This is a genomic window from Pseudomonas sp. NPDC077649, from assembly GCF_044542855.1.
Classification (GTDB): Bacteria; Pseudomonadota; Gammaproteobacteria; order Pseudomonadales; family Pseudomonadaceae; genus Aquipseudomonas.
In genome coordinates this window covers 1-55,391 of record NZ_JBITVF010000004.1, presented here as the reverse complement: position 1 = coordinate 55,391, position 55,391 = coordinate 1, and the positions used below count along the sequence as shown (strand labels likewise).

Sequence of the window (55,391 nt, the reverse complement as noted above, 5' to 3'; positions counted from 1 at the left end):
GCTGTCGTCGCCGTCGTCCGGGCAGTGGGCGTTGAGGCCATGCTCGGCGAGCACCGCGGCGGTCGCCGCGCCGACCGCGAACCAGGGCTGCTCGGCCGGCGCCGGCACGCGGTGGCGTTCGAGCAGGGCCAGGCCCAGGCGCGCGGCCGGCTTGCTCACCGCGATCACCGCGCTGTAGTGCGCCAGCTCGAGGATGGCGGCGCGCTGCGCGGGCGTTTCCGCCAGCGGCTCGATGACCAGCAACGGCAGGCTGTGACTGGCGATGCCGCGCTCGGCCAGGGTCTGCGCCAACGCCGCGCACTCCTCGGCCGGCCGCGTCAGCAGCAGGCGCCAGGCGCTCACGGATGGCCGGCCTCGCCGTAGACCGCCTTGAGGATGGCCTCGGCGCCCTGCGCCAGCAGCGCTTCGGCCACCCGCACGCCGAGCGCTTCGGCGTCGGCGGCGGCGGCACGCGCCTCGGCGCGCAGCAGCTGGCCGCCATCGGGCTGGCCGACCAGGCCGCGCAGCCACAGCTGCTCGCCTTCGAGCAGGGCGTAGCAGGCGATGGGCACCTGGCAGCCGCCGTTGAGGCGCTTGTTCAGCGCACGCTCGGCGGTGACCCGCAGCGCGGTCTCGCGGTGGTGCAACGGCGCCAGCAGGGCGTGGATCTCGGCGTCGGCGCTGCGGCACTCGATGCCGACGGCGCCCTGGCCGCCGGCCGGCAGACTGTCCTCGGCGCTGAGCGAGCTGCGGATGCGCTCCTCGAAGCCGAGGCGAATCAGCCCGGCGGCGGCGAGAATGATGGCGTCGTACTCGCCGGCATCCAGCTTGGCCAGGCGGGTGTTGACGTTGCCGCGCAGGAACTGGATCTTCAGGTCCGGCCGGCGCGCCAGCAGCTGGGCCTGGCGGCGCAGGCTGGAGGTGCCGACCACGCTGCCGGCCGGCAGCGCATCGAGGCTGGCGTAGCGGTTGGAAACGAAGGCGTCGCGCGGGTCTTCGCGCTCGCAGATGCAGTACAGGCCCAGGCCTTCGGGGAAGTCCATCGGCACGTCCTTCATCGAGTGCACGGCGATGTCGGCCTGGTTCTCCAGCAGCGCGGTTTCCAGCTCCTTGACGAACAGGCCCTTGCCGCCGATCTTCGCCAGCGGCGCGTCGAGCAGTTTGTCGCCGCGGCTGACCATGGGCACCAGGCTGACCTTGAGGCCAGGGTGGGCCGCTTCGAGACGGGCTTTGACGTGCTCGGCCTGCCACAGGGCCAGGGCGCTCTTACGGGTGGCGATACGGATTTCGCGGGACATGGGGCAAATTCCAGAAAACGGATTGCCGCGAATCATAACAGGCTCGCCCGGCGCCAGCTGATGGGTGGCGGCTATCGGCCGCAGCCGGCACCCGGCGCTACAGCGACTGCATCAGCTTGCGCACCCCGGCCACATGGCGCCGGCTGACCACCAGCGAATCGCCCTCCAGCCCCTTGAGGAACAGCTGGAAGTGCCCCAGCGGCGTGCGCTGCAGGCGCTCGATGCGCTCACGGGCGACCAGGGCGTTGCGGTGGATGCGCACGAAGCGCTCGCCGAACTCGTCTTCCAAGGCCTTCAGCGGCTCGTCCAGCAGCACCTCGCCACCCTCGTGGCGCAGGGTCACGTACTTGTGATCGGCGATGAAATAGACCACGTGATCCAGCGGGATCAGCTCGATGCCCTTGCGCGTACGGGCGCTGATATGGCTGCGCGGGCCGCTGCCGCTCTCGGCGGCCGGCCGGGTCAGCGCCGCCAGCTGCACCCGGTTGGGCCGCTCGGCCTTCTTCAGCGCCTCGCTGAGGCTCTCGGCGCGCACCGGCTTGACCAGGTAGCCGACCGCGCTGACCTGGAAGGCTTCCAGGGCGAATTCGTCGTGCGCCGTGCAGAAGATCACCGCCGGCGGCGCCTCGCGCTCGCACAGCTTGGCGGCGACCTGCAGACCGTCCAGCCCGGGCATGCGGATATCCAGCAGGACCACGTCCGGCTTGAGGCTGTCAATCAGGGTCAGGGCCTCCTCGCCATTGCTGGCGGCGGGCTCCAGGACCCGGTAGCCCTCGAGCTCGCCGACCATGCGGCTGAGGCGCTCGCGGGCGAGGGGTTCGTCGTCGACGATCAGGACATTCATATTGCTCTGGCTTCCTGCGTGAGTCTCGCACAAGGATAGCGTAGACAGCTGTAATGGCGGCCGTCACGGCGCTCCACGCTGAGACTGGCGCGCGGCCCGAAAAGTGCCGCCAGGCGCGCGTCGATATTGCTCAGCGCTTGGTGCGTTCCCCGCGACGGGTGCTGCTCGCCCCGCTCTTCATACGGATTGCTGACACACAAGCTGAACACACCATCCTGGTAGTCCGCCTCGATCCGCACCAAGCCGCCCTCGATGCGCGGCTGAATGCCGTAGATCAACGCATTTTCCAACAGCGGTTGCAGGGTCAGCTGGGGAATCGGCAGATCCTCCGGCACACCCTCGACCTTCCACTGCAACTGTAGCCGTTCGCCGAGCCGATAGTGCTCGATCGACAGATATCGTTTCGCCAGTTCCAGTTCCTCCTTCCAGGGCACCAGACTGCCGGGCTTGGCCAGGCTGGCGCGGAACAGGTCGGACAGATCCAGCACCGCCTGTTCGGCCTTGAGCGGGTCGACCGCCACCAGGCTGGCGATGCTGTTCAGGCTGTTGAACAAAAAATGCGGGCGGATGCGCGCCTGCAGCGATTCGATGCGCGCGCGCAGCTCGGCCTGCTCCTGCCGCCGCCATTGGCTCTGCAGGTAGAAATAGCGTAGCAGCAGCGCGGACATGATCAGGCCGATCAATGCATGGCGCAGATAAAGGTTGACCTCGCCGCTGCGTGGCAGCGGCCCGCCCAGCTCGTAGTAGTCGGCCACCGCCGTGCAGCCCAGGGTCAGCACCACCACCAGGGCGCAGCACAGGCCGCCGGCCAGCGCCGGACGCAGGCGCGCCAGCAGCGGCCGCAGGCGGCACAGCAGCGCCGCCGAAAGCAGCACGATCCACTGCACGAACAGCGAGGTCAGCGCCAGGCGCACCCAGTCGAAGCCGGGCAGCATCGGCTCGGACAGCACCAGCACCAGCACCAGCAGCTCGGCCAGCAGCACCATGCTCAGCAGCGCTTCCGGCTGGCACAGTTCGGGAACGAAGAAGTCGTCGGCAGACGCGTTGTGGTTGTTCTTGGCAGGGACTTGTTTTGGCATCGACGCAGTTTCCGTGTCGCCCGGCGGGCCGGCAAGCCAGACGGCTCCGGCCGGGCAAAATAAAGCACCGAAATGCCGCCGCCGCGACAAAATTGTGAAGCAGCCGACAGCGCCGACGCCTGCCGGGCGGCAAACGCGGCGCGGCGAAAGGGCCGCCGACCCTGTTATTATCGGCGCACTTTGTCCGCCATGCCGGCCGCCGCACGCGGCCCGCCCGATCCAGAGCCCGAACCATGAGCAGCGAAAAAACCAACCAATCCTGGGGCGGCCGCTTCAGCGAGCCCGTCGACGCCTTCGTCGCCCGCTTCACCGCCTCGGTCGAATTCGACAAGCGCCTGTATCGCCACGACATCATGGGCTCCATCGCCCACGCCAGCATGCTGGCCAAGGTCGGCGTGCTCACCGATGCCGAGCGCGATGCGATCATCGACGGCCTGAAGCAGATCCAGGCCGAGATCGAGGCCGGCCAGTTCGACTGGCGCGTCGACCTGGAAGACGTGCACATGAATATCGAAGCGCGCCTGACCGACCGCATCGGCGTCACTGGCAAGAAGCTGCACACCGGGCGCTCGCGCAACGACCAGGTGGCCACCGACATCCGCCTGTGGCTGCGCGACGAGATCGACCTGATCCTCGCCGAGATCACCCGCCTGCAGCAGGGCCTGCTGGGTCTGGCCGAAGCCGAGGCGGACACCATCATGCCCGGCTTCACCCACCTGCAGACCGCCCAGCCGGTGACCTTCGGCCACCACCTGCTGGCCTGGTTCGAGATGCTGTCGCGCGACTACGAGCGCCTGGTGGACTGCCGCAAGCGCACCAACCGCATGCCCCTGGGCAGCGCCGCGCTGGCCGGCACCACCTACCCGATCCAGCGCGAGATCACCGCACAGTTGCTGGGTTTCGACGCCGTTGGCGGCAACTCCCTGGACGGTGTGTCGGATCGCGACTTCGCCATCGAATTCTGCGCCGCCGCCTCCCTGGCGATGATGCACCTGTCGCGCTTCTCCGAAGAGCTGGTGCTGTGGACCAGCGCGCAGTTCCAGTTCATCGACCTGCCGGACCGTTTCTGCACTGGCAGCTCGATCATGCCGCAGAAGAAAAACCCCGACGTACCGGAGCTGGTACGCGGCAAGAGCGGCCGGGTGTTCGGCGCGCTGATGGGCCTGCTGACCCTGATGAAAGGCCAGCCGCTGGCCTACAACAAGGACAACCAGGAAGACAAGGAACCGCTGTTCGACGCCGCCGACACCCTACGCGACAGCCTGCGCGCCTTCGCCGACATGGTCCCGGCGATCAAACCCAAGCGCGCGATCATGCGCGAGGCGGCGCTGCGCGGCTTCTCCACCGCCACCGACCTGGCCGACTACCTGGTGCGCAAGGGCCTGCCGTTCCGCGACTGCCACGAGATCGTCGGCCACGCGGTGAAATACGGCGTGGACAGCGGCAAGGACCTGGCCGAGATGAGCCTGGACGAGCTGCGCCAGTTCAGCGGCGAGATCGAGCAGGACGTGTTCGCCGTGCTGACCCTGGAAGGCTCGGTCAATGCCCGCGACCATATCGGCGGCACCGCGCCGAACCAGGTGCGCGCCGCCGTGGTGCGTGGCCGCGAGCTGCTGGCGGCACGCTGAACGAGCAGCGCAACGGGCCTGCCTTTTCTCCAGCGGAAGAAGGCAGGCGGCACGCAACCCCTAGCGGAGAATCCCTCGCATGAGCGATCACGACGACAACGAAGAAGACTTCGCCGAAGCCACCCTGGTCCAGGCCATCGAGAACCAGTTGGAAGCCGGCGAGCCGGCCGCCGCGCAGGCGGTGTACAACAAGCTCAGCCTGGTCGGCTACGCGCGCGAGGAAATCCTCCAGCTGATGGCCCTGGTGCTGGCCCACGAGGTCGACGCCATGCTGCGCGACGACCGCCCGTTCGATGCCGCCTGGTACGAGCAGGCCCTGCGCGCCCTGCCGGAGCTGCCCGAGCAGCAGGACTGAATGCGGCGAAGGTCGCACAGGCGAGCGCGCAAAACCCTCACTACACTGCACAGACCCAAGCCCGGCAGTCGCGTCGGCCTTATAACAACAAGAGCGGAGTCGCCATGAAATCCTTTACCCCCGAACTGATCGACGAGCTGGAAATCCTCGCCCTGTACAACCTGGACAATCACCAGGAGGGGCTCAAGGTGCACAACAACGCCTCGTTCAAGGCCCAGGGCGCCATCACCCGCCTGCATGAGAAGGGCCTGGTCAGCCAGGCCGACGGTGGCTACCTGACCAGCCTGGGCATCGACGCCGCCGAACACGCGCAGAGCCTGCTGACCATTCTCAGCACCAGCAAGACGCCCGCTTAAGCAAGATCCTTCGCCCGCCGCCCTACACTATCGGCCCCGGCGGGCGATATAGCGTCAGGCACTGCAGTGGATGCGCGCCGCTGATAGGCTTGCACCATTCCCCGTAGAGCTCGAGCATGACGCGCACCCTGGAAATTCGCCCGGACATCGACGACGGCATCGACCGCAAGGTGCTGGCGCAGCTGCGCGCGCGCTTTCTGCAGATCAACCAGGGCCGCCTGCAGCGCGCGCGGCAGGGCCTGTCGACGCGCCAGCAGCTGGTGCTCAAGCTGCTGCCGCTGCTGCTGCACGTCAACCATCCGCTGCTGCCGGGCTATGTCTGCGCCAGCACGCCGGCCGGCCTGAGCGGCTTCGAGCCGGACGACGAGGTGCTCGCCGAAGTCCAGCGCCTGACCCGCTCCTTCGTCTACAAGCCGCGCCGTGGCCAGGGCGCCGCGCCGCTGCACGGCCTGTTCCTAATGGGCAGCCTGGGCACCGTGGCGCAGGCCGAGCAGAGCGACATGGACCTGTGGCTGTGCCACGCGCCGACCCTCAGCGCCCGGGAACTGCAGGACCTGCGCAAGAAGTGCGACCAGCTGGAGAGCTGGGCCGCCACCCAGGGCGCCGAGGTGCACCTGTTCCTGGTCGACCCGCAGCGCTTCGCCCAGGGCGCGCGCGAGGCGCAGCTGAGCTCCGACGACTGCGGCACCACCCAGCACTACCTGCTGCTCGACGAGTTCTACCGCACGGCGATCTGGCTCGGCGGACGCACGCCGATCTGGTGGCTGGTGCCGGTCTACGAAGAGCCGCGCTACCACGACTACTGCCGCACCCTGCTGAGCAAGCGCTTCGTGCGCGCCGAGGACGTGCTCGACCTCGGCCACCTGGCGCACATCCCGCCGGAGGAGTTCATCGGCGCCGGCATGTGGCAGCTGTACAAGGGCATCGAGTCGCCCTACAAGTCGGTGCTCAAGCTGCTGCTCACCGAGGTCTACGCCAGCGAGCACCCCAGGGTCGAGTGCCTGTCGCTGCGCTTCAAGCAGGCGGTGTTCGAGGGCCGCCTCGACCTCGACGAGCTCGACCCCTATATCGTCGTCTACCGGCGCCTGGAGGAGTACCTCGGCGCCCGCGGCGACCGCGAGCGCCTGGAGCTGATTCGCCGCTGCCTGTACCTGAAGGTGAACAAGAAGATCAGCCGGCCGCCGACCCGCGGCCGCACCAAGAGCTGGCAGCGCCTGCTGCTCGAACGCCTGACCGGCGAGTGGGGCTGGGATGCGCGCCAGCTCAGCCTGCTCGACAGCCGCAGCCAGTGGAAGGTGCGCCAGGTCGGCGCCGAGCGGCGCGTGCTGGTCAACGAACTGACCTACAGCTACCGCTTCCTCTCCCAGTTCGCCCGCAGCGCACAGACCGGCAGCTCGCTGAACAACCGCGACCTCAACGTACTGGGCCGACGCCTGTACGCCGCCTTCGAGCGCAAGGCCGGCAAGGTCGAGTTCATCAACCCGGGCATCGCCCCGGACCTGGCCGAGGACACCCTGACCCTGGTGCGCCACCCCAGCCCGGAATCGCCCGAGGAACATCAGTGGGCGCTGTTCAACGGCAGCCTGGGCACCCAGGAATGGCCCGACTTCGCCCCGCTGAAGCGCGCCCGCGAGCTGATCGAACTGCTCGCCTGGTGCCACCGCAACGGCGTGATCGACGCCAGCACGCGGCTGTCGCTGCACCCGGGCAACAGCGATCTCAGCGAGTTCGAGCTGTCCAACCTGATCACCAGCCTGCAGCAGGCCTTCCCCCTGCCGCTGCCCAGCGTGCCGGAGGCCGCCCTGCTGCGTGCCAGCCGCCCCAGCCAGGTGCTGCTGCTGGTCAACGTCGGCGTCGACCCGCTGCCGCAGCACAGCCAGATGAACGTGCACATGACCAGCGGGCGCACCGACGCCCTGGGTTATTCCGGGGTACGCGAGAACCTGGTGCTGACCCTCGACCAGATCGTGCTCAACAGCTGGAACGAGTTGCAGGTCAGCCGCTACGACGGCGCCGACGCCCTGCTCGACTGCCTGCGCGACCTGCTCAACAGCCTGCCGTCGGACGGCGCGCAGCCCCAGGTGCAGGTGCGCTGCTTCTGCCGCAACCGCGCGACGGCCATCGCCGAGCGGGTCGAGGAGCTGCTGCGCGACCTGCTCGCCACCTACGCCGAGGGCCGCCAGGCGCGCTACCTGGTGCAGATCCGCCAGCACTACCACGTGCTGCAGCTGACCCCGGGCCAGGTCAGCCATGCCGTGCTGGGCGATTTGCCGGCGCTGCTCGACCACCTCGGCGGCGAGCAGGAGCTGTACAGCCCGCTGCACCTGGACCGCCACGCGCTGGACGGCGATGACCTGGCGCTGATCCTGCCGATGGGCCGGCCGCAGTGCATCCAGCTGTTCTATCGCCTGCACGAGAGCACCGGCGACGCCGAGCTGACCCTGCTCGACGAATACAACGCGCTGTGGCGCCGGCGCCTGCCGTTTCGCGACGAACAGAGCCTGCTCACCCCGCTGCAGCGCTTCCTGCAGTCGCTGCTGTACCGGCGCAACGCCATGCTGCCGCTGGACAGTGGCGATGCCGGGCCGGCGCTGGAAATCCTCTACTACCAGCTGCTGCCCGCCGCGCCGCTGCGCGCCCAGCGCCTGGAACGCCGGCCGCCGCCGCAGGCGCCGGTCAGCCACCCGTTCTACGACGTGCAGGCGATCCTCGAGCCGGGCGACGGCCGCCAGCCGCACGTCACCCTGTACTGCAACCACCGCGAGTTTTCCGAGCTGGAGTACGGCCGCGAGCTGTACCGCGCCGTGGCCCGGCATATCCTCGCCCAGCGCGCCGGCGGCGAGCGCTACCCCTGCTACATCACCGACCTCGACCTGTCCGCCCTGCTCGCCAGCCAGCAGGCGCAGACCGTGCACTACCTGCGCTACAAGAGCGAACTGGAGGATGCACTGAACGCGGCGCTGCAGAGCGCCTGAGCCCGTAGCCCGGATTGCATCCGGGCTACGGCCGGGAATCGATCAGGCGTAGGTTGGGTTGAGGAGCCCGCGACGAAGCCCAACGGACGATGGTAGACGCAACGGCCAGACCGGGCATCGGCGATTGATGGCCGCCGGGTGGAGCGCCGCGGCCGGCGGCAAGCGCCGAGCGGAGAGCCACGTCCGGCGGAAAACGCCGGGCGGAGCGCCTTGCGCTCCCTGTTGGGCTTCGCTGCGCTCAGCGCCAACCTACGGCCGGAAACCGATCAGCGCAGCTGATACTCCCCGGCGGCCTCCGGCTGGTATTCCACCGCCAGCAGGGTCAGCTTGAGCAGCTTGCCGCCAGGCGCCGGCCAGTCGATATGCTGGCCGACGGACAGGCCGAGCAGGGCGCAGCCGATCGGCGCGAGGATGCTGACGGTGCCCTCGCCGCCGGCGTCCTGCGGGTAGACCAGGGTCAGGTGGTAATCCTTGCCGCTGCTCTCCTCGCGGCAGTGCACGCGCGAGTTCATGGTCACCACGCCGGCCGGCACCTCGTCGTGCCCGACCACCTCGGCACGATCCAGCTCGGCCTGCAGCGCGGTGGCGCCGGGGCCGAAATCCTCCAGGCTGTCGAGCAGACGCTCGAGGCGCTGCAGGTCGAGACGGGTAATGGTGATAGCGGGCGTGTTGCTCATGATGGCGGCCTGACTCCTCGTGCTGGGCGCAGAAAAAGCAAAACCCCGCCCGAAGGCGGGGTTTTGCGAAACCTTAGGCCGACCCTAACACAGCCGGGCAAATAAACAAGACCGCCCGGTCAGGGCGCCGCCTTGCGCTGGCGCAGGCGCTGTTCGGCCTCGCGGCAGATCTGCCGGCGCCGGGCGTCGTCGGCCGCGCCCCAGTCGAGGATGTCCTGCAGGGTGCGACCGCAGCCGAGGCAGACGTCGCCATCGTCCAGGCAGCACTGGCGTCGGCAGGGCGAGGCCAGCGGCGCGGTGTCGCGCGAGCCGGGCTCAGAGCTCATCGAACTCCAGCTCGGTGCCGCACTGCTCGAGGGTGATACGCACCAGCATCTCGCCCAGCTGCTCGTCGCTGCTGTCGCAGATCCAGCGCTCGCTGGCTTCGTCGAAGTCGAAGTGGAAGCCGCCGGAACGCGCCGCCAGCCACAGCTGACGGATCGGCTCCTGACGGCTGAAGATCAGCTGGCTGCCGTTGTCGAAACGCACGGTGAGCACGCCGCCGCTGTTCTCCAGGTCGACGTCCAGACCGCTGTCGTCAAAGATGTCTTCCACCGCCTGCTGGGTGGCATCGACCAGGTCGTGGAAGCGGGCTTCGCTCAGGCTCATCGGGGTGTCCTCACAAGGTGCAGCGACTGCAGAAAAATAGGCGAAAACGCCAGACCGGGGTAGCCGGCCTAGCCGAGAAGGTGGCGACGGTACTCGCCCGGACTCGCTCCCGTCCAGCGGCGAAAGGCGCGCGCCAGCGAACCAGGCTCGCTGAAGCCGACCAGAAAGGCGATTTCCGCCAGCCCCAGCGCCGGGTCGCGCAGGTAGTGCAGCGCCAGTTGCTGGCGCGTCTCGTCGACCAGCTGACTGAACGACAGGCCGCCTTCGCGCAGGCGCCGCTGCAGGGTGCGCGGGCTGAGCGCCAAGGCGCTGGCGATGGCCTCCAGATCCGGCCCCTGCTCGGGCAGCTGGCGCGCCAGTTCCAGGCGCGCCCGATCCAGCACGCTGTGACCCTGGCGCAACTCGCCGAGCAGGCGGTCGGCGTAGGCGTCGAGCATCAGCCGCACCTGGGCGTCGGCCTGGCCCAGCGGCACCGCCAGCAGGCGCTTGGGGAACACCAGGGCGTTGTCGGCCTGGCCGAACAGCACCGGGCAACGGAAGATCCGCTCGTGCTCGGAGGTATCGGCCGGCGCCGGGTGCTGGAAGCGCACCTCGCTGGGCGGGATGTCCAAGCCGCTGATCCAGCGGCCGAAGCTGACCCAACCGGCCAGGGTCTCCTCGCTGAGCTGGCGTTGCTGCTGCGCCAGCAGCGGCTGCCAGCTGTGCGCCACCAAGGGCTCGCCACCGGGGCGCGGCGGCTCGTCGTCGAGGCCGACCAGGCCCAGGTTGCCGACCAGGGCGGCATAACGCGCCTGGCGATGCAGGGCATCGGCCAGGGTCGCGCAACTCATTATCAGGTAGCCGAGCACGCCGTAATAGCCGGGCCGCACCGCCTCGCCCAGGTGCAGGCCGAGGCAGTCGTCGCCGCTCAGCCGCACGCCTTCGCCGAGCAGGCTCAGGTAGGCGCTGGCGGCGATGCGCTGGTCGCGCTGGCCGAGCACCTCGGGGGCCAGCTGGGCATGGGCGAGCAGCGCCGCAGGGGCTATGCCCTGACGCTGCAGGTGATCGACCAGACCCTGTAGGTAAGCGACCGAGACCGAACTGGCCAGTGTGGCGGGATTGTCCATCGAGGCTCCTTGGGCTTGCCCCATGCTAACCCAGGCGTCGGCAAACGCCGCGCGAGCAGGCGCCAGGGCCACGCGCAGATTGAGCCAGCCCCCGCCAGGCGGGCGCCTGGCGCATAGGCAAGGGGGCGGGGGGTCGGTATACTCCGGCGCAATTCACGCTTATTTCAAGGACCGCCCCATGAAGCGACTGACCCTCGCGCTCCTCGCCGCCGTCTGCCTGCTGGCCGGCTGCGGTCAGAAAGGCCCGCTGTACCTGCCGGGCGACGACAACGCCGGTAACAGCCGAGACCGTTTCGAACTCTGAAGGAGCACCCCATGGAAGCCTTTACCTACCGCGACGGCGAGCTGTTCGCGGAAGGTGTCGCCCTGTCCGCGCTGGCCCAGCGCTTCGGCACACCGACCTACGTCTACTCGCGCGCCCATATCGAGGCGCAGTACCGCGCCTATGCCGATGCCCTGGCCGGCCTGCCGCACCTGGTCTGCTTCGCCGTCAAGGCCAACTCCAACCTCGGCGTGCTGAACGTGCTGGCGCGCCTCGGCGCCGGTTTCGACATCGTCTCCAGCGGTGAACTGGAGCGCGTCCTGGCCGCCGGCGGCGAACCCAGCCGCATCGTCTTCTCCGGCGTCGGCAAGAGCCGCGACGACATGCGCCGCGCCCTGGAAGTGGGCGTGCACTGCTTCAACGTCGAATCCAGCGTCGAGCTGGAACGCCTGCACAAGGTGGCGTCCGAACTGGGCGTCAAGGCGCCGGTCTCGTTGCGGGTCAACCCGGACGTGGACGCCGGCACTCACCCCTACATCTCCACCGGCCTCAAGGAAAACAAGTTCGGCATCGACATCGAGCAGGCCGAGGCGGTCTACGCCCGCGCCGCCGAACTGGCGAACCTGGAAGTGATCGGTGTCGATTGCCATATCGGCTCGCAGCTGACCACCCTCGAGCCCTTCCTCGATGCCCTGGATCGCCTGCTGCTGCTGGTCGACAAGCTGGCCGACCGCGGCATCCACATCCGTCACCTGGACCTGGGCGGCGGCCTCGGCGTGCAGTACCGCGACGAGCAGCCGCCGCTGGCCGGCGACTACATCAAGGCCGTGCGCGAGCGCATCAAGGGCCGCGACCTGGCCCTGGTGTTCGAGCCGGGCCGTTTCATCGTGGCCAATGCCGGCGTGCTGCTGACCCAGGTGGAATACCTCAAGCACACCGAGCACAAGGACTTCGCCATCGTCGATGCGGCGATGAACGACCTGATCCGCCCGGCGCTGTACCAGGCCTGGATGGACGTCTCGCCGGTGCAGCCGCGCGCCGGTGAGGCGCGCAACTACGACCTGGTTGGGCCGATCTGCGAGACCGGCGACTTCCTCGCCAAGGATCGCCAGCTGGTGCTGGCCGAAGGCGACCTGCTGGCGGTGCGTTCGGCCGGTGCCTACGGCTTCGTCATGAGCTCCAACTACAACACCCGCGGCCGCGCCGCCGAGGTGCTGGTGGATGGCGAGCAGGCCTATGAAGTGCGTCGGCGCGAGACCGTCCAAGAGCTCTATGCCGGCGAAAGCCTGCTGCCGGCCTGAGGGCGACGCCATGCTATTGCGCTTTACCAAGATGCACGGCCTGGGCAACGACTTCATGGTCCTCGACCTGATCAGTCAGCATGCCCACGTGCAGCCCAAGCACGCCAAGCAATGGGGCGACCGCCACACCGGCGTCGGCTTCGATCAGTTGTTGATCGTCGAGCCGCCGAGCCACCCGGACGTCGACTTCCGTTATCGCATCTTCAACTCCGACGGCTCGGAAGTGGAGCAGTGCGGCAACGGCGCGCGCTGCTTCGCCCGCTTCGTGCTGGACAAGCGCCTGACCACCAAGAAGGTGATCCGCGTCGAGACCAAGAGCGGCGTGATCGAGCTGCGCGTACAGAACGACGGCCAGGTCTGCGTCAACATGGGCGCGCCGCGCCTGGAGCCGGCGCAGGTGCCGTTCCAGGCCGAACAGGCGGCACTGAGCTACAAGGTCGAGGTGGACGGCGAGACGGTCGAGCTGGCCGCATTGTCCATGGGCAACCCGCACGCCGTGCTGCGCGTCGACAGCGTCGACGACGCGCCGGTGCGTGAGCTGGGGCCGAAGCTGGAACATCACCCGCGCTTCCCGCAGCGGGTCAACGTCGGCTTCCTCCAGGTGCAGGACCGCCAGCATGCGCGCCTGCGCGTGTGGGAACGCGGCGCCGGCGAGACCCTGGCCTGCGGCACCGGCGCCTGCGCCGCGGCGGTCGCGGCGATCCGCCAGGGCTGGATGGATTCGCCGCTGCAGCTGGAACTGCCGGGCGGCAAGCTGTCCATCGAGTGGGCAGGCGAAGGGCAGCCGGTTATGATGACCGGGCCCGCTGCGCGCGTATACGAAGGACAGGTTCGCCTATGACAGACCAGCAGGATTGCCCCAAGCCGCTCGACTCGGAAACGGTCGCCGCCTACCTGCGCCTGCATCCGGAGTTCTTCATCGACCATGAAGAACTCATTCCCGAGCTGCGTATTCCGCACCAGCCCGGCAACGCCGTGTCGCTGGTCGAGCGCCAGGTCAAGCTGCTGCGCGAACGCAACATCGAGATGCGCCACCGCCTCGGCCAGCTGATGGACGTGGCGCGCGACAACGACCGCCTGTTCGACAAGACCCGCCGCCTGGTACTCGACCTGCTCGACGCCGGCAGCCTGGAAGAGGTGGTCGGCGCGGTGGAAGACAGCCTGCGCCACGAGTTCCAGGTGCCCTTCGTCGGCCTGATCCTGTTCAGCGACAACAAGCTGCCGGTAGGCCGTTCGGCCACCCTGGCCGAAGCGCATGCGCAGATCGGCGGCCTGCTCAGCGGTGGCAAGACCGTCTGCGGCGTGTTGCGTCCGCACGAGCTGGAGTTCCTGTTCGGCAAGGACGACGCTGCCCGGGTCGGCTCGGCCGCCGTGGTTTCGCTCAGCCATCAGGGGCTGCACGGCGTGCTGGCCATCGGCAGTGTCGATCCGCAACACTACAAGAGCTCGCTCGGCACCCTGTTCCTCGGCTATATCGCCGAAGTGCTGGCGCGCGTGCTGCCCGGCTTCGCCACGCCGCTGCGCTCGGTACGCTAACGACTGTCGTCGGATGGGTTGAGCGGCGCACTATCCATCATGGCTCGATAGATCGCCCGATGGTTACGCGCCGCGCGAGTGGCGCCACGCCCTCAACTCTGGTGTCTGGCGCCGCGAACCCATCCTACGAGGCTTGAAGCTTGAAGCTTGCAGCTGACCTTGACGCCTACCTCGAATACCTGCGTCGCGAGCGCCAGGTGTCGCTGCACACCCTCGACGGCTATCGCCGCGACCTCGGCAAGGTGCTGGCCTTCTGCGAGGCGGAGGGGTTGGCCGACTGGGCCGCGCTGGATACCCGCGAGCTGCGCCGCCTGGTCGCTCGCCTGCACCAGCAGGGCCTGGCCAGCCGCAGCCTGGCGCGCCTGCTCTCGGCCACCCGCGGCCTGTACCAGTACCTGCTGCGCGAAGGCCTGTGCCGTCACGACCCGGCTGCCGGCCTAAGCCCACCCAAGCGCGAACGGCGCCTGCCGCGCACCCTCGATGCCGACCGCAGCGCCCAGCTGCTCGACGGCGCGGTGGAGGACGACTTCATCGCCCGCCGCGACCAGGCCATGCTCGAGCTGTTCTATTCCTCCGGCCTGCGCCTGTCCGAGCTGGTCGGCCTGGACCTCGACGGCCTGGACCTGGCCGCCGGCCTGGTGCGGGTGCGCGGCAAGGGCAACAAGGTGCGCGAGCTGCCGGTAGGCCGTATGGCGCGCCAGGCGCTGGAGCAGTGGCTGGCGCTGCGCAAACTGGCGAATCCCGGCGACGGCGCGGTGTTCGTCAGCCAGCAGGGCCGCCGCCTCGGCGCTCGCGCGGTGCAGCTACGGGTGCGCCAGGCCGGCGTGCGCGAGCTGGGCCAGCACCTGCACCCGCACATGCTGCGCCACAGCTTCGCCAGCCATATGCTGGAGTCGTCGCAGGACCTGCGCGCGGTGCAGGAGCTGCTCGGCCACGCCGATATCGCCACCACGCAGATCTACACCCACCTGGACTTCCAGCACCTGGCCAAGGTCTACGACCAGGCCCATCCGCGCGCCAAGCGTAAAGGCGGTTCCGCATGAGCATTGAGCTGATCACCTTCGACCTCGACGACACCCTGTGGGACGTGACCCCGGTGATGCAGGACGCCGAGGCCGCCCTGCGCAACTGGCTGGCGCTGCACGCGCCGCGCCTGGGCGCGGTGCCGGTGGAACACCTGTGGCAGATCCGCAGCGGCCTGCTGAGCGCCGAGCCGATGCTCAAGCACCGCCTCAGCGAACTGCGCCGGCGCATCCTCCTGCATGCCCTGGAGGGCGCCGGCTACAGCCATGACGAGGCCCTGGCGCTGGCCGAGGCGGGGTTCCAGGTGTTTCTCAACGCGCGCCACCAGGTCGAACTGTTCGCCGGGGTGCACCCCACGCTGGAAGCCCTGGCCGAGCGTTACCAGCTCGGCGTGATCACCAACGGCAACGCCGACGTGCGCCGCCTGGGGCTATCGGAATACTTCCGCTTCGCCCTCTGCGCCGAGGAGCTGGGGGTGGGCAAGCCCGACCCCAAACCCTTCCGCGAGGCGCTCAGGCGCGCCGGGGTGGCGGCCGAGCGGGCGGTGCATATCGGCGACCACCCCAGCGACGATATCGCCGGCGCCCAGGCTGCCGGCCTGCGTGCGATCTGGTTCAACCCGCAGGGGCTGAGCTGGCAGGCCGAGACCACGCCGGACGCGCAGATCGCCAGCCTGGCCGAACTGCCGGCGCTGCTCGCCAGCTGGTAAGCCGTAGCCCGGGCCGGGCACAAAAAACCCGCCACAGGGGCGGGTTCCTTGCAGCGTGCCGTCCTCAGATGGGGCGGCTGCCATATTTGCTGTCGGGCTTCTTGGGTGGGTCGGCGACCACGTTGGGCTCCACCTCCTGCACCTTGCCGCCACGGGCGAGGAAATCTTCCATCGCCTTGGCCAGCGCGTCGCGCTCTTTCTGCTTGGCTTCGATGCTCGGCAGCTCGTCGACTTCGACGGCCTTGGCCTTGCTCTTCTTGCCGCCGGCTACGACTTCGCCGTCGCCCTCGTCGCCGCTGTCGCCGTCGTCGGCAGCCGCCAGCTCCTCACCGTCGTCCTCGTCGGCCCCTTCCAGGTCGTCTTGTTCCAGGTCTTCGTCGCTCATGTTCAACCTCATGACTTGCGAAAAGCAGGTTAGTTATAGCCCAGTCGCGCAGGCTTCACTGCCCGACCGGAAAAAATTCAAATGACCTCGCCATTCAAGGTCGCCAGCACCCGCCGGGCGCCGCCATGGTCGCGGTGCTCGCCGAGGTAAATGCCCTGCCAGCTGCCCAGCGCCAGGCGCCCGTTCTGTATCGGCAGCTGCAGCTGACAGCCCAGAAGGCTGGCCTTGAAGTGCGCCGGCAGGTCGTCCGGGCCTTCGTCGTCGTGTTCGTAGCCGCCCTCGCCCTGCGGCACCAGGCGGTTGAAGAAACGCTCGAAATCGCGGCGCACCGCGGGGTCGGCGTTCTCGTTGACGCTCAGCGACGCCGAGGTGTGCTGCAGCCACAGATGCAACAGACCGACGCGCAGCTGCGCCAGTTCCGGCAAGGCGGCCAGCAGTTCGTCGGTCACCAGGTGGAAACCGCGACTGCGCGGACGCAGGCTGACGGTACGTTGCTGCCACATCCGACTCTCGCTCCCGATGGCTTCAGCGCGCGCATTCTAGCGCGCCGTCAGAAAAAACAAAGGGCGCCCGAAGGCGCCCTTTGCGATTACCGGGAAAATCACTTGTTGGTGAATTCCGGGTAGGCCTCCATACCGCACTCGGCGATATCCACGCCCTCGTACTCTTCCTCTTCGCTGACGCGCAGGCCGATCACCGCCTTGATGATGCTCCAGACGATCAGGCTGGCGATGAAGACCCAGGCGAAGATGCAGGCGATACCCAGCAGCTGGGCGCCCAGCGAGGCGTCGCCGTTGGTCAGGCACACCGCCAGCAGGCCCCAGATGCCGACCACGCCGTGCACCGAGATGGCGCCGACCGGGTCGTCGATCTTCAGCTTGTCCAGGCCGAGGATGGAGAACACCACCAGCACGCCGCCGACGCCGCCGATCAGGGTCGCCTGCAGACCGCTCGGGGTCAGGGGTTCGGCGGTGATGGCCACCAGGCCGGCCAGGGCGCCGTTCAGCGCCATGGTCAGGTCGGACTTGCCGAACAGGATGCGCGCCACGATCATCGCCGCGATCAGGCCACCGGCGGCGGCCATGTTGGTGTTGACGAACACCTGGGCCACGGCGTTGGCGTCTTCGATGGTGCTCATCTTCAGCTGCGAGCCGCCGTTGAAGCCGAACCAGCCCATCCACAGGATGAAGGTGCCGAGGGTGGCCAGCGGCAGGTTGCAGCCGGGGATGGCGTTGACCTGGCCACCCGCGCCGTACTTGCCCTTACGCGCACCGAGCAGCAGCACGCCAGCCAGGGCCGCCGAAGCGCCGGCCATGTGCACCACGCCGGAGCCGGCGAAGTCGAGGAAGCCGGCTTCGTTGAGGAAGCCCGAGCCCCACTTCCAGAAGCCCTGCACCGGGTAGATGAAACCGGTCATGACCACGGCGAAGGCGAGGAAGGCCCACAGCTTCATCCGCTCGGCCACCGCACCGGAGACGATCGACATGCAGGTCGCGGCGAACACCACCTGGAAGAAGAAGTCGGAACGGGCCGAGTAGTAAGGCGCATCGTCGCCACCGGCGAGTACCGAGTCGACGCTGTTCTCGTCGCCGATCAGAAAGCCCAGGCTCGGCAGGATGCCGCCTTCCGGGCTGGAGTACATGATGTGGTAGCCAATCACCAGGTACATCACGCTGGCCACCGCGTACAGGGCGATGTTCTTGGTGAGGATCTCGGTGGTGTTCTTGGCGCGGACCAGGCCGGATTCGAGCATGGCGAAGCCTGCCGCCATCCACATCACCAGGGCACCGCAGATCAGAAAGTAGAAGGTATCGAAGCCGTACTGCAATGCAGTCAATGCTGTGTTGTCCATTTTTCACCTCTTGCCGGCGCTTATTGTGCGCTGTTCGGTTAAGACGCCCGGGTTGGCTCCGGACGCGTTCCGTATGCTTTACAGGTAGTTGCCACGCTCGATCTGGATCGCTGAACCCCCTGCGCCGCAAGGCGACCAGGCGTTCCCATCGCGGAGCGCGAGACCTGCGAGGGTCAGGCACAGCGGGGCGGCGAGGACTTCGCCGACTCCGGCATTCGTCGTCGACAGCGGCGCGAGACCGCCAATCGAGGGCAAAAGGGCTCCTAGCCCTGCGAAAGTTCGCAGAGTCATGGGTTTACTCCTGGGGCGTGGGGTTCGGAGGTTTTAGATCGCGTCGGTATCGGTTTCGCCGGTACGGATGCGGATCGCCTGTTCCAGATTGACCACGAAGATCTTGCCGTCGCCGATCTTGCCGGTGTTGGCCGCCTTGGTGATGGCCTCGATGACGCGATCGAGCTGATCGTCGGCGATGGCCACGTCGATCTTCACCTTGGGCAGGAAGTCGACCACGTACTCGGCGCCGCGATACAGCTCGGTGTGCCCCTTCTGGCGGCCGAAGCCCTTGACTTCGGTGACGGTAATGCCCTGCACGCCGATCTCCGACAGCGACTCGCGCACATCGTCCAACTTGAACGGCTTGATGATGGCAGTGACTAGCTTCATGAAACTTTCTCCCGTGTAAGGTGGACTTGCCCCAGGAATTGCGAACCCGGCTCAAGTCTAAGCGCAGTGTCTGGCTTTTGTAATGCACCGACCGCCCAGCCTGGCGTGGCCGATACCCACCAACCGCTCCCGACGAAACACTCCCCCGCTCCGTCCGACGCACCGGTACTGCATCGGTGCATGAGTCGCTAGGCCCTAAGCAGAAATCTTGCCAGCTCCCATAAAAGCGCCGTGATTCAGGGTTTTACCTGCAGCCTGATGCAACCGGGGCGAGGCCGCGGCGGCACTTACGCACAAGATTGGTGCGCCATGCGCGCCGACCGTGCGCAAAAATCGCGCAGCTGACGGGACGACGTCCCGCCGCCGACCACGTGCTACACTGCCCGCCGTCTGTACTCGGAACCCGCCCATGCTGCCGCCCAAAGCCCTGCTCGACACCCTCAGTAGCCACGCCTCGCGCCTGTTCAGCGGCGACAGCCCGCTACCGCGCGCGGAGCTGGAGGCCCAGTTCAAGGCCCTGCTGCAGAGCGGCTTCAGCAAGCTCGAGCTGGTCAGCCGCGAGGAGTTCGACAGCCAGATGGTGGTATTGGCCCGCACCCGCGCGCGCCTGGAGGCGCTGGAAGCCAAGGTTGCCGAGCTGGAAGCCAAGCTCAACCCACCCACCGACTGATCCAACAGAAGGTGGGACCGATCAAGGAGCGATCATGTCCCTGGCCCTCGTCCACAGCCGCGCCCAGGTCGGCGTCGAAGCGCCCACCGTCACCGTCGAGGCGCACCTGGCCAACGGTCTGCCATCCCTGACCCTGGTCGGCCTGCCGGAGACCGCGGTCAAGGAAAGCAAGGACCGCGTGCGCAGCGCCATTCTCAACGCCGCCTTCGAATTTCCCAGCAAACGCATCACCCTCAATCTGGCCCCCGCCGATTTGCCGAAGGACGGCGGTCGCTTCGACCTGGCCATCGCCCTGGGCATTCTCGCCGCCAGCGGTCAGGTACCGGCCCCATCTCTCGATGCATACGAGTGCCTGGGCGAACTGGCGCTGTCCGGCGCCGTGCGTCCGGTGCAGGGCGTGTTGCCGGCGGCGCTGGCCGCCCGCGAGGCCGGACGCACCCTGCTGGTGCCGGCGGCCAATGCCGAAGAGGCCAGCCTCGCCTCCGGGCTCAGGGTGATAGCCGTCGACCACCTGCTGCAGATCGCCGCGCACCTCAACGGCACGGCCCCCATCGAGCCCTATGCCGCCCGGGGCCTGCTCCGGCAGAGCCTGCCCTACCCCGACCTGGCCGAAGTGCAGGGCCAATTGGCGGCCAAGCGCGCCCTGCTGGTGGCCGCCGCCGGCTCGCACAACCTGCTGCTCAGCGGCCCGCCGGGCACCGGCAAGACCCTGCTCGCCAGCCGCCTGCCCGGCTTGCTGCCGCCGCTGGACGAAAGCGAGGCGCTGCAGGTGGCGGCGATCCACTCGGTGGCCAGCCATACCCCGCTGCAGCACTGGCCGCAGCGTCCCTTTCGCACCCCGCACCATAGCGCCTCGGGGCCGGCGCTGGTCGGCGGCGGCAGTCGTCCGCAGCCCGGCGAGATCACCCTGGCGCATCAGGGCGTGCTGTTTTTGGACGAGCTGCCGGAGTTCGACAGGAAGGTCCTGGAGGTGCTGCGCGAACCGCTGGAGAGCGGCCATATCGTCATTGCCCGGGCGCGCGACAAGGTGCGCTTTCCGGCGCGCTTCCAGCTGGTGGCGGCGATGAATCCCTGCCCCTGCGGCTACCTCGGCGATGCGAGCAACCGCTGTCGCTGCACCCCGGAGCAGATCCAGCGCTACCGCGCCAAGCTGTCCGGACCGCTGCTCGACCGCATCGACCTGCACCTGACCGTGGCACGCGAAAGCACGGCGCTGGAGGTCCCGGCACAGGATGGCGAAAGCACCGCTGAGGCTGCGGCCAAGGTCGCCGCCGCGCGTCAGCGCCAGCTGCGGCGCCAGGGCGTGGCCAACGCCTTTCTCGACCTGCCGGGGCTGCGTCGGCACTGCGCCCTGAGCGAAACGGATCGCCACTGGCTGGAGAATGCCTGCGAGCGCCTCGGCCTGTCGCTGCGCGCCGCGCACCGGGTACTCAAGGTGGCACGCACCCTGGCCGACCTGGCGGACGAAGAGCTGATCGCCCGCGGCCACCTGGCCGAGGCGCTGCAGTATCGACCGGGGATGGGCTGAGACACCGTCGCTACAACCGCTCCACCTCGGGCAGGCGCATCGCCGCCACCTCCGCCAGCAGGTAATCGCGCAGTCGTTGCAGGCGCGCCTGGGCGCGGTGCGCCTTGGGCCACACCAGGTAGTAGCTGGAGCCGCTGTAGACCGCCTGCCGCCAGGGCAGGCCGAGGCGGCCGGCATTCACGTCCTCGGCCATCAGCAGCAGATCGCCGATGGACACGCCATAGCCGCGCGCCGCCGCGACTATGCCCAGTTCGAGCATGTCGAACAGCTGGCCGCTCTTCAGCGGAATCCGCTCGGCCAGCCCGGTGACCTGCAGCCATTGCCGCCAGTCGCGCCGGTCCGGCGTCGGGTGCAATTGTTCGGCGGCCTGCAGCCGCGCCAGCGGCCAGGGGCCGCCGGCGACATCGGCGGCGGCGCAGACCGGGATCAGCCATTCCTCGAACAGCAGCACGCTGTCCCACTCCTCCGGGAACTGGCCGTCGGCCAGCAGCACCGCGCAGTCGAAGGGTTCGTGGCGAAAATCCACCTTGTCCACGTCCATCCAGGCGCTGGTCAGCTGCACCTCGCTCTCCGGGTAGGCCAGGCGAAAGTGCGACAGGCGCGCCAGCAGCCAGCGCATGGTCAGGGTCGAGGGCGCTTTCAGGCGCAGCACGCTGTCGTCGGCGCGCAGCGCGGAGCAGGCCCGCTCCAGCGCATCGAAGCCGTCGCGCAGGCCGGGCAGCAGGGCGCGCGCCGGGTCGGTCAGCTGCAGGCTGCGACCACGGCGCTCGAACAGGCGGCAGGCGAAATGTTCCTCGAGGGTACGGATATGCCGGCTCACCGCACTCTGGGTAATGGCCAGTTCCTCGGCGGCGCGGGTGAAGGAGGCATGCCGCGCCGCCGCCTCGAAGGCGCGCAGGGCGTAGAGCGGCGGCAGACGCCGGTTCATCGCGTCAAACCATGATTTTTAATCATGCCTGGCATGGCTATTTTCCTTTTGTGGACAACTCGCTCAACCCAGAGAATAACTGTCATTGCTTATCCTCAGACAGTCTGGGGAGGCCTATCCTGCCGAAGTTTTACTCATCATGAAGAATGCCCTTGGCCACGAGCTGGGCGCGCTGCTGCGCCTGGCCGGCCCACTGATCTCCGCCCAGCTGGCCCACGCGCTGATGATCTTCACCGACACGCTGATGATGGCGATGCTCGGCCCGCAGCAACTGGCCGGCGGCGCGCTGGGCGCTACCTGCTATTTCATCTTCTCGATCTTCTGCACCGGGGTGATCGCCGCGGTGGGCAGCCTGGTCGCCATCCGCCACGGCGCCGGCGACCCGAGCGGCGTCGCCCGCCTGCTGCACAACGGCCTGTGGCTGGCCCTGCTGCTGGGCATGGTCAGCGCGCTGTGCCTCAACGGCCTGGGCCCGCTGCTGCCGCACCTGGGCCAGGCGCCTGACGCCGCGGGCCTGGCCATGGAGTTTCTGCGCCCGTTGTCGCTGGCCCTGCCCGGCTACCTGTGCTTCATGGCCTTGCGCGGTTTCACCAGTGCCATCGGCCATCCCGGCCCGGTGATGGCCATCAGCATCGTCGGCACGGCGGCCAACTTCGTCATCAACTATGCGCTGATCAAGGGCTGGTTCGGCCTGCCCAGCCTGGGCCTGGGCGGTATCGGCATGACCACCGCGCTGGTCAGCAGCGGCATGGCCCTGGCGTTGGCGCTGTATATCCTGCTCGCGCCCCACTACCGCCTGTACAAGCTGCGCAGCGGCCTGGGCCGTCCGCAGCGCGCGGAGATGCGCGCCCTGCTGCGCCTGGGCCTGCCCATCGGCGGCACCTATGCCGCCGAGCAGGGCCTGTTCACCTTCGCCACCCTGTGCATGGGCGCGCTGGGCAGCGTGCAGCTGGCGGCGCACCAGATCGCCATGCAGACCGTGGCACTGGCCTTTATCGTGCCGCAGGGGCTGTCCTACGCGGTGACCTTCCGCGTCGGCCTGCACTACGGCGCCGGGCGCCTGCCGCTGTCGCGCCTCAGCGGCCATCTCGGCATGGCCCTGGGGGCGGCGTTGATGCTGCTGTTCGCCCTGCTGTTCTGGCTGCTGCCGGAATGGATCATCGGTCTGTTCCTCGACCGCCACGACCCGGCCTTCGCCGAGATCGTCACCCTGGCGGTGAGCCTGCTGGCGATTGCCGCCTGGTTCGAACTGTTCGACGGTTTGCAGAGCATCGCCATGGGCGCGATCCGCGGGCTGAACGACGGCCGCACCACCTTGCTGATCGGTCTGAGTGGCTACTGGTGCGTCGGGGCGCCGCTGGCCTGGCTGCTGGCCTTCGTGCTCGGCTGGGGCGCCGCCGGCGTCTGGTGGGGGCTGGCGGCCGGCCTGGCGGTGACGGCGAGCGGCCTGGTGCTGGGCTTTCAGTGGAAGACGGCGCGTTTGCAGCAGGCGGACCGGGTAACAGGCGAAGCCTGCCTGTCGTAATGGCGCAGCCTGCGCGTTAGGACGGCGTTACCGACAACAGCGGCTGGCGCTGGCCGAACACCAGAAAGCGCGCCAGCTCGGCCAGCGGCACGGCCTTGCTGATCAGGTAGCCCTGCACCTGGTCGCAGCCGAACTGGCGCAGCATGTCCAGTTGCTCGATGTTTTCCACCCCTTCGGCGACCACCTCGAGGTTGAGGTTGTGCGCCAGGTTGATCATCGCCCGCACCAGCTGGCGATTCTCGGCGCGCTCGCCCATGCCGCCGACGAAGCTCTTGTCGATCTTCAGCAGGGTGATCGGCAGGTTGTTGAGGTGAACGAAGGAGGAGAAGCCGGTGCCGAAGTCGTCCAGCGAGAAGCGCACGCCGAGCCGCCCCAGGGCCAGCATGGTCTGCTGCACCTGGTCGCTGCGGCGCATCACCGCGGTCTCGGTCAGCTCGAACTCCAGCCACTGCGCGTCCACCCCGCGCTCCTCGATCAGCCGGCTGAGGGTCGGCAGCAGCTGACTGTCCTGGAACTGGCGGAACGACAGGTTGATCGCCATGTGCAGCGCCGGCAGGCCGCGCCCGCGCAGCCACTGCATGTCGCGCAGGGCGCGGGAGATCACCCAGTAGCCGAGCGGCACGATCAGCCCGGTTTCCTCGGCCAGCGGCACGAACTCGTTGGGCGCCAGCAGGCCGCGCTCGCCGTGCTGCCAGCGCACCAGCGCCTCCAGGCCGACGATGCGCCCGCTCTGCAGGCACAGCCGCGGCTGGTAGTGCAGCTCCAGCTCGTCGCGGCGCAGGGCGCGGCGCAGCTCGCCTTCCAGATCGGCCTGGCTGCGCGCGCTGCGGTTGATGCGCTCGTCGTAGACGTGGAACACGCAGCCCTGCTGACTCTTGGCCTGCTGCATGGCGATGTGCGCGTGCCACAGCAGCGGGTCGGCGCCCTCTCCGGCGCGGGCATGGGCCAGGCCCAGGCTGCAGCCGATCAGCAGGCTCTCGCCGTCGACCCAGTAGGGTTCGGCCAGCACCTCGGTGATGCGTTCGGCCAGGCGCTCGGCGCGCTGCGGGTCGCGGCGGGTGTCGAGGAGCAGGGCGAACTCGTCGCTGCCCAGACGTGCGAGCTGGTCGCAGGGCTGCAGCAGGCTCTTCAGGCGCGCCACCACCTGCAGGATCAGGCGGTCGCCGGCCTGGTAGCCGAGGGCGTCGTTGGCGTGGCGGAAGTTGTCCAGATCGAGATGGCCGAGCACCAGGCCGCGTCCGCCGCACTCGGCCAGGCGCGCGGCGAGCAGGGTCTGGAAGCCCTGGCGGTTGGCGATGCCGGTCAGCGGGTCCTGCTCGGCCAGGCGCTGCAGGGTCTGCTTGAGGTTGCCCTGTTCGCGCACGTAGCGCAGGCAGCGGCGCAGCACGTCGACACTGAAGGCGCCGGCCACCAGCCAGTCGCAGACCCCGACGGGCTCCTCGGCCGGCTCGGCCTCCAGCAGCAGCACGAGCGGCACGCTGTAACTGTCGGCGGGCGGTCGGCAGTCGGGGGTGCAGAACACCAGGCCCTGGCCGCCGTCCTCGAACAGGTTGCTGGCCGCCGCCCAGGACGGCGCGGTGATCAGCCCCGGGACGGTGCCCAGAGCGTCGATGGCCCGGCGCAGACGCGCCGACCACTCACCTGAGGCGGTCAGCAGTAACAGTCGCATGGGCTCGACGGAATCGGACACTGGGCTTCCCCGGACAGTGGCGTGCCGCCGGCGGCGGTCACTGCCGCGCCAGATCCCGGCGCTGATTGTCTCGACGCATCCCGCGCCGATGTGCGGTCAAGACACCGACACTGTGCCGACAAGCTAACCAAGTACGCGCCCGCTCACCAGCGCCTCACGCGGAACTGTGAGTGAGTTCAGATTCTGGCGCTGGAGTGCGCGCTAGAGCCCGTGCTGGGGCTCAGGCGGAAATCGACTGAGGATGGCTGGCGCGGGCGATGCGACCGAGCAGAAACTGCCGCAGCTCGGCCAGCGGCAGCGCCTTGCTGATCAGGTAGCCCTGGCCCTGGTCGCAGCCGAACTGGCGCAACAGCTCCAGTTCGGCCTCGGTCTCCACGCCCTCGGCGACCACTTCCAGGCCCAGGTTGCGCGCCAGGTTGATCATGGCGTTGACCAGCCGGCACTGCTCGCCGCGTACGGCCATGCCGGAAACGAAGCTCTTGTCCAGCTTGAGCAGGGTGATCGGCAGGCTGGCCAGGTGGACGAAGGAGGAGAAGCCGGTGCCGAAGTCGTCGAGGGAGAAACGCACGCCAAGCTCGCCCAGCGTGCGCATGGTGTCCAGCACGTAGTCGCTGCGGCGCATCACCGCGGTCTCGGTCAGCTCGAACTCGAGCCAGCCGCCATCCACCCCGCAGCGCTCGATCAGGCGCTGCACCGTGGGCAGCAGCTGGCTGTCCTGGAACTGGCTGAACGACAGGTTGACCGCCATGTGCACCGGCAGGCGCTCCTGCATCAGCCACTCCAGATCGCGCAGGGCCCGCGCCACCACCCAGTAGCCGAGCGGGATGATCAGGCCGCTCTGCTCCGCCAGGGGAATGAAGTGCTGCGGGTAGAGCAGGCCGCGACTCGGGTGGCGCCAGCGCACCAGCGCCTCGAGGCCGACGATGGCGCCGCTGGCCAGGTTCATCCGCGGCTGATAATGCAGCTCCAGCTCGTCGCGGCGCAGCGCCTGGCGCAACTCCGCCTCGAGGTCGGCGATATTGCGCGCGTCGCTCGAGGTGCGTTCGTCGTACAGGTGATAGGTGCAGCCCTCGCGCCCCTTGGCCTGCTGCATGGCCATGTGCGCGTGCCACAGCAGCGGGTCGGCGTCCTCGCCGGCACGGCAGTAGGCCAGGCCCAGGCTGCAGCCCAGGGTCAGGCTCTCGCCGTTGATCCAGTAGGGCTCGGCCAGCGACTCCATCAGCGCCTGGGCCATGGGTTCGACGCGCTTGGCCGAGCGGCTGACGTCCAGCAGCAGGGCGAATTCGTCGCTGCCCACCCGCGCCAGGCCATCCCCGGGCTCGAGCAGCAACTTGATGCGCTCGGTGACCTGCTGGATCAGCTGGTCGCCGGCCTGGTGACCGAGGCTATCGTTGGCATGGCTGAAGTTGTCCAGATCCAGATAGCCGAGCAGCAGGCCGCGGCCACGGTTGTACTGCAGACGTTTGCGCAGCAGGCTCTGGAAACCCTGGCGGTTGGCGATGCCGGTGAGCGGATCGCGCTCGGCCAGGGTTTGCAGAGCCTGACGCTGTCGGCTGTACTCCAGACAGCGGCGCAGCACCTCGCCGGTCAGGCTGTCGCGGGCCAGCCAGTCCTGGGCGTCACGCGGCGCCTCGAGCGGCGGGCGGTCGAGCAGCAGGATGGGGGGGAGCGGGCAATGCTCGGCGGCGGGCTGGCACTGCGGCGTGCAGAACAGCAGATCCGGCAGGTGCTGGCGGTACAGCCGCTCGGCGTCGTGCCAACTGCTGGCGGCGAACAACCAGACCGGCTCGGGCAACTCGCCCAGCAAGGCATCGAGCAGAGCGACCCAATGGTCGTCCGTCGTCAGCACCAGCAGCCGCCTGAACTCGCTTTGGCAGGACACGATACCTCCGCAGCACGCTTTTAATAAACCACTTTAACTTATAGCCGCATTTCGCTAATTAGGCGCAAGAATCTACTCACCTATTTGCAACGCTGCAAGGCCGCTCGGCGGCGCCGCGGTCAAGCCGGGTGCATCCTGCTAGAATCGCCGGCCATTCATCCGCTGCCCCGTACCCCCATGTCCCGACTGAACCCCCGGCAACAAGAGGCCGTGAACTACGTCGGCGGCCCGCTTCTGGTGCTCGCCGGTGCCGGTTCCGGCAAGACCAGCGTGATCACGCGCAAGATCGCCCACCTGGTGCAGAACTGCGGCATCCAGGCCCGTCATATCGTCGCCATGACCTTCACCAACAAGGCCGCGCGCGAGATGAAGGAGCGCGTCGGCAGCCTGCTCAAGGGCGCCGAGGCGCGCGGCCTGACCGTGTCCACCTTCCACAACCTGGGCATGAACATCATCCGCAAGGAATATGCGCGCCTGGGCTACAAGCCCGGCTTCTCGATCTTCGACGACGGCGACATCAAGGCGCTGCTGTCGGACATCATGCAGAAGGAATACGCCGGCGATGACGGCGCCGACGAGGTGAAGAACCTCATCGACAGCTGGAAGAACGACCTGATCCTGCCCGACGAGGCCCTGGCCAAGGCGCGCGGGCCCAAGGAGCAGACCGCCGCCATCGTCTACCTGCACTACCAGCGCACGCTCAAGGCGTACAACGCGGTGGACTTCAACGACCTGATCCTGCTGCCGGTCAAGCTCTTTCAGGAGCACGCCGACATCCTGGAAAAATGGCAGAACCGCATCCGCTATCTGCTGGTCGACGAATACCAGGACACCAACGCCAGCCAGTACCTGCTGGTGAAGCTGCTGGTGGGCATGCGCAACCAGTTCACCGTGGTCGGCGACGACGACCAGTCGATCTACGCCTGGCGCGGCGCGCGCCCGGAAAACCTGATGCTGCTGAAAGAGGACTACCCCTCGCTGAAGGTGGTGATGCTGGAGCAGAACTACCGCTCCACCAGCCGCATCCTCAAATGCGCCAACATCCTCATCGCCAACAACCCGCACGTGTTCGAGAAGCAGCTGTGGTCGGAGATGGGCGTGGGCGACGAGATCCGCGTGATCCGCACGCGCAACGAGGACGCCGAGTGCGAGCGGGTGGCGCTGGAAATCCTCACCGAGCACCTGCGCACCCAGCGCCCCTACAGCGACTTCGCCATCCTCTACCGCGGCAACTACCAGGCCAAGCTGATGGAGCTGAAGCTGCAGCACCACCAGATTCCCTATCGCCTGTCCGGCGGCACCAGCTTCTTCGCCCGCCAGGAGGTGAAGGACCTGATGAGCTACTTCCGCCTGCTGGTCAACCCGGACGACGACAACGCCTTCCTGCGGGTGATCAACGTGCCGCGCCGCGAGATCGGCTCGACCACCCTGGAAAAGCTCGGCAACTACGCCAGCCAGCGCGGCATCAGCATGTACGCCGCCGCCGACGAGATCGGCCTGGGCGAACAGCTCGACAGCCGCTACACCGAGCGCCTGGCACGCTTCAAGCGCTGGATGGACGGTGTGCGCCAGCAGTGCGCGCAGAACGACCCGATCGCCGCGATCCGCAGCATGGTGATGGACATCGACTACGAGAACTGGCTGCGCCAGAACGCCTCCAGCGACAAGGTGGCCGAGGCGCGCATGGGCAACGTCTGGTTCCTCGTCGATGCGCTGAAGAACACCCTGGAGCGCGACGAAGACGGCGACATGACCATCGAGGACGCCATCGGCAAGCTGGTGCTGCGCGACATGCTCGAGCGCCAGCAGGAAGAGGAGGAAGGCGCCGAGGGCGTGCAGATGATGACCATGCACGCCTCCAAGGGCCTGGAATTCCCCTCGGTGTACATCATCGGCTTCGAGGAGGAGATCCTCCCGCACCGCTCCAGCATCGAGGCCGACACCATCGAGGAGGAGCGGCGCCTGGCCTACGTCGGCATCACCCGCGCCAAGCGCAACCTGGCGCTGACCTTCGCCGCCAAGCGCAAGCAGTACGGCGAGGTGATCAACTGCTCGCCGAGCCGCTTCCTCGACGAACTGCCGCCCGAGGATCTGGTCTGGGAAGGCCAGGAGGAGGCGCCGGTGGAGGCCAAGACCGCGCGCGGCAACGACGCGCTAGCCAATATGCGCGCGCTGCTTAGAAAATGACCGGCGCGCGGCGGCGGCCCGCAAGGTCATCACATAGAGTTACTTCGTAGCCCGGATGCAATCCGGGGAAACCGTCCCGGATTGCATCCGGGCTACGTTCAGCATGAGGACAACCGCGTGGAAGCGCTAAAACAGAAGATTCGCGAAGAAGGCATCGTACTGTCCGAGCAGGTGCTCAAGGTCGACGCCTTTCTCAACCACCAGATCGACCCGGCGCTGATGCAGCAGATCGGCCACGAGTTCGCCCAGCGCTTCGCCGGCCAGGGCATCAGCAAGATCGTCACTATCGAGGCCTCCGGCATCGCCCCGGCGATCATGGCCGGCCTGGAGCTGGGCATTCCGGTGATCTTCGCGCGCAAGTTCCAGTCGCTGACGCTCAAGGACGACCTGCTGATCTCCAAGGTGTTCTCCTTCACCAAGCAGACCGAGAGCACCATCGCCATCTCCTCGCGCCACCTGACCGCCGCCGACACCGTGCTGGTGATCGACGACTTCCTCGCCAACGGCCACGCCGCCAAGGCGCTGATCGACCTGATCCAGCAGGCCGGCGCACGGATCGCCGGCATCGGCATCGTCATCGAGAAGTCGTTCCAGGAAGGCCGCACGCTGCTGGAGAGCGAGGGCTACCGGGTCGAGTCGCTGGCGCGCGTCGCCGCCCTGGAAAGCGGCCAGGTACGCTTTCTCGACTAAACCATTGGGGTGCGCACCCGGCAACCGAGCGCCAGCGGTGCGCACGGCGTAGCCTGCGGACATAAAAAAACCGCCTGCAAGAGGCGGTTTTTTATCGAGCGCCGGGTCTTACAGACCGGACATCTTCTTGATCGCGTCGCGCAGCTCGTCGTCGGAGCAGTCGGCGCAGGTGCCTTTCGGCGGCATGGCGTTGATGCCGGAGATGGCCTTGGCCAGGATGCCGTCGAGGCCGCCCTGGTGGTCGGCGCGCTCTTTCCAGGCGGCGGTGTCGCCGATCTTCGGCGCGCCCAGCACGCCGGCGCCATGGCAGGCGTTGCAATGCTTGGCGATGATGTCGTCGGTGCTGCGCGCGCCGCCGGCGGCCACGGCAACGGCGCCGACGCCCTTGCATTCTTCGCCCATGATGCACACTTCGCCGACCGGCTTGAGGCGTTCGGCGATGGCTTCATCAGTCGTGGCCTGAGCAGTCACTGCCCACAGGGCCAATACGGCAGCCGGTGCCACCAGCATTTTCTTCATCAGATTCACGGTACACCCTCTTCGTGGCTAGTCACGCCCGCGGCCACGGTTTCGCGAGCGGGCGACAGTATAACGGCAAGCCGCCCGGGCCGAAACAACCCAGATTGTCGCAGGGTTATTGATCAGAAATTCGCCGGTGTGGTGGCGCTGATCAGCCGCGCCGGCGCGTCGAAGGGGTTGCGGAAGCGGTGCGGCTTGCTGCTCTCGAAGTAGTAGCTGTCGCCCGGCTCGAGGATGAACACCTCGCTGCCCACGGTCAGTTCCAGCTTGCCTTCCACCAGCATGCCGGCCTCCTCGCCCTCGTGGGCGTACATCTCGTCGCCGGTGTCGGCGCCGACCGGGTAGGTCTCGTCGAGGAAGGCGATGGCACGGCTCGGATGGGCCTTGCCGATCAGCTTCATGGTGATGGCGCCGCTGCAGATATCGGTCAGTTCGGAGGCCCGGTAGACCACCTGGGCCTGGTTCTCCTGCTCCAGGTCGAGGGAGAAGAACTCCACCAGCGACATGGGGATGCCGCCGAGCACCTTCTTCAGCGAGCTGATCGAAGGGCTCACGCTGTTCTTCTCGATCATCGAGATGGTGCTGTTGGTGACCCCCGCACGCTTGGCGAGTTCACGTTGGGAAAGGCCTTTGAGCTTACGAATCGATTGCAGTCGAACGCCGACGTCCAATGCTGGTGTCCCCCCTGGGGCAGATGCGGAAAAAGTGTCCGTATCATGGCACAGCGTTCGGAATTTACAACACTGGCGTTCGCGCTCGCCTACACCGCCCGTTTCAGCCGCCGAGATAGAGCAGCGGCGCCCGACGCAGGTTGCAGAACAGCTGATAGGGAATGCTGCCTGCGGCCAGGGCCACGTCGCTGGCCAGCACCTGCTTGCCCCACAGCTCCACGCGGCTGCCGAGGCCGGCTTGCGGCAGGTCGGTGAGATCGACGGTGAGCATGTCCATCGACACCCGGCCGATCAGCCGGGTCAGCTGGCCGTCCACCGCCACCGGCGTGCCGGTCGGCGCGTGGCGCGGATAGCCGTCGGCATAGCCCATGGCGACCACGCCGACACGGGTCGGTCGCTCGCTGACGAAGCGCGCGCCGTAGCCCACCGGCTCGCCGGCCGGCAGTTCGCGCAGGCTGATGACCTTCGACTCCAGGGTCATCACCGGCTTGAGCCGCACCGCCTGCTCCTGGGCCTGCTCGAAGGGGGTGGCGCCGTACAGCATGATGCCGGGGCGCACCCAGTCGCTGGGCACCTGTGGCCAGCCGAGCACGGCCGGCGAGTTGCGCAGGCTGACCTCGGCGGCCAGGCCCTCGCGGGCCTGCTGGAACACTGCCAGCTGTTCGGCGGTGCGCGGGCAGTCGGGCTCGTCGGCGCGGGCGAAGTGGCTCATCAGCACGATCTTGCTCACCTTGCCGCTGGCCAGCAGCCGGCGGTAGGCGCCCTGGTAGTCGGCCGGGTGCAGGCCGACGCGGTGCATGCCCGAGTCCAGCTTGAGCCAGACATTCAATGGCGTGCCCAGACTCGCCTGCTCGATGGCCTCGACCTGCCACAGCGCGTGGACCACGCACCACAGCTGGTGCTGCTCGATCAGCGCCAGCTCGGCCGCCTCGAAGAAGCCCTCCAGCAGCAGGATCGGCGCGCGGATGCCGGCCTCGCGCAGGGCCAGCGCCTCCTCGATGCAGGCCACGGCGAAGCCGTCGGCCTCGCGCTCCAGGGCCTGGGCGCAGCGCACCGCGCCGTGCCCGTAGGCATCGGCCTTGACCACGGCGAGGGCGCGGGCGCCGCTCAGTTCGCGAGCCAGTTGGTAATTGTGACGCAGGGCGTCGAGGTCGATCAGGGCACGGGCGGGACGCATGGTTCGCGGTCTCTCGATGCTTCGCCGAGGCGAGGTGTTTGGCGCAGCCCGGATGCCATCCGGGCTACGCGCTACCAGTCAAAAAAAGCCCGGCGGGACAGCCGGGCGAAAAGCCAACACAAAAAATTCCGGGAGAAATTTTTGACGTCGCTCCACGACGGTCCGGAGGGTGGCCGCCTTAGAGGGCCGCCACCACCATCATCTCCACCAACACCTCGGGCTTGTACATCTTCGCCTCGACGCAGGCGCGCGCCGGCGCGGCACCTTCGGCGACCCAGACGTCGTACTCGGCGTTGAGGCCGTCGTAGTGGGCGTCCATGTCCTTGAGGTAGATGGTCACGGAGAGAATCTTGCTCTTGTCGCTGCCGGCCTCGGCCAGCATGCGGTCGATATTGGCCAGGGTCTCGCGGGTCTGCTGGCGGATGTCGCCGCTGTAATCGTCGGCCAGCTGGCCGGCGAGGTAGACGGTGCCGTTGTGGATCACCACTTCGCTGTAGCGTTTTTCCACATGCAGGCGCTGGATCGACATAGGGGTAAAGCTCCTTGGATTACGGGACGCGCAGCCTATCAGGTGCGCAGCGGCTGCGGCGCAGCCTCGAGCTCGCGGGTCTTGCCCGAGTAACGCGAGATATCCAGGCCTTCGGCGCTGATCTGCGGGCGCTTGTTGCCGATCAGATCCGCCAGCAGGCGACCGGAGCCACAGGCCATGGTCCAGCCCAGGGTGCCGTGGCCGGTATTAAGGAACAGGTTGCGGTAGGCGCTGGCGCCGACGATCGGCGTGCCGTCCGGGGTGGCCGGGCGCAGGCCGGTCCAGAACTCGGCCTGCTTGAGGTCGCCGCCCTCGGGATAGAGGTCGGCGGTGATCATTTCCAGGGTGGCGCGACGCTTGGGGTTGAGGCTCAGGTCGAACCCGGCGATCTCGGCCATGCCGCCGACGCGGATGCGGCCGTCGAAACGGGTGATCGCCACCTTGTAGGTCTCGTCGAGGATGGTCGAGGTCGGCGCCATCTCGGCATTGGTGATCGGCACGGTCAGCGAGTAGCCCTTGAGCGGGTAGACCGGCGCGCGCACGCCCAGCGGTTTGAGCAGCTGCGGGCTGTAGCTGCCCAGCGCCAGGACATAACGGTCGGCGGTTTCCAGCTTGCCGTCGATCCACACGCCGTTGATGCGGTCGCCGACGGCGTCCAGGCGCTGGATGTTCTTCCCGAAGCGGAATTCCACCCCCAGCTTGATGCACATCTCGGCCAGCTTGGTGGTGAACATCTGGCAGTCGCCGGTCTGGTCGTTGGGCAGGCGCAGGGCGCCGGCCAGCTTGTGCTTGACCCCGGCCAGGGCCGGTTCGACGCGGGCGATGGCGTCGCGGTCGAGCAGCTCGAAGGGCACGCCGGAGGCTTCCAGCACGGCGATGTCCTTGGCCGCGGCATCGACCTGGGCCTGAGTGCGGAACAGCTGGGTGGTGCCGAGCTGGCGACCTTCGTAGGCGATGCCGGTCTCGGCGCGCAGCTCGTCGAGGCAGTCGCGGCTGTACTCGGACAGCCGCACCATGCGCTCCTTGTTCACCGCGTAGCGGCTGGCGGTGCAGTTGCGCAGCATCTGCGCCATCCACAGGTACTGGTCGATATCGCCGGTGGCCTTGATCGCCAGCGGGGCGTGCTTCTGCAGCAGCCACTTGATGGCCTTGAGCGGGATGCCCGGGGCGGCCCAGGGCGAGGCGTAGCCGGGGGAGACCTGGCCGGCGTTGGCGAAGCTGGTTTCCAGGGCCGGGCCGTTCTGGCGGTCGACCACCACCACCTCGAAGCCCTGACGGGCCAGGTAGTACGCACTGGCGGTACCGATCACACCACTGCCGAGAACCAGAACACGCATGCTTTTCTCCCCGCCGCGCCAGGGCACGGACGTCCAAGACCAGAGTTGTCGTTGGGGCGCAGTATAGGGAGAGCCGTGCAGTGCTTTTCACCATATACACAGCTATATTTGGCGAGAATTCTTGGCAAAAATCGCTTTTACAGAGGCGGATTCCCCATGAGAACCCAGCATCAGAGTCGTCGCGAACTGGACAAGATCGACCGCAACATCCTCCGCATCCTGCAGGAGGACGGGCGCATCAGCTTCACCGAACTGGGCGAGCGGGTGGGCCTGTCCACCACGCCCTGCACCGAGCGCGTACGCCGCCTGGAGCGCGAGGGGATCATCATGGGCTACCACGCCCGGCTCAATCCGCAGCACCTCAAGGCCAACCTGCTGGTGTTCGTCGAGATCAGCCTGGACTACAAGTCCGGCGACACCTTCGAGGAATTCCGCCGCGCCGTGCTCAAGCTGCCGCACGTGCTCGAATGCCACCTGGTGTCCGGCGACTTCGATTACCTGGTCAAGGCACGGATCAACGAGATGGCCAGCTACCGCAAGCTGCTCGGCGACATCCTGCTCAAGCTGCCGCACGTGCGCGAGTCGAAGAGCTATATCGTCATGGAAGAGGTGAAGGAGTCGCTGGCGCTGCCGGTGCCGGAATAAGGCGGCGACAAGCTGCAAGCGACAAGCCCCAAGTTGAAAAACAAGCTGGATGGGAAACCGCGAAGCGTTTTCCACCATGGTCGTGCAACACGTTAGAGCCCCTATTGGTGGATAAGCTTCGCGTTATCCACCCTACTAGCTGGTGCAAAGGCCCCGTAGGGTGGGCTTTAGCCCACCAACGGCGGTCAGCGTGGGCTAAAGCCCACCCTACAAGAGCCTCTGGCGGGTCGTGGCGATCAGGTGGTGCACCTGGCTCTACACCAGCCGCTGGCGGGTGCTGGCGATCAGCCGGTGCACCTGGCGCTCCACCGCCGGCTCGATCGGCTGCTCGGGGCCGCGACCGTGCGGACAGGGCAGGTTCGGCGTGGTGCCGAACAACCGGCAGATCAGCGGGCGTTGCTCGTAGACCTGGCAGCCCTGCGGGCCCAGATGCACGCAGTTGTAGGCGGCCAGCGCCGCGTCGTGTTCGGCCTCGCTCTTCACCGGCAACCGCGCCAGTTCCTCCGCGGAGGCGGTGACCGGCCCGCAGCAGTCGTGGCAGCCGGGCACGCAGGCGAAGCGCGGGATCTGCCGGCGCAGGTGGTCGATCTTGCGGTCGGTGCAGCTCATGCTCGGGCATCCGGAAAACGATGCCGGCAGTGTACTGCGCCACGCGGGCAGGTGCTGCAGGAGCGACTGCAGCCGCGAATCGGCGCGTCATGGCCGCGGCTAAGGCCGCTCCTGCATTGATTTTTCCGGCGGCCCCCTTGGCGCCATGCAGATTCCGCGCTTATGCTGCGTTGAATTTTCCACACACAAAAATCAGGATTTCACACATGAACGCCCGCGTTCACCAGCCGGTTCACGGCCCCCAGCACGCCGCCTCCTACTACGCCGCCAGCGTCAATCGCCAGCTCGCCTACCCGCCTTTGGGCGGCGAGCTGCAGGTGGACGTGTGTATAGTCGGCGGCGGCTATTCCGGCCTGAACACCGCCATCGAGCTGGCGCGCAAGGGCCTGACGGTGGCGCTGCTGGAGGCGCGCAAGATCGGCTGGGGCGCCAGCGGGCGCAACGGCGGCCAGCTGATCCGCGGCGTCGGCCACGGCGTCGAGCAGTTCGCGAACGTGATCGGCCGGGATGGGGTGCGTGAGCTCAAGCTGATGGGCCTGGAGGCGGTGGAGCTGGTGCGCCGGCGCGTCGAAGAGTTCCAGATCGACTGCGACCTGACCTGGGGCTACTGCGACCTGGCCAACAAGCCCGAGCACCTGGCCGGTTTCGCCGAGGACAAGGCCGAGCTGGAGAGCCTCGGCTACCGCCACCAGCTGCGCCTGCTGCAGCCGGAGCAGATGCACGAGGTGGTCGGCTCCGACAACTATGTCGGCGGCATGATCGACATGGGCTCGGGTCACCTGCACCCGCTCAACCTGGCCCTGGGCGAAGCGGCGGCGGCCGCGAGCCTGGGCGTGCAGCTGTTCGAGGACTCGCCGGTGACGCGCATCGACTACGGCCGCGAGCTGCGCGTGCACACCGCCCGCGGACAGGTGCGCGCCAAGTACCTGGTGCTGGCCTGCAACGCCTATATCAACGGCCTGGAACCGACCCTGAGCGGCAAGGTGCTGCCGGCCGGCAGCTACGTGATCGCCACCGAGCCGCTGTCCGAGGCCCAGGCGCGTTCGATCATTCCGCAGAACATGGCCCTGTGCGACCAGCGCGTGGCGCTGGACTACTACCGCCTCTCGGCCGACCGGCGCCTGCTGTTCGGCGGTGCCTGCCACTATTCCGGGCGCGATCCGGCGGACATCGCCGCCTATATGCGGCCGAAGATGCTCAAGGTCTTCCCGCAGCTGACCGACGTGCGCATCGACTACCAGTGGGGCGGCATGATCGGCATCGGCGCCAACCGCCTGCCGCAGATCGGCCGGCTCAAGGATCAGGCCAACGTGTTCCACGCCCAGGCCTACGCCGGCCACGGGGTCAACGCCACCCACCTGGCCGGCAAGCTGCTCGCCGAGGCCATCGCCGGCCAGGAGAGCCGCGGCTTCGAGCTGTTCGCCAAGGTGCCGCACATGACCTTCCCCGGCGGCAAGTACCTGCGCTCGCCACTGCTGGCCCTCGGCATGGCCTGGCATCGGTTGAAGGAATTGCTGTAGGTCGGCGCCTGGCGCGGATGCCATCCGGGACGGCCGAGGATGTCCCCGGATTGCAGTCGGGCTACAGAGGGCGCGCTGGAAGCGCCGGCCGGCCGGCGTAGGGTGCGCCGGGCGGCGATCCGCTTTAGCCCAGGCCAACCACCGCTGGTGGGCTAAAGCCCACCCTACGGCCTCTGCCCACCAACACTTAACGCAGACATAGCCTCAGGGAGGGGGGCCAACGAGTTTTGTGCTCATTGCCCACCCTCTGCCCCATCCCCTCTCCCGTAACCGGGAGAGGGGGTGACGAGGCCGATTCTTCTGTGCACGACATTAGACCCGGCTCACCCCCTAGGCCGCCAGCTCGGCGGCGCGCTGGCTGTAGCGCCGGGCCACGCCGTTGTGCGGCTTGGCCTGCAGGCGTTCGGCCGCCAGCGCCCGGCCCAGGGCCAGCTGGCCGCCGCGCAGGGCCGCTTCCAGCAGGGTCAGGTCGAGCAGGTCGCGCTGCGCGTGGCTGCCGCCGAAGCGCTGGGCGATGGAGCGGATCGGCCGCAGCAGCTCGACGCAGCGGCGGTACTCGCCCTGGCCGAACGCCTGCAGCGCCAGGCACAGCGGCTGACCGACCTCGGCGGTGAAACGCCGGTTGTCGGCGTCGCCCTGCAGGGCCCGGTGCTGCGCGGCGAGCAGCGCCGCGGCGGCCTCGTCGCGGCCGGCACCGACGAAGGCCATCATCGCGTGGGCATCGTTGAAGGCGTACTGGCCGGCCGTGGCCAGCGGCGCCCAGCCGTCGGCCACCGCCTGCCAGCGCGAGCCCAGCTCGACGCCCTGCAGGTGCAGGCGCCAGAGCAGCGCGGCGGCGTCCACCAGATCCAGCACCAGGCTCGAACGGGCGCCGAAGATCGGCCCGTCGAACAGCGCCAGCGCCTCGTCGACCTCGCCCAGATCCAGGTAGTAGAGCGCCAGGTGCCACCAGTTGTGGCCCTGGAAGAAACTGTCGCCGGTCCAGTGCTGCTGGTTGCCGCGCATCCAGGCGATGCCCTCGCGCTGGCGGTTCTGCATCTCCAGCACATGGGCCACGGCGTGCTGCGCCCAGCCGTCGCGCGGCTGCAGCTCCACCGCGCTGCGCCCGGTGGCCTCGGCCGCGGCGTAGTCGCCGTTCTCCTCCAGGCCGAAGGCGTACATGCCGAGCAGCGCGTGGTAGCCGGGCATGCCCATCCGCCAGTGCGGCAGGGCGCGGGCGATGCGGTCGCGCAGCATGCGCGAGTGGCCGCTGAAGAAGTCCACCTGGTGCCCGGCCTGCAGGGCCAGGATGTCCTGTGGCGCCTCGATGGCGACGTCTTCGAGGATCAGCCCGGCGCGGCTCCAGTGGCCGTCGAGCAGCGCCACGATGGCGGCCAGGTGGCCGCGCTCGCGGGCATCGGCCGGCAGGCCCTGGGCCTGCTGCAGGCACTGCCGCGCCACCGCCAGGCCCTCGGGCTCGGTGCCCAGCAGGTGCAGGTAGGCACGCAGGACATGGGCCATGACGAAGTCCGGACGCAGCGCCAGGGCCGCCTCGACCGCGGCGAGCGGATCGCCGGCATAGCACTGGAACTGGGCCAGCCCCCTTTCGTAGTGTTCCAGGCTGTGCGGGTCGGCGCCGCTCAGGCTCAGGCCCAGGTTGTCGCGCAGGCTGTTCATGGCTGTCCTCTGCTGGTTGTGTACCGGTCATCGCGGACGCCGCCGACTGCCGGGCTGCGGCTTCACACCGGTGCTACGGTAAGAGGGACCGGGAGGGACGGATATAGCCCGGCCGCCGTCATTCTTGATCCAGCCGCCGCCCGGAGGATCAATGGACGCACTCTCTCACGTGCTCGCCGCCGTCCACCTGTCGGCCGGGGCCTTCCTGCACGCCGAATTCAGCGCGCCCTGGTGCATCCGTGCCCAGGTCAACGCCGAGGACTGCCGCCTGGCCGGCACCCAGCCGGCGCACCTGATGGCCTATCACTACGTGCTCGACGGACGGTTGCTGCTGGGGATAGACGACGCCCCGCTGCTGCCGCTGGAAGCCGGCGAGATCGTCCTGCTGCCGCGCAACGACCCGCACCTGCTGGCCAGTGCCAGCGGGCTGCCGGCGCGGGTGATCGACCACCTGATCCAGTCGCCCGCTCAGGGCAGCGGCCTGGCCAGCCTGCGTCACGGCGGCGGCGGCGCCAGGACCCACCTGATCTGCGGCTTTCTCGGCTGCGCGGTGCCGGACAACCCGCTGGTGCAGACCCTGCCCAGCGTGCTCAAGCTGCAGGTCGGCAACAGCCCCGGCGGCGCCTGGATCGAGCAGGCCTTCCGCCTCGCCGCGGTGGAAAGCGCCGGCCAGCGTCAGGGCGCCGGCACGGCACTGAACAAGCTGGCCGAGCTGCTGTTTATCGAGGCGGTGCGGCGTTACCTGGAAGCGCTGCCGAGCGACCGCCACGGCTGGCTCGCCGGCCTGTGCGACCCGCAGGTGGGCAAGGCCCTGGCGCTGCTGCACCGGCAACCGGCCGAACACTGGACCACCGAGGCCCTGGCCCGCGCCGTGGGCCTGTCGCGCTCGGCCTTCGCCGAACGCTTCAGCCGCCTGATCGGCCAGCCGCCGATCCGCTACCTGGCGCACTGGCGCCTGCAACTGGCCGCCGCCCAGCTGCGCGAAGGGCGCAGCCTGGCACAGATCGCCTACGACATCGGCTACGGTTCGGAGGCCGCGCTCAACCGCGCCTTCCGCCAGCACTACGGGCAGCCGCCCGGTAGCTGGCGCAAGGAGCATGCCGCGGCCTGAGAACCTGTTCAAAGTCTGCTGCGCGTCGGCACTGCTGCGTTAGAAACAGGCTCGGAATGCTCATTTACAGCTCGTAAACTCCGCTTCCTCGCCTGTTTCTGCCTTGCATTGCTCTAGCTCGCGAGACTTTGAACAGGCTCTGAGGCGCTACAGCCGCCAGAACGGCAGGCGCGCCTCGCGCTCGGCCTCGGCGCGGCTCAGGCCGATATCGGCGAGCTGGCGCTCGTTCAGCCGCAGCAGGGCGCGGCGGGTGTGCAGGCGGCGCCAGAACGCCGGCCAGTCGCGACCGAAATGACGCAGCGCGCCCGTCGCCTGTGGCGGCGCAGCCCGCCGCGCCCTGTCGATACCTATCTCGCTGAAGCCGTTCATCGCCTTCTCCTGCAGCCAGTGCCCATGGGAGCTCAGGATGACCCGGGGAGAAAAGCCATGACAGATTCAATAAAACCTTATTTACTCCATACAGTTTTCGCCGAATCCTGGCTGAATCGGAATTTTCGCCGGCATCTGTACCGGTCGCTGCATTCCTGAACGAGGCAACTGTCATGACCCTCTACCTCAATCTGGCCGAACTGCTCGGCGCGCGCATCGAGCAGGGCCTGTACCGTCCCGGCGACCGCCTGCCCTCGGTGCGCAGCCTCAGCCAGGAGCACGGCGTCAGCCTGAGCACGGTGCAGCAGGCCTACCGCCATCTGGAGGATCAGGGCCTGGCCACGCCGCGGCCGAAGTCCGGCTACTTCGTCCCGGCCGAGCGCCAGGTGCCGGCGCTGCCGCAGGTCAGCCGGGCGGCGCAGCGGCCGGTGGAGGTGTCGCAGTGGGACCACGTGCTGGCGCTGATCAGCAGCTCGCCGCAACGCGAGCTGCTGCAGCTCGGCCGCGGCCGCCCGGATATCGGCAGCCCGACGCTGAAACCGCTGCTGCGCATGCTGGCGCGCCAGGCGCGGCGCCAGGACCCGGAAGTGCTGACCTACGGCTGCATCCGCGGCGAGCTGCGCCTGCGCGAGCAGATCGCGCGGCTGCTGCTCGATTCCGGCTGCCGCATCCCCGCCGAGGACCTGGTGATCACCACCGGCTGCCACGAGGCGCTGTCGGCGGCGATCCGCGCCATCTGCCAGCCCGGCGACATAGTCGCGGTGGACTCGCCGAGCTTCCACGGGGTGATGCAGGCGCTCAAGGGCTTCGGCATGAAGGCCCTGGAGCTGCCCACCGACCCGCTCACCGGGATCAACCTCGAGGCCCTGGAGATGGCCCTGGAACAGTGGCCGATCAAGGCCATCCAGCTCACCCCGAACTGCAACAACCCGCTCGGCTACATCATGCCCGAGGCCAACAAGCGCGCCCTGCTGCAGCTGGCGCAGCGCCACGACGTGGCGATCATCGAGGACGACGTGTACGGCGAGCTGGCCTACGCCTACCCGCGCCCGCGCACCATCAAGTCCTATGACGAGGACGGCCGCGTGCTGCTCTGCAGCTCCTTCTCCAAGACCCTGGCGCCGGGCCTGCGGGTCGGCTGGATCGCCCCTGGGCGCTACCTGGAACAGGTGCTGCACATGAAGTACCTGGGCACCGGCAGCACCGCCCAGCTGCCGCAGCTGGCGCTGGCCGAGTTCCTCGAGGCCGGCCACTACGAGCCGCACCTGCGGCGCATGCGCGCCCAGTACCTGCGCAGCCGTGACCTGATGGTGGACTGGGTGTGCCGCTACTTTCCGGCGGGCACCCGCGCCAGCCGGCCGCAGGGCAGCTTCATGCTGTGGGTGGAGATGCCCAGCGGCTTCGACAGCCAGCGGCTCAACCGCGCGCTGCTGCCGCACAAGATCCAGGTGGCGCCGGGCAGCATCTTTTCCGCCGCCGGCAAGTACCGCAACTGCATCCGCCTGAACTACGCCGAGCCGCCCAGCGCGGCCATCGAGGCAGCCGTGCGCCAGGTCGGCGCGACCATCGCCGAGCTGCTCGCCGAAGCCCCATGAATCAGCGCGGGGCGGCCCCCGGCATGGCCTCGTTGCCCGTTTCGACCTCGCTGAAGGCACCGCGGCGCCAGGCCAGGACGATGAACACCAGCGCGCCGAGGGCCATCAGCAGCGGCAGCGCGTGGCCGCTCAGCCACTGGCTGGCGGCGCCGGTGGACAGCGGCCCGAGCAGGCAGCCGACGCCCCACAGCAGGGCGATATGGGCATTGGCGCGCACCAGCGCATCGTCGCGGTAGCGCTGGCCGACCAGGATCAGCGACAGGGTGTAGAGGCCGCCGGCGCTGGCGCCGAAGCTGAGCAGCAGCGGCCAGATCAGCGGCGTGTGCAGCGCCGCCGGGATGCACAGGCTGGAGCCGAGCAGTATCACCCCGCAGGCGCGCATCAGCGCCTGCCGCGGCACGCGGTCGGCCAGCCAGCCGATCGGCAGCTGCAGCGCGGCGTCGCCCACCACCACGGTGCTGACCATGATCAGCGCCATCTGCTGGGCGAAGCCCTCGCGCAGCAGGTAGACCGGTAGCAGGGTCAGCACCATGGCCTCGAACGCGGCGAACAGCACCACCGCCCAGGCAATCGCCGGCAACTTGCGGCAGAACAGCCCCAGGCCCTTGCCCGAGGCGCTGTGGGCATCCACCGCCGGCGCCCCCGTGCGGCCGATCAGCAGCAGGCTGCCGGCCACCAGCAGGCTGGCGGAGACCCAGAAGCCGCGGTCGCTGGCGGTGCCCAGGGCGGTCAGCAGCAGCGGCCCGCACAGCTGGCTCAGGGCGAAGCCGGTGCCGTACAGCGCCACCAGGCGGCCGCGCAGGCGATCTTCCACCAGCTGGTTGATCCAGCTCTCGCCGAGCACGAAGACCACGGTCAGCGACACGCCGATCAGCAGGCGCAGCAGCAGCCACAGCGGGTAGCTCGGCCACACCGCCAGCAGGCTGACCGACACCGCGCTGGCCAGCAGGCACAGGCGCAGCGTCTGCGGCGAGCCGAACCAGCCGGCCAGGCGGCCGGTCAGGCGCGCGCCGAGCAGCACGCCGATGGCCGGCATCGCCGCCATCACGCCGATGGCGAAGGGCCCGTAGCCCCAGGCCTCGAGACGCAGGGACACCAGCGGCAGGGTCACCCCCAGCGCCAGGCCGACTATCACCACCGCCGCACTGACGGCGAAATAGGTCATCCAGTTCATCGTTCCACTCCAGTCCATGGCGCGCGCGGCGCCGGTCGCAGTGCCCGGCGCGCAAATGCAAGGCGGCCGGGTTCCAGGGGAACCCGGCCGCAGGTGTGGCTCGCGGGGAGCCGGCCCCGAAGGGCGGACCTTCAGGCGGCCAGCGGCCGCCCGTGACGCGGTGTCAGAGTTTGATCCAGGTGGCCTTCAGCTCGGTGTACTTGTCGAAGGCGTGCAGCGACTTGTCGCGGCCGTTGCCGGACTGCTTGAAGCCGCCGAACGGCGCGGTCATGTCGCCGCCGTCGTACTGGTTGATCCACACGCTACCGGCGCGCAGGGCCTTGCCCACCAGGTGGGCGCGCGACAGGTTGCTGGTCCACACCGCCGCGGCCAGGCCGTAGACGGTGTCGTTGGCGATGGCCACCGCTTCCTCCTCGCTGTCGAAGCCGATCACCGACAGCACCGGGCCGAAGATTTCCTCCTTGGCGATGCGCATGGCGTTGCTCACGCCGTCGAAGATGGTCGGCTCGACGTAGGTGCCGCCGGTTTCTTCCATCACTCGCTTGCCGCCGGCCACCAGCTTGGCGCCGTCGTCGTGGCCGGCCTGGATGTAGCCCAGCACGTTGTTCAGCTGGGTGGTGTCGACCAGGGCGCCGACGTTGGTCGCCGGGTCCAGCGGGTTGCCCGGCTTCCAGGCCTTGATCGCCTCGACCACCATGGGCACGAACCTGTCCTTGATCGAGTTTTCCACCAGCAGGCGCGAGCCGGCGGTGCACACCTCGCCCTGGTTGAAGGCGATGGCGCTGGCGGCGGCCTCGGCGGCGGCCTGCAGGTCCGGGGCGTCGGCGAAGACGATGTTCGGGCTCTTGCCGCCGGCCTCCAGCCAGACGCGCTTCATGTTCGACTCGCCGGCGTAGATCATCAGCTGCTTGGCGATCTTGGTCGAACCGGTGAATACCAGGGTGTCGACGTCCATATGCAGGGCCAGGGCCTTGCCCACGGTGTGGCCGAAGCCCGGCAGCACGTTGAACACCCCGGCCGGGATGCCGGCCTCGATGGCCAGCTGGGCGATGCGGATGGCGGTCAGCGGCGATTTTTCCGACGGCTTGAGCACCACCGAGTTGCCGGTGGACAGCGCCGGGCCGAGCTTCCAGCAGGTCATCAGCAGGGGAAAGTTCCACGGCACGATGGCGGCGACCACGCCGACCGGCTCGCGGGTCACCAGGCCCAGCTGGTCGTGGCTGGTGGCGGCCACTTCGTCGTAGATCTTGTCGATCGCCTCGCCGCTCCAGCGCAGGGCGTTGGCGGCGCTGGCGACGTCGATGCTCAGCGAGTCGCTGATCGGCTTGCCCATGTCCAGGGTTTCCAGCAGGGCCAGCTCCTCGCCGTGCTGCTCGATCAGCTCGGCGAAGCGAATCATCACCTGCTTGCGCTTGGCCGGCGCCAGGCGCGACCAGGCGCCGGAGTCGAAGGCGGCGCGGGCGTCACGCACGGCGATCTCGGCGTCGGCGACGTCGCAGCTGGCGACCAGGCCGAGCAGGCGGCCGTCCACCGGGCTGATGCACTCGAAGGTGGCGCCGGACTCCGCCGGGCGGTATTGGCCGTGGACGAAGGCGCGGGTTTCGATGGTCAGGGTCTTGGCGCGCTGTTCCCAGTCGGCACGAGTCAGGCTAGTCATTCCGGCATCCTCTAGGGGTGGAGGTGGCGCCTCGCCGAGGCGCGCACTGTAAATAATTCTGCAAGGCCAGCGAAGTGGCCAAATCCTGTGCGCCACACTAAACCAGAGGGCTGCACCTTTTCAATATTTTTGACAAAGGCCAGGAAAACCCCCTTGTCATGTTCGTTTTATTAAACATAGACTGCCGCCACGCGCACCCTCCTCACCTCGCGCTTCGGTAGCTGACATGACAATAGACAACACCCGGCTCGACGATTTCTGGATGCCCTTTACCGCCAATCGCCAGTTCAAGGCCAAGCCGCGCCTGCTGGAAAGCGCCGAGGGCATGTACTTCACCGCCAGCGACGGGCGCCAGGTTCTGGACGGCACCGCCGGGCTGTGGTGCTGCAACGCCGGCCATGGCCGGCGCGAGATCACCGAGGCGGTGAGCCGGCAGATCGCCAAGCTGGATTTCGCCCCGACCTTCCAGATGGGCCACCCGCTGCCGTTCGAGCTGGCCAGCCGCCTGGCGGCGATCGCCCCGGCCGGGCTGAACAAGGTGTTCTTCACCAACTCCGGCTCCGAGTCGGCCGACACCGCGCTGAAAATCGCCCTGGCCTACCAGCGCGCCATCGGCCAGAGCAGCCGCACCCGCCTGATCGGCCGCGAGCTGGGCTACCACGGGGTCGGCTTCGGCGGCATCTCGGTCGGCGGCATGGTCAACAACCGCCGCGCCTTCCCCCTGCAGCTGCCGGGCGTCGACCATCTGCCGCACACCCTGGACATCGCCCGCAACGCCTTCAGCCGCGGCCTGCCCGAGTTCGGCGTGGACAAGGCCGAGGAGCTGGAGCGCCTGGTGACCCTGCACGGCGCTGAGAACATCGCCGCGGTGATAGTCGAGCCGATGTCCGGCTCGGCCGGCGTGGTGCTGCCGCCGGTGGGCTACCTGCAGCGCCTGCGCGAGATCACCCGCAAGCACGGCATCCTGCTGATCTTCGACGAGGTGATCACCGGTTTCGGCCGCGTCGGCCAGGCCTTCGCCGCGCAGCGCTGGGGCGTCACCCCGGACATCATCACCTGCGCCAAGGGCCTGACCAACGGCGCCATCCCCATGGGCGCGGTGCTGGTCGATGAAAAAATCCATGACGCCTTCATGCAGGGCCCGGACGGCATCGAGCTGTTCCACGGCTACACCTACTCCGGCCATCCGGTGGCCTGCGCCGCCGCCCTGGCGACCCTGGATATCTACCAGGACGAGCGTCTGTTCGAACAGGCCATCGAGCTGGAAGGCTACTGGCAGGACGGCCTGCACAGCCTGCGCGAGCTGCCCAACGTCATCGACATCCGCGCCGTCGGCCTGGTCGGCGGCGTGCAGCTGGCGCCGAGCGAGGCCGGTGCCGGCAAACGCGGCTACCAGGTGTTCGAGCGCTGCTACCAGGACGACCTGCTGGTGCGGGTGACCGGCGACACCATCGCCCTGTCGCCGCCGCTGATCGTCGAGAAGGCGCATATCGACAGCCTGGTGGAGAAGCTCGCCGACGCCATCCGCCAGGCCGCCCACTGACCCCCACCCACGGAAAGCAGAAGATGAAAATCGAGCAGATCCTCGACTTCGCCCAGGCCGCCAGCGCCGCCGAACACTACCGCCCGGCGCCGGAGAAAGTGCTCAAGGGCGACCCCGAGCAGAGCGTGCGCAACCACTACGCCAGCCCCTGCGGCCAGTTCAACGCCGGCATCTGGGAGGGCGCGGTGGGCCAGTGGACGGTGAACTACACCGAGCACGAATACTGCGAGATTCTCCAGGGCGTGTCGGTACTGCGCGACGCCGAGGGCAACGCCAAGACCGTGCGCGCCGGCGACCGCTTCGTCATCCCCGCCGGCTTCTCCGGCACCTGGGAAGTGCTGGAAGCCTGCCGCAAGGTCTACGTGATCTTCGAGCAGGCCAAGTAAGGATTCCTGTTGCTTGTCACCCTTTGGCCCGCCTCGTGCGGGCTTTTTTATCCGTGGAGAAAATGCCCCGGATCGTGCGAGGGGCTTTAGCCGCGATGCTTGCGGAGCCGAGGGACCTGCAGCCGGATGCAATCCGGGAACACCCCCGCGCCAGGCACCGGGCCTGGGGAAGCTCTGCAATAGCCGTCATTCCCGCGCAGGCGGGACAGCAGCTTTATCGCTGAACAGCGCTTGCGCTGGCCCGAAGGGGAATAATCCAGAACCTGCAGTCCCTGGGCTCCCGCCTGTGCGGGAGTGACGATGAATGGCTTTTTCAGAACTTCCCCAGGGGTTGCGGGAGCCCCCAAACAAGAAGACCCGCTTGCGCGGGTCTTGGGTACAGCATCCGGACGGCGTGGAAACGTCAGGCCAGCTCGTCGAAGCATTCGGCGATGATCGCCAGGCCCTTGTCCAGCTGGGCGTCCGGCGCGGTCACCGGCACCAGCACGCGCAGCACGTTGCCGTAGGTGCCGCAGGACAGCAGGATCAGGCCCTTCTCGCGGGCCTTGGCGACCACCTGCGCGGTCAGCGCGGCGTTCGGCTTGTGCAGGTCGCCGTTCTCGAACAGCTCGACGGCGATCATCGAACCCAGCGCGCGCACGTCGCCGATGGCCTTGTGCTTGGCGGCGATGGCCTTGAGGCCGGTGACCAGGCGCTCGCCGACCGCCTTGGAGCGATCCAGCAGCTTCTCCTCCTCGAACACCTCCATCACCGCCAGGGCCGCGGCGCAGGCGATCGGGCTGCCGGCATAGGTGCCGCCCAGGCCGCCGGGGGCGATGGCGTCCATGTACTCGGCCTTGCCGCACACCCCGGCCAGCGGGAAGCCGCCGGCGATGGACTTGGCGAAGGTGGTCAGGTCGGCGACCACGCCCATCTGCTCCATGGCGAAGAAGGTGCCGGTACGCCCGGCGCCGGTCTGCACCTCGTCGGCGATCAAGAGGATGCCGTGCTGGTCGCACAGCGCACGCAGGCGCTGCATAAATTCCTTCGGCGCGACGTAGAAACCGCCCTCGCCCTGCACCGGCTCGATGATGATCGCGGCGATGTCGCGCGGCTCGGCATCGTTCTTGAAGACGCGCTCGATGCTGGCCATGGCGTCGTCGACGCTGACGCCGTGCAGCGCGCAGGGATACTGGGCGCGGAACACGCCGCCGGGCATCAGGCCCATGCCGGCCGAGTAGGGGTTGACCTTGCCGGTCAGGCTCAGGGTCATCATGGTGCGGCCGTGGTAGCCACCGGTGAAGGCGATCACCCCGGCGCGGCCGGTGGCGGCGCGGGCGATCTTCACCGCGTTTTCCACCGCCTCGGAGCCGGTGGTGACCAGCAGGGTCTTCTTGGCGAAGTCGCCCGGCACGCGCGCGGCGACCTTCTCGGCCACTTCCACGTAGGGCTCGTAGGCCAGCACCTGGAAGCAGGTGTGGGTCAGCTTGGTCAGCTGCTCCTGCACCGCGGCGATGATCTTCGGGTGCAGGTGACCGGTGTTGAGCACGGCGATGCCGCCGGCGAAGTCGATGAATTCGCGACCCTCGACGTCGGTCACGGTGGCATTCTCGGCCTTGGCGGCGAAGATCGGGTGGATCTGCCCCACGCCACGCGGAACGGCGGCGGTGCGGCGTTGCATCAGGGATTCGTTGGTCTTGCTCATGGTGTCCTCATGGCCGTCATCGCGGCGCAGGTGAAGGATGAAACGCCCCCGGGTTGGCCAGGGCAGCATGCGATGATCGACTGCCGCGGCCGCGGGGGCTCGGTGAATTCGGGCCCGTTACAGCCTAGAGCAAAGCGCTAGGCGCGTAGCGAGCGATGGCCGGGCCAGACGGCGGGATCGGGAAAGTGCAGTTGGCCGTGGCCAACGAGCATTTTCCCGGTTCCGCCAGCAACGCCCGGCCGAGCGCAGCGGCGACTAGATGCCGCCCAGGCACATATATTTGATCTCGAGGTAATCCTCGATCCCGTACTTGGAGCCTTCGCGGCCCAGTCCCGAGGCCTTGACCCCGCCGAACGGCGCCACTTCGTTGGAGATCAGCCCGGTGTTGATGCCGACCATGCCGTACTCCAGCGCCTCGGCCACGCGGAACACGCGGCCCAGGTCGCGGGCATAGAAGTAGGAGGCCAGGCCGAACTCGGTATCGTTGGCCATGGCGATCACCTCGGCCTCGTCCTTGAAGCGGAACAGCGGCGCCAGCGGGCCGAAGGTCTCTTCCTTGGCCACCGCGGCGGTTTTCGGCACGTCGAGCAGGATGGTCGGCTCGAAGAAGGTGCCACCGAGTGCGTGCGGCTTGCCGCCCAGGGCCAGCTTGGCGCCTTTGCCTACGGCGTCCTCGATATGTTCCTGCACCTTGGCCACGGCCTTGCCGTCGATCAGCGGGCCGGTGGTGGTGCCGTCTTCCAGGCCGTTGCCGATCTTCAGTTTGCCCACGGCGGCGATCAGCTTCTCGGCGAAGGCATCGTAGACGCCGTCCTGCACGTAGATGCGGTTGGCGCAAACGCAGGTCTGGCCGTTGTTGCGGTACTTGGAGATCAGCGCGCCTTCCACCGCGGCGTCCAGATCCGCGTCGTCGAAGACGATGAACGGCGCGTTGCCGCCCAGCTCCAGCGACACCTTCTTGATGTCCTGGGCGCATTCGGCCATCAGCTGGCGACCGATCTCGGTCGAGCCGGTGAAGGAGAGCTTGCGCACGATGGGGTTGCTGGTCAGCTCGCCGCCGACTTCGCCGGCGCTGCCGGTGACCACGCTGAGCACGCCTTTCGGGATGCCGGCGCGCTCGGCCAGCTCGACCAGGGCCAGGGCGGAGAACGGCGTCTGCGAGGCCGGCTTGATCACCATGGTGCAGCCGGCGGCCAGCGCCGGGCCGGCCTTGCGGGTGATCATCGCGGCAGGGAAGTTCCACGGGGTGATGGCCGCGGTGACGCCGATCGGCTGCTTGATCACGATCAGGCGCTTGTCCGGCTGGTGGCCGGGAATCACGTCGCCGTAGACGCGCTTGGCTTCCTCGGCGAACCACTCGATAAAGGAGGCGGCATAGGCGATCTCGCCCTTGGCTTCGGCCAGCGGCTTGCCCTGCTCCAGGGTCATCAGGCGGCCGAGGTCGTCCTGGTTCTCCATCAGCAACTCGAACCAGCGGCGCAGCTTGTTGGCGCGCTCCTTGGCGGTCAGCGCGCGCCAGGCCGGCAGGGCGCGCTCGGCAGCCTCGACGGCGCGACGGGTCTCGGCGCGGCCCATCTTCGGCACGTGGCCGATGATCTCGCCGGTGGCCGGGTTGTTCACCGCGATGGTCTGGCCGCTGTCGGCGTCCAGCCACTGGCCGTCGATATAGGCCTGCTGGCGGAACAGCTGGGTGTCTTTCAGTTGCATGGCAGTCTCCTTCAGTCCCGACACCCAGGCGTCGGCGTGTGCTCGTTGGAGTCGTGGGCAAGGCCCGGAAAGCGCCGCAGGCGCCTGTCGCAAGGATTCAGAGCCGCCGCCAGGCCGGTTGTTCCGGATAAGCCAGCAGCCCGTTTGAAATCTCAAACGAATCCTAGGGTCGAAGGGGGTAAAGGGCAAGAGCCTGTTCGAAAAAATTAACGAAATATTCAACGCCATGATGCGCCGGCACAGGCACCGACGGCTTCTGCACCTGCGTTCGATATCGCGAACGGGGCGGGCATGGACGCCCAAGGCCGAGATGCGTATGATTGCGCCCCGCAACGCATCCGTAGCTCAGCTGGATAGAGTACTGCCCTCCGAAGGCAATACTCGTCGAGTTGAGAAGGGTGTCAGCTAATGGTCAAATAGACCGCCGCAACACATACGCACCAGTAGCTCAGCTGGATAGAGTACCGCCCTCCGAAGGCGGGGGTCGTGGGTTCGAATCCCGCCTGGTGCGCCATATCTCATTGATTTATCAAGCGTTTTATAAGAGACGATAAATCAACCTGCCCTCATCCCAGCTACGCCTTGAATTCAATCAGCCCTGCTTGAAGCGGAAAATGAGCACTGCCTGAACAGCTCGATTTAGGTTGGTTTTCGGGTTGTGCCAATTCTGTGCCTAAACCGTGCCCCCAAGTCTGGCCCGCCCGTTCGGCGAACCAGAATTTTGAGTGCTAGCCATAAGCTGGCGTCTAGGCTGCAACTCGTTACTGAGCTGAGAGCAACCACTACATATTGCATGACTACAGTCACTCGACTGGTAGAAGGTGAGTTGCCTTGTTCGCTGCTCCAGCGTCCCAGAGAGAAGCACAGATAGCCAACGAACAACGTCCATATAGCCAGGCAAGGCCACCTCAAATGATACGGTCAGATCGAACCAAGCCTGTTTTATAGGCAAACTTTCGGCTCTGCTTTAGCTCGACCAGTTTCCATTTTGACCAGCACCACGCACTCATGACACCTGCTGCCCCATGACGGTGCCATGAGCGCGCTCACAGACTATGCCAGCGCATCATGCCTTGGGGACCGATAATCCGCTCTCAAATTGTCTTGCAGGAGTTGATGACCACGCATACGCATATTTTCCAGCCGCTGATGGGCTTCGCTTTTCTCGACACCCAAAATGCTCTCTGCCAGCTCTTTCAACTGCCCAAGTCTATTTTGAGCCGCCCTGAATACCTTGGATTCCGACCCCACCATCTGCAAGATATCCAACTCAATCGAGTGAGCCAGCTCGTTGACGTTCTCGACTTTATGCAGTTGTCGGTTTGCATATTCATCCAGGGTCTGGACCATCGTCTCAAACTCCTTGTACAACATCAGCGCCGCATCGGTTGAATGATCCCATTCCTGCATGACTTCACTCAGGCTCTTGCCCTCATGCAACAGTTCCTTGCCGAGCGTGGAACTGTAGGCGCAGATACCCTCGTACTGGATGCCGCTGTCCTCCAGGTGGTCCCTGATTTCTTCGATCACATCCTGAAGGGTCGACATGGGGCGCAGATCAGCCTTGTTGAGCACCACGTACAGCGGTCTGTCGTCCGCATGCTGAAGCAGGAACTCCAGGTCGTTGGCAGGCAAGGTGCCGTTGGTATCCAGCGCAACCAGCCAGATCACGGCATCCGCCTCGCTCAGAACGGCGCTGGCAATGCCATGGTCGGCAGCGGTGTCCGCAGTGTCCGAAGCAGCAGGGTCGTAACCCGGCATATCGATGAAGGCCAGGTGCTGGACCTCCGGCATCGGCGCCTCGATCACCACATGGGGCATGACCTCCTTGACGTTGAAGCCCATGTTGGCGATGAAGTCATGCGTCAACTGAGCGTACTCGTCCTTCGTCAGCGCTACATGTGCCCCTTTACGCGTGTGACCGTAGATGGAGAGTTCACGGCCAGGCATCACGTAGGTGGGAATTGCAGTGACCGGCTGGATGCCCTTGGCCAGCAGTTGCGAATGCTCCCTGTGCATGAAGCTGGTAACAAAGGATGACTTGCCGCTGCTGAAGCCACCCGCCACAGCCACCAGGGATTTCGTACGCAGCGCGGGCGAGTCGCTCAGCAATTCCACATGCAGACTGATGGACTGGGCCTGCTCAAGCACCATGTTCGTAACATCGGCTGGCAACTCAAGCCGTTGTACATCCCGCGCGAATTCACCCGCAAACCAGCTCTTGAGCTCGCTCAGGGCGGGATTTTCGGCTGGCTTGCCGTTGAGGATATTGCAGACCAACCGGTAGCGGCGCTCGACCAACTCAGCTGTGGCCTGCAATTGTCCATGCTCCTCCTCAAGACGCTGATGCGCGGCTTGCAGCTGTGCATGTGCGTCCTCCAGAGAGGCATGCGCGCGCTGCAGTTGCTCAAGCTCACCTCGCTGCAATTTATGGGCTTGCGCCAGTGCCGCATAAGCGTTTGTGCGCTCACGCAATTGCTGCGTTTGTACGGAGTGCTCTGCCTGCAATTGTCCGTGCAGGGCCTGCAACCGCTCAAGATCACTAGTGGTCGCACCCAGCTCGGCACTGACCCCTGCCAGCTCGGCCTCGATCCGCTCATCAAACGCCTTGGAGACCGACTGCACGATTTGCTCCTGGGCCTGGAGCAGGAATTCGAGAAGCTGAGGACGCAAATGGCTCTCAACCGATGGCAATACTTGGGTGCGAATGGCCTCCTTGGCCTGCTCAAGTTTCTTCCCTTCACCGATGCCGCCGAAAATGGCGCCAAGCACGCTCGGCAGAATGGTGGCCACGACCTGCAGGATGGGATTGGGGATGAATCGTATCGCGGCCATGCCGGACATCATGCTGGTGATCACGGTGCCCGTGCCGCCGGATTTATCACCTAGGCCGGAAAGCAGGCCGGGCAGCAACTGCGATTGCAGCGTTTGCAGCAAGCTGTCCGTCCAATTGTTCTGGTTCTGGGACAGATTCACGTCCGTGCGCAGGGAGCCACTGACGTGCTGGCTAAACTCGGCGACCATCCGGGCGGACATGCTGTTGGTGGCGCTTTTGAGCCCAGAGGTAAGGCAACTGCGCACCTCGTTGGAGATGATGCGAGTCATCTCATCCTGACTGCGCAGGGCAGCCTGGGCCAACATATCCACGGAGCCGGCCAGGCGGTTGTAAGACGCATCAACCTCCTGCCTCGCCCTTAGCCAAATAACACTCGCATCTTTAAAATAAAATCGATCGGACTCTTGGACTGCATATACCTTACCCAAGGTTCCAACAGCTGTAACTAGCAGATCCCCAACCTTAGGGACGCCATACTTGGCTTTAAATTCTTCGTACATTGACTCATCAATGAACAAGTCATTATCAACCCGACCTTCCTTTGCAAGAACAGCAACCTCTCTTGCGCGGTAAAATGGCACACCTTCATTGCGCCAATCAATTTCATGGACCCGCTTACTAGACGTGATATCGAAAATTTCCCCCAGCTTAACTATGGGCCAACTCACAGCATCCCCTCCAGTTCATCCAGATCCGCCAGAATCTCCTGCTCCAGACCTTTAAGCCGCTGCAGAATCACTTTCGGGTCCTCAAAAGCTTCCTGCTGATACTCCACTTCCTTGTAGCGGTTGATGGAGAGGTCGTACTTGTTGGCAGCAATATCCTCTGCGGGTACGACAAAAGCCTTTTTGCGCTTGTCGCCAAACAGGGTGTTGATGGTGCTGGCGCTGATACTGCCCTCGACCATCTGCCGGTATTTACGCCACTGGGCAATGGCGTCGGGCAGGTCGTTGCTGCCCTCGCCTTTCAGCTCGGTGCGCTTGTCGTCCAGCGAATAACCGTCGGCCTGCAGGTCATAGAACCACACACGCTCGGTGCTGCCGCCCTTGGTAAACATGAGGATGGCAGTGCTGACGCCGGCGTAGGGTTTGAACACACCGCTGGGCAGGCTGACGATGCCTTCGAGCTGGTTGTTGTCGAGTAGCTCCTGGCGCAGTTGCTGGTGCGCCTTGGAGGAGCCAAACAGCACACCGTCCGGCACGATCACCGCCGCACGGCCACCGAGCTTGAGCGAGCGGAGGATGTGGGCGACGAACAGCAGCTCGGTCTTCTTGGTTTTCACCAGGCCAAGCACGTCGGGGTTGGTGTTGGTTTCGTCCAGGCTGCCTTTGAACGGTGGGTTGGCCAGCACCACGTCGAAGAAGTCCTGCTCCTGACGCGGGTAGTGCTCCTTGATGGATTTGCTCAGGGAGTCCTGGTAGCGGATGTTCGCGCCGTTCACGCCGTGCAGCATCATGTTCATGCTGGAGACGCGCAGCATGGTGGTGTCGAAGTCGAAGCCCCAGAACATCTGGCTGTTGATGTGCTGGCGGTAAAGGCAGCGGCATGGTTGTGGCGTAGGGCGGCTTGGGCCAGCGCCAGGCGAGCTTCGAAGGTGGTTTGCAGCAGGGATTTGCTGCCGGTGTCTTCCGGCTCTTGATATTCCTGCTCGAAGAAATCGAAGTTGCCGTAGTGGTCGAAAATCAGGAACTCGGTTTTGTGTTTACCGGGGCCAAACAGGTTGGGGCGCAGGCGTGTGCCGCGGCCGATCATCTGCCAGAACTTGACCCAGGATTTGACCGGCTTGGCGAACACCAGGTTGACCACTTCCGGTACGTCGATGCCGGTGTCGAGCATGTCGACCGAAATGGCGATACGGAAGTCGTTGTCCGGCTTTTTGAATTCCTTGATCAGGGTGTCCACGTGCGGGATGGCGTTGTGGATGGAGGTGCTGAACCTGTGGCCTCTGGCGCAAAGCGAAATCGAGCGTCAGCCCCTGAGCATGATTGATCGACTGTTCAGCGGCCAGCTGCCGGATAAGTGCCATTTCGAGCGGCAGGACTTCATCGCGAGGCTGAGTCGTGGAGGCTAGTGACCCATAACCTGCATGCGCTGCGCCGGCGCTGAGGTGGCCATGTACGCCCTGGTCGATTGCAATAACTTCTATGTCAGCTGCGAACGCCTCTTTCGGCCCGAGCTACACGGCCTGCCGGTCGTGGTGCTCAGCAACAACGATCTGAGGGATTGCTTCCGTTAGTAAATGAATTACAGTCCGCACCACCTTGATAGAAGCCTGAGAAATTACATTCCAGCCTCTGAAGGGGAGTCATCTGGATGGTGTTTAAGGCTGTGAAATGAGGCTGGTGTTCGCAACAAAAGACCTTGCTGTAGCGGGTCGATCATTCGAAGGTTTCCCTCTGTTGGTTGGCGCCGACGGTTGGCCAGTGGAGCCGGCGCAATCTTTCCTTTGGCACACGCTAGTCGAGTCAGGTGAGGCACTCAGTGCTCTGACGTGGGAGGCCTATGGACGCCGTCTGTTCGACTACTTCGCCTTCCTCGAGGCCAATGGTCTGGCCTGGAATGAGGAGAGTCAGGCAGATGGCCTGAGCGTCCTGTCGCGGTATAGAGACTGGTCGAGCGGTGAGTTGGAACTAGATCCCAGCACTCTGAACAAGCGACTGAACCTAATTGTGAGGTTCTACCAATGGGCCAAGCAGCGTGATCTGATCGCAGCGCTGCCCTTTGGCGAGCGAAGGGTCAGAGCGACTCCGCATTCCGGCTTCCTCAGTCACGTAGCTCGTCCTAACGCCGAGAGTACTGAATCGACCCTAGTTTCGTAGACACCTTCAAGCCTCATAATGAGGCCCATCAGGAGGTGCCATGAGCAACCAGCGTTACCCCGAAGAATTCA

The 55,391-nt window shown here is 67.0% G+C and carries 51 protein-coding genes, 1 tRNA gene and 3 pseudogenes (1 of these 55 running past the window's edge); 25 read left to right on the top strand and 30 right to left on the bottom strand.

Going from position 1 to position 55,391, the window contains the following annotated elements; translation table 11 throughout:
- From ACIGFL_RS13750 to ACIGFL_RS13735, 4 genes are all read right to left on the bottom strand, one after another.
- On the bottom strand, nucleotides 1-342 hold the 5' end (the start) of the coding sequence (locus tag ACIGFL_RS13750) for a uroporphyrinogen-III synthase (RefSeq protein WP_397497549.1). It extends 432 nt beyond the left edge of the window; 342 of the gene's 774 nt are visible here — the first part of the coding sequence; the start codon lies at nucleotides 340-342; its stop codon lies off the left edge, out of view.
- Complete coding sequence (gene hemC / locus ACIGFL_RS13745) at nucleotides 339-1,277, bottom strand: hydroxymethylbilane synthase (RefSeq protein WP_397497548.1); 939 nt, start codon at nucleotides 1,275-1,277, stop codon at nucleotides 339-341. The genes ACIGFL_RS13750 and hemC overlap by 4 nt, the downstream gene beginning before the upstream one ends.
- A gap of 97 nt (nucleotides 1,278-1,374) precedes the next feature.
- Nucleotides 1,375-2,121 carry a LytTR family DNA-binding domain-containing protein gene (locus tag ACIGFL_RS13740; protein WP_021443294.1) on the bottom strand — a complete coding sequence of 249 codons (747 nt, stop codon included), beginning with the start codon at nucleotides 2,119-2,121 and terminating at the stop codon, nucleotides 1,375-1,377.
- Complete coding sequence (locus tag ACIGFL_RS13735) at nucleotides 2,118-3,200, bottom strand: sensor histidine kinase (RefSeq protein WP_397497547.1); 1,083 nt, start codon at nucleotides 3,198-3,200, stop codon at nucleotides 2,118-2,120. Before ACIGFL_RS13735 ends, ACIGFL_RS13740 begins: the two co-directional genes overlap by 4 nt.
- A 233-nt stretch (nucleotides 3,201-3,433) precedes the next feature.
- Between ACIGFL_RS13735 and argH the strand changes: the two genes are divergently transcribed.
- From argH to ACIGFL_RS13715, 4 genes are all read left to right on the top strand, one after another.
- Nucleotides 3,434-4,828 carry an argininosuccinate lyase gene (argH, locus tag ACIGFL_RS13730; protein WP_397497546.1) on the top strand — a complete coding sequence of 465 codons (1,395 nt, stop codon included), beginning with the start codon at nucleotides 3,434-3,436 and terminating at the stop codon, nucleotides 4,826-4,828.
- Nucleotides 4,829-4,907: 79 nt separating this feature from the next.
- Nucleotides 4,908-5,183 (top strand): hypothetical protein, encoded by a 276-nt coding sequence (locus ACIGFL_RS13725; RefSeq protein WP_122109440.1) that lies wholly within the window; start codon nucleotides 4,908-4,910, stop codon nucleotides 5,181-5,183.
- Between the two features lie 104 nt (nucleotides 5,184-5,287).
- Nucleotides 5,288-5,539, top strand: a complete 252-nt coding sequence (locus ACIGFL_RS13720) for a TIGR02647 family protein (protein ID WP_122109441.1) — start codon at nucleotides 5,288-5,290, stop codon at nucleotides 5,537-5,539.
- Between the two features lie 116 nt (nucleotides 5,540-5,655).
- Nucleotides 5,656-8,514, top strand: coding sequence for a class I adenylate cyclase (locus ACIGFL_RS13715; protein ID WP_397497545.1), 2,859 nt, complete (start codon nucleotides 5,656-5,658; stop codon nucleotides 8,512-8,514).
- A gap of 266 nt (nucleotides 8,515-8,780) precedes the next feature.
- Here the strand turns inward: ACIGFL_RS13715 and rnk are convergent, their stop codons facing one another.
- The 4 genes from rnk to ACIGFL_RS13695 all read right to left on the bottom strand — a co-directional run bounded on the left by rnk (nucleotide 8,781) and on the right by ACIGFL_RS13695 (nucleotide 10,945).
- Complete coding sequence (gene rnk, locus ACIGFL_RS13710; RefSeq protein WP_397497544.1) at nucleotides 8,781-9,191, bottom strand: nucleoside diphosphate kinase regulator; 411 nt, start codon at nucleotides 9,189-9,191, stop codon at nucleotides 8,781-8,783.
- 119 nt (nucleotides 9,192-9,310) lie between these two features.
- On the bottom strand, nucleotides 9,311-9,517 hold the full coding sequence (locus ACIGFL_RS13705) for a DUF1289 domain-containing protein (RefSeq protein WP_021443481.1): 207 nt from the start codon (nucleotides 9,515-9,517) through the stop codon (nucleotides 9,311-9,313).
- The gene (cyaY, locus tag ACIGFL_RS13700; protein ID WP_021443482.1) at nucleotides 9,507-9,839 is read right to left on the bottom strand and encodes an iron donor protein CyaY; all 333 of its coding nucleotides are present in this window, start codon (nucleotides 9,837-9,839) and stop codon (nucleotides 9,507-9,509) included. Before cyaY ends, ACIGFL_RS13705 begins: the two co-directional genes overlap by 11 nt.
- A 68-nt stretch (nucleotides 9,840-9,907) precedes the next feature.
- Nucleotides 9,908-10,945, bottom strand: coding sequence for an AraC family transcriptional regulator (locus ACIGFL_RS13695; protein WP_021443483.1), 1,038 nt, complete (start codon nucleotides 10,943-10,945; stop codon nucleotides 9,908-9,910).
- Nucleotides 10,946-11,123: 178 nt separating this feature from the next.
- Between ACIGFL_RS13695 and ACIGFL_RS13690 the strand changes: the two genes are divergently transcribed.
- The 6 genes from ACIGFL_RS13690 (at nucleotide 11,124) to ACIGFL_RS13665 (ending at nucleotide 15,776) form a co-directional block, all read left to right on the top strand.
- Complete coding sequence (locus ACIGFL_RS13690) at nucleotides 11,124-11,249, top strand: lipoprotein (RefSeq protein ID WP_017361215.1); 126 nt, start codon at nucleotides 11,124-11,126, stop codon at nucleotides 11,247-11,249.
- Nucleotides 11,250-11,260: 11 nt separating this feature from the next.
- Entirely contained in the window at nucleotides 11,261-12,508 is a 1,248-nt protein-coding gene (gene lysA / locus ACIGFL_RS13685) for a diaminopimelate decarboxylase (RefSeq protein WP_397497543.1), read from the top strand.
- A 10-nt stretch (nucleotides 12,509-12,518) separates the two neighbouring features.
- Entirely contained in the window at nucleotides 12,519-13,349 is an 831-nt protein-coding gene (gene dapF, locus ACIGFL_RS13680) for a diaminopimelate epimerase (protein ID WP_031302963.1), read from the top strand.
- A complete protein-coding gene (locus ACIGFL_RS13675; RefSeq protein ID WP_021443486.1) occupies nucleotides 13,346-14,044 on the top strand; it encodes a DUF484 family protein in 699 nt (232 codons plus the stop codon). Before dapF ends, ACIGFL_RS13675 begins: the two co-directional genes overlap by 4 nt.
- A gap of 140 nt (nucleotides 14,045-14,184) precedes the next feature.
- Nucleotides 14,185-15,087, top strand: a complete 903-nt coding sequence (xerC, locus tag ACIGFL_RS13670) for a tyrosine recombinase XerC (protein WP_397497542.1) — start codon at nucleotides 14,185-14,187, stop codon at nucleotides 15,085-15,087.
- Complete coding sequence (locus ACIGFL_RS13665; protein WP_397497541.1) at nucleotides 15,084-15,776, top strand: HAD family hydrolase; 693 nt, start codon at nucleotides 15,084-15,086, stop codon at nucleotides 15,774-15,776. Before xerC ends, ACIGFL_RS13665 begins: the two co-directional genes overlap by 4 nt.
- Before the next feature lie 64 nt (nucleotides 15,777-15,840).
- Here ACIGFL_RS13665 and sutA read toward each other — a convergent pair whose 3' ends face one another.
- The 4 genes from sutA to glnK all read right to left on the bottom strand — a co-directional run bounded on the left by sutA (nucleotide 15,841) and on the right by glnK (nucleotide 18,676).
- Entirely contained in the window at nucleotides 15,841-16,161 is a 321-nt protein-coding gene (gene sutA, locus ACIGFL_RS13660) for a transcriptional regulator SutA (RefSeq protein WP_021444673.1), read from the bottom strand.
- Between the two features lie 77 nt (nucleotides 16,162-16,238).
- Nucleotides 16,239-16,664: a secondary thiamine-phosphate synthase enzyme YjbQ gene (locus ACIGFL_RS13655; RefSeq protein WP_397497540.1), complete on the bottom strand. Its 426-nt coding sequence runs from the start codon at nucleotides 16,662-16,664 to the stop codon at nucleotides 16,239-16,241.
- A gap of 98 nt (nucleotides 16,665-16,762) precedes the next feature.
- On the bottom strand, nucleotides 16,763-18,013 hold the full coding sequence (locus ACIGFL_RS13650; RefSeq protein WP_397497539.1) for an ammonium transporter: 1,251 nt from the start codon (nucleotides 18,011-18,013) through the stop codon (nucleotides 16,763-16,765).
- Nucleotides 18,014-18,337: 324 nt separating this feature from the next.
- Nucleotides 18,338-18,676, bottom strand: coding sequence for a P-II family nitrogen regulator (gene glnK, locus ACIGFL_RS13645; protein ID WP_003096476.1), 339 nt, complete (start codon nucleotides 18,674-18,676; stop codon nucleotides 18,338-18,340).
- Nucleotides 18,677-19,085: 409 nt separating this feature from the next.
- On the opposite strand from glnK, the gene ACIGFL_RS13640 reads away from it, so the two are divergent.
- Nucleotides 19,086-19,346, top strand: coding sequence for an accessory factor UbiK family protein (locus tag ACIGFL_RS13640; protein ID WP_003242360.1), 261 nt, complete (start codon nucleotides 19,086-19,088; stop codon nucleotides 19,344-19,346).
- Between the two features lie 34 nt (nucleotides 19,347-19,380).
- On the top strand, nucleotides 19,381-20,874 hold the full coding sequence (locus ACIGFL_RS13635) for a YifB family Mg chelatase-like AAA ATPase (RefSeq protein WP_397497538.1): 1,494 nt from the start codon (nucleotides 19,381-19,383) through the stop codon (nucleotides 20,872-20,874).
- Nucleotides 20,875-20,884: 10 nt separating this feature from the next.
- On the opposite strand, the gene ACIGFL_RS13630 is transcribed toward ACIGFL_RS13635, so the two are convergent.
- Nucleotides 20,885-21,802, bottom strand: a complete 918-nt coding sequence (locus ACIGFL_RS13630) for a LysR substrate-binding domain-containing protein (protein ID WP_397497537.1) — start codon at nucleotides 21,800-21,802, stop codon at nucleotides 20,885-20,887.
- Nucleotides 21,803-21,941: 139 nt separating this feature from the next.
- Between ACIGFL_RS13630 and ACIGFL_RS13625 the strand changes: the two genes are divergently transcribed.
- A complete protein-coding gene (locus ACIGFL_RS13625) occupies nucleotides 21,942-23,327 on the top strand; it encodes a NorM family multidrug efflux MATE transporter (protein ID WP_397497536.1) in 1,386 nt (461 codons plus the stop codon).
- A gap of 16 nt (nucleotides 23,328-23,343) precedes the next feature.
- Here ACIGFL_RS13625 and ACIGFL_RS13620 read toward each other — a convergent pair whose 3' ends face one another.
- A complete protein-coding gene (locus ACIGFL_RS13620) occupies nucleotides 23,344-25,017 on the bottom strand; it encodes a putative bifunctional diguanylate cyclase/phosphodiesterase (protein WP_397497535.1) in 1,674 nt (557 codons plus the stop codon).
- 220 nt (nucleotides 25,018-25,237) lie between these two features.
- The gene (locus tag ACIGFL_RS13615) at nucleotides 25,238-26,899 is read right to left on the bottom strand and encodes a putative bifunctional diguanylate cyclase/phosphodiesterase (RefSeq protein WP_397497534.1); all 1,662 of its coding nucleotides are present in this window, start codon (nucleotides 26,897-26,899) and stop codon (nucleotides 25,238-25,240) included.
- Between the two features lie 177 nt (nucleotides 26,900-27,076).
- On the opposite strand from ACIGFL_RS13615, the gene rep reads away from it, so the two are divergent.
- Both rep and ACIGFL_RS13605 read left to right on the top strand, forming a co-directional pair.
- Nucleotides 27,077-29,086 carry a DNA helicase Rep gene (gene rep / locus ACIGFL_RS13610; RefSeq protein WP_397497533.1) on the top strand — a complete coding sequence of 670 codons (2,010 nt, stop codon included), beginning with the start codon at nucleotides 27,077-27,079 and terminating at the stop codon, nucleotides 29,084-29,086.
- A gap of 117 nt (nucleotides 29,087-29,203) precedes the next feature.
- Nucleotides 29,204-29,776 (top strand): xanthine phosphoribosyltransferase, encoded by a 573-nt coding sequence (locus ACIGFL_RS13605; RefSeq protein WP_397497532.1) that lies wholly within the window; start codon nucleotides 29,204-29,206, stop codon nucleotides 29,774-29,776.
- A 108-nt stretch (nucleotides 29,777-29,884) separates the two neighbouring features.
- On the opposite strand, the gene ACIGFL_RS13600 is transcribed toward ACIGFL_RS13605, so the two are convergent.
- From ACIGFL_RS13600 to dadA, 5 genes are all read right to left on the bottom strand, one after another.
- Complete coding sequence (locus ACIGFL_RS13600; protein WP_021445827.1) at nucleotides 29,885-30,304, bottom strand: cytochrome c5 family protein; 420 nt, start codon at nucleotides 30,302-30,304, stop codon at nucleotides 29,885-29,887.
- A gap of 113 nt (nucleotides 30,305-30,417) precedes the next feature.
- Entirely contained in the window at nucleotides 30,418-30,966 is a 549-nt protein-coding gene (locus ACIGFL_RS13595) for a cupin domain-containing protein (protein ID WP_031303843.1), read from the bottom strand.
- Nucleotides 30,967-31,069: 103 nt separating this feature from the next.
- Nucleotides 31,070-32,143 carry an alanine racemase gene (gene alr, locus ACIGFL_RS13590; RefSeq protein ID WP_397497531.1) on the bottom strand — a complete coding sequence of 358 codons (1,074 nt, stop codon included), beginning with the start codon at nucleotides 32,141-32,143 and terminating at the stop codon, nucleotides 31,070-31,072.
- A gap of 178 nt (nucleotides 32,144-32,321) precedes the next feature.
- Entirely contained in the window at nucleotides 32,322-32,672 is a 351-nt protein-coding gene (locus ACIGFL_RS13585) for a RidA family protein (RefSeq protein ID WP_397497530.1), read from the bottom strand.
- Between the two features lie 38 nt (nucleotides 32,673-32,710).
- A complete protein-coding gene (dadA, locus tag ACIGFL_RS13580) occupies nucleotides 32,711-34,009 on the bottom strand; it encodes a D-amino acid dehydrogenase (protein ID WP_397497529.1) in 1,299 nt (432 codons plus the stop codon).
- A gap of 156 nt (nucleotides 34,010-34,165) precedes the next feature.
- On the opposite strand from dadA, the gene dadR reads away from it, so the two are divergent.
- Nucleotides 34,166-34,654: a transcriptional regulator DadR gene (gene dadR / locus ACIGFL_RS13575; RefSeq protein ID WP_013713454.1), complete on the top strand. Its 489-nt coding sequence runs from the start codon at nucleotides 34,166-34,168 to the stop codon at nucleotides 34,652-34,654.
- A gap of 255 nt (nucleotides 34,655-34,909) precedes the next feature.
- Here dadR and ACIGFL_RS13570 read toward each other — a convergent pair whose 3' ends face one another.
- Complete coding sequence (locus ACIGFL_RS13570; RefSeq protein ID WP_397497528.1) at nucleotides 34,910-35,263, bottom strand: YkgJ family cysteine cluster protein; 354 nt, start codon at nucleotides 35,261-35,263, stop codon at nucleotides 34,910-34,912.
- 206 nt (nucleotides 35,264-35,469) lie between these two features.
- Here ACIGFL_RS13570 and ACIGFL_RS13565 point away from each other — a divergent pair, with 206 nt between their 5' ends.
- Nucleotides 35,470-36,783 carry an FAD-binding oxidoreductase gene (locus ACIGFL_RS13565; RefSeq protein WP_122109461.1) on the top strand — a complete coding sequence of 438 codons (1,314 nt, stop codon included), beginning with the start codon at nucleotides 35,470-35,472 and terminating at the stop codon, nucleotides 36,781-36,783.
- 330 nt (nucleotides 36,784-37,113) lie between these two features.
- On the opposite strand, the gene ACIGFL_RS13560 is transcribed toward ACIGFL_RS13565, so the two are convergent.
- Entirely contained in the window at nucleotides 37,114-38,439 is a 1,326-nt protein-coding gene (locus ACIGFL_RS13560; RefSeq protein WP_397497527.1) for a tetratricopeptide repeat protein, read from the bottom strand.
- Nucleotides 38,440-38,590: 151 nt separating this feature from the next.
- Between ACIGFL_RS13560 and ACIGFL_RS13555 the strand changes: the two genes are divergently transcribed.
- Nucleotides 38,591-39,550, top strand: a complete 960-nt coding sequence (locus ACIGFL_RS13555; protein WP_021445351.1) for an AraC family transcriptional regulator — start codon at nucleotides 38,591-38,593, stop codon at nucleotides 39,548-39,550.
- A gap of 147 nt (nucleotides 39,551-39,697) precedes the next feature.
- On the opposite strand, the gene ACIGFL_RS13550 is transcribed toward ACIGFL_RS13555, so the two are convergent.
- The gene (locus ACIGFL_RS13550; RefSeq protein WP_397487142.1) at nucleotides 39,698-39,919 is read right to left on the bottom strand and encodes a DUF1127 domain-containing protein; all 222 of its coding nucleotides are present in this window, start codon (nucleotides 39,917-39,919) and stop codon (nucleotides 39,698-39,700) included.
- Nucleotides 39,920-40,092: 173 nt separating this feature from the next.
- On the opposite strand from ACIGFL_RS13550, the gene ACIGFL_RS13545 reads away from it, so the two are divergent.
- On the top strand, nucleotides 40,093-41,514 hold the full coding sequence (locus tag ACIGFL_RS13545) for a PLP-dependent aminotransferase family protein (protein ID WP_397497526.1): 1,422 nt from the start codon (nucleotides 40,093-40,095) through the stop codon (nucleotides 41,512-41,514).
- A gap of 1 nt (nucleotide 41,515) precedes the next feature.
- On the opposite strand, the gene ACIGFL_RS13540 is transcribed toward ACIGFL_RS13545, so the two are convergent.
- Nucleotides 41,516-42,688, bottom strand: coding sequence for an MFS transporter (locus tag ACIGFL_RS13540; RefSeq protein WP_122109466.1), 1,173 nt, complete (start codon nucleotides 42,686-42,688; stop codon nucleotides 41,516-41,518).
- 163 nt (nucleotides 42,689-42,851) lie between these two features.
- Nucleotides 42,852-44,345, bottom strand: coding sequence for an aldehyde dehydrogenase (locus tag ACIGFL_RS13535; RefSeq protein WP_397497525.1), 1,494 nt, complete (start codon nucleotides 44,343-44,345; stop codon nucleotides 42,852-42,854).
- 226 nt (nucleotides 44,346-44,571) lie between these two features.
- Between ACIGFL_RS13535 and ACIGFL_RS13530 the strand changes: the two genes are divergently transcribed.
- Complete coding sequence (locus tag ACIGFL_RS13530; RefSeq protein ID WP_397497524.1) at nucleotides 44,572-45,888, top strand: aspartate aminotransferase family protein; 1,317 nt, start codon at nucleotides 44,572-44,574, stop codon at nucleotides 45,886-45,888.
- 23 nt (nucleotides 45,889-45,911) lie between these two features.
- On the top strand, nucleotides 45,912-46,274 hold the full coding sequence (locus ACIGFL_RS13525) for a cupin domain-containing protein (protein ID WP_397487147.1): 363 nt from the start codon (nucleotides 45,912-45,914) through the stop codon (nucleotides 46,272-46,274).
- 403 nt (nucleotides 46,275-46,677) lie between these two features.
- Here the strand turns inward: ACIGFL_RS13525 and gabT are convergent, their stop codons facing one another.
- Nucleotides 46,678-47,958 (bottom strand): 4-aminobutyrate--2-oxoglutarate transaminase, encoded by a 1,281-nt coding sequence (gene gabT, locus ACIGFL_RS13520; protein ID WP_397497810.1) that lies wholly within the window; start codon nucleotides 47,956-47,958, stop codon nucleotides 46,678-46,680.
- Between the two features lie 255 nt (nucleotides 47,959-48,213).
- Entirely contained in the window at nucleotides 48,214-49,665 is a 1,452-nt protein-coding gene (gabD, locus tag ACIGFL_RS13515) for an NADP-dependent succinate-semialdehyde dehydrogenase (RefSeq protein WP_397497523.1), read from the bottom strand.
- 437 nt (nucleotides 49,666-50,102) lie between these two features.
- On the opposite strand from gabD, the gene ACIGFL_RS13510 reads away from it, so the two are divergent.
- Nucleotides 50,103-50,179, top strand: a tRNA-Arg gene (locus tag ACIGFL_RS13510).
- Between the two features lie 539 nt (nucleotides 50,180-50,718).
- Here ACIGFL_RS13510 and ACIGFL_RS13505 read toward each other — a convergent pair.
- The 3 genes and pseudogenes from ACIGFL_RS13505 to ACIGFL_RS13495 all read right to left on the bottom strand — a co-directional run.
- Entirely contained in the window at nucleotides 50,719-53,169 is a 2,451-nt protein-coding gene (locus ACIGFL_RS13505) for a dynamin family protein (protein WP_397497522.1), read from the bottom strand.
- Nucleotides 53,166-54,011, bottom strand: coding sequence for a class I SAM-dependent DNA methyltransferase (locus ACIGFL_RS13500; protein WP_397497521.1), 846 nt, complete (start codon nucleotides 54,009-54,011; stop codon nucleotides 53,166-53,168). Before ACIGFL_RS13500 ends, ACIGFL_RS13505 begins: the two co-directional genes overlap by 4 nt.
- Nucleotides 54,011-54,427, bottom strand: a pseudogene (locus tag ACIGFL_RS13495) (helicase-related protein); the annotation flags it as partial. The pseudogene ACIGFL_RS13495 and the gene ACIGFL_RS13500, both read right to left, overlap by 1 nt.
- Between ACIGFL_RS13495 and ACIGFL_RS13490 the strand changes: the two are divergent.
- The 3 genes and pseudogenes from ACIGFL_RS13490 to ACIGFL_RS13480 all read left to right on the top strand — a co-directional run.
- Nucleotides 54,423-54,572: a hypothetical protein gene (locus ACIGFL_RS13490; protein WP_397497520.1), complete on the top strand. Its 150-nt coding sequence runs from the start codon at nucleotides 54,423-54,425 to the stop codon at nucleotides 54,570-54,572. The pseudogene ACIGFL_RS13495 and the gene ACIGFL_RS13490 sit on opposite strands and share 5 nt — an antisense overlap.
- A gap of 42 nt (nucleotides 54,573-54,614) precedes the next feature.
- Nucleotides 54,615-54,716: pseudogene (locus ACIGFL_RS13485) on the top strand (hypothetical protein); the annotation flags it as partial.
- Between the two features lie 118 nt (nucleotides 54,717-54,834).
- Nucleotides 54,835-55,314 (top strand): annotated as a pseudogene (locus tag ACIGFL_RS13480) (site-specific integrase); the annotation flags it as partial.
- Nucleotides 55,315-55,391 lie beyond the last annotated feature (77 nt).

Coding starts and splice junctions, on each gene's coding strand:
- rnk (WP_397497544.1), bottom strand. CDS start 9,191: ATGAGCAACACGCCCGCTATCACCATTACCCGTCTCGACCTGCAGCGC.
- ACIGFL_RS13650 (WP_397497539.1), bottom strand. CDS start 18,013: ATGGACAACACAGCATTGACTGCATTGCAGTACGGCTTCGATACCTTC.
- ACIGFL_RS13550 (WP_397487142.1), bottom strand. CDS start 39,919: ATGAACGGCTTCAGCGAGATAGGTATCGACAGGGCGCGGCGGGCTGCG.
- dadR (WP_013713454.1), top strand. CDS start 34,166: ATGAGAACCCAGCATCAGAGTCGTCGCGAACTGGACAAGATCGACCGC.
- ACIGFL_RS13565 (WP_122109461.1), top strand. CDS start 35,470: ATGAACGCCCGCGTTCACCAGCCGGTTCACGGCCCCCAGCACGCCGCC.
- argH (WP_397497546.1), top strand. CDS start 3,434: ATGAGCAGCGAAAAAACCAACCAATCCTGGGGCGGCCGCTTCAGCGAG.
- ACIGFL_RS13695 (WP_021443483.1), bottom strand. CDS start 10,945: ATGGACAATCCCGCCACACTGGCCAGTTCGGTCTCGGTCGCTTACCTA.
- lysA (WP_397497543.1), top strand. CDS start 11,261: ATGGAAGCCTTTACCTACCGCGACGGCGAGCTGTTCGCGGAAGGTGTC.
- ACIGFL_RS13530 (WP_397497524.1), top strand. CDS start 44,572: ATGACAATAGACAACACCCGGCTCGACGATTTCTGGATGCCCTTTACC.
- ACIGFL_RS13655 (WP_397497540.1), bottom strand. CDS start 16,664: ATGTGGCAGCAACGTACCGTCAGCCTGCGTCCGCGCAGTCGCGGTTTC.
- ACIGFL_RS13720 (WP_122109441.1), top strand. CDS start 5,288: ATGAAATCCTTTACCCCCGAACTGATCGACGAGCTGGAAATCCTCGCC.
- alr (WP_397497531.1), bottom strand. CDS start 32,143: ATGCGTCCCGCCCGTGCCCTGATCGACCTCGACGCCCTGCGTCACAAT.
- ACIGFL_RS13545 (WP_397497526.1), top strand. CDS start 40,093: ATGACCCTCTACCTCAATCTGGCCGAACTGCTCGGCGCGCGCATCGAG.
- ACIGFL_RS13625 (WP_397497536.1), top strand. CDS start 21,942: ATGAAGAATGCCCTTGGCCACGAGCTGGGCGCGCTGCTGCGCCTGGCC.
- dapF (WP_031302963.1), top strand. CDS start 12,519: ATGCTATTGCGCTTTACCAAGATGCACGGCCTGGGCAACGACTTCATG.
- gabD (WP_397497523.1), bottom strand. CDS start 49,665: ATGCAACTGAAAGACACCCAGCTGTTCCGCCAGCAGGCCTATATCGAC.
- cyaY (WP_021443482.1), bottom strand. CDS start 9,839: ATGAGCCTGAGCGAAGCCCGCTTCCACGACCTGGTCGATGCCACCCAG.
- ACIGFL_RS13525 (WP_397487147.1), top strand. CDS start 45,912: ATGAAAATCGAGCAGATCCTCGACTTCGCCCAGGCCGCCAGCGCCGCC.
- ACIGFL_RS13535 (WP_397497525.1), bottom strand. CDS start 44,345: ATGACTAGCCTGACTCGTGCCGACTGGGAACAGCGCGCCAAGACCCTG.
- ACIGFL_RS13560 (WP_397497527.1), bottom strand. CDS start 38,439: ATGAACAGCCTGCGCGACAACCTGGGCCTGAGCCTGAGCGGCGCCGAC.
- ACIGFL_RS13675 (WP_021443486.1), top strand. CDS start 13,346: ATGACAGACCAGCAGGATTGCCCCAAGCCGCTCGACTCGGAAACGGTC.
- ACIGFL_RS13690 (WP_017361215.1), top strand. CDS start 11,124: ATGAAGCGACTGACCCTCGCGCTCCTCGCCGCCGTCTGCCTGCTGGCC.
- ACIGFL_RS13735 (WP_397497547.1), bottom strand. CDS start 3,200: ATGCCAAAACAAGTCCCTGCCAAGAACAACCACAACGCGTCTGCCGAC.
- ACIGFL_RS13725 (WP_122109440.1), top strand. CDS start 4,908: ATGAGCGATCACGACGACAACGAAGAAGACTTCGCCGAAGCCACCCTG.
- hemC (WP_397497548.1), bottom strand. CDS start 1,277: ATGTCCCGCGAAATCCGTATCGCCACCCGTAAGAGCGCCCTGGCCCTG.
- ACIGFL_RS13635 (WP_397497538.1), top strand. CDS start 19,381: ATGTCCCTGGCCCTCGTCCACAGCCGCGCCCAGGTCGGCGTCGAAGCG.
- ACIGFL_RS13705 (WP_021443481.1), bottom strand. CDS start 9,517: ATGAGCTCTGAGCCCGGCTCGCGCGACACCGCGCCGCTGGCCTCGCCC.
- sutA (WP_021444673.1), bottom strand. CDS start 16,161: ATGAGCGACGAAGACCTGGAACAAGACGACCTGGAAGGGGCCGACGAG.
- ACIGFL_RS13640 (WP_003242360.1), top strand. CDS start 19,086: ATGCTGCCGCCCAAAGCCCTGCTCGACACCCTCAGTAGCCACGCCTCG.
- ACIGFL_RS13630 (WP_397497537.1), bottom strand. CDS start 21,802: ATGAACCGGCGTCTGCCGCCGCTCTACGCCCTGCGCGCCTTCGAGGCG.
- ACIGFL_RS13570 (WP_397497528.1), bottom strand. CDS start 35,263: ATGAGCTGCACCGACCGCAAGATCGACCACCTGCGCCGGCAGATCCCG.
- ACIGFL_RS13665 (WP_397497541.1), top strand. CDS start 15,084: ATGAGCATTGAGCTGATCACCTTCGACCTCGACGACACCCTGTGGGAC.
- rep (WP_397497533.1), top strand. CDS start 27,077: ATGTCCCGACTGAACCCCCGGCAACAAGAGGCCGTGAACTACGTCGGC.
- ACIGFL_RS13715 (WP_397497545.1), top strand. CDS start 5,656: ATGACGCGCACCCTGGAAATTCGCCCGGACATCGACGACGGCATCGAC.
- ACIGFL_RS13555 (WP_021445351.1), top strand. CDS start 38,591: ATGGACGCACTCTCTCACGTGCTCGCCGCCGTCCACCTGTCGGCCGGG.
- ACIGFL_RS13740 (WP_021443294.1), bottom strand. CDS start 2,121: ATGAATGTCCTGATCGTCGACGACGAACCCCTCGCCCGCGAGCGCCTC.
- ACIGFL_RS13500 (WP_397497521.1), bottom strand. CDS start 54,011: ATGTTCTGGGGCTTCGACTTCGACACCACCATGCTGCGCGTCTCCAGC.
- glnK (WP_003096476.1), bottom strand. CDS start 18,676: ATGAAGCTAGTCACTGCCATCATCAAGCCGTTCAAGTTGGACGATGTG.
- ACIGFL_RS13490 (WP_397497520.1), top strand. CDS start 54,423: ATGGAGGTGCTGAACCTGTGGCCTCTGGCGCAAAGCGAAATCGAGCGT.
- gabT (WP_397497810.1), bottom strand. CDS start 47,958: ATGAGCAAGACCAACGAATCCCTGATGCAACGCCGCACCGCCGCCGTT.
- dadA (WP_397497529.1), bottom strand. CDS start 34,009: ATGCGTGTTCTGGTTCTCGGCAGTGGTGTGATCGGTACCGCCAGTGCG.
- ACIGFL_RS13585 (WP_397497530.1), bottom strand. CDS start 32,672: ATGTCGATCCAGCGCCTGCATGTGGAAAAACGCTACAGCGAAGTGGTG.
- ACIGFL_RS13540 (WP_122109466.1), bottom strand. CDS start 42,688: ATGAACTGGATGACCTATTTCGCCGTCAGTGCGGCGGTGGTGATAGTC.